The 44,608-nt window shown below is 57.5% G+C and carries 43 protein-coding genes; 34 read left to right on the forward strand and 9 right to left on the reverse strand.

Features of this window, described 5'->3' with window-relative positions; all coding sequences use genetic code 11:
* Window positions 1–338, reverse strand: a 338-nt coding sequence (locus BN1139_RS21760; RefSeq protein ID WP_041980259.1) for a LysR family transcriptional regulator, incomplete at its 3' end; no start/stop codon positions are given.
* A gap of 177 nt (window positions 339–515) precedes the next feature.
* Here BN1139_RS21760 and BN1139_RS05515 point away from each other — a divergent pair.
* Entirely contained in the window at window positions 516–1,778 is a 1,263-nt protein-coding gene (locus tag BN1139_RS05515) for a cyanate transporter (RefSeq protein ID WP_005350836.1), read from the forward strand.
* A gap of 67 nt (window positions 1,779–1,845) precedes the next feature.
* Here the strand turns inward: BN1139_RS05515 and rluF are convergent, their stop codons facing one another.
* A complete protein-coding gene (gene rluF, locus BN1139_RS05520; protein WP_005350834.1) occupies window positions 1,846–2,862 on the reverse strand; it encodes a 23S rRNA pseudouridine(2604) synthase RluF in 1,017 nt (338 codons plus the stop codon).
* Window positions 2,852–2,974 (reverse strand): hypothetical protein, encoded by a 123-nt coding sequence (locus BN1139_RS21855; RefSeq protein ID WP_005350832.1) that lies wholly within the window; start codon window positions 2,972–2,974, stop codon window positions 2,852–2,854. Before BN1139_RS21855 ends, rluF begins: the two co-directional genes overlap by 11 nt.
* Window positions 2,975–3,319: 345 nt before the next feature.
* Here BN1139_RS21855 and BN1139_RS05525 point away from each other — a divergent pair, with 345 nt between their 5' ends.
* On the forward strand, window positions 3,320–4,900 hold the full coding sequence (locus BN1139_RS05525; RefSeq protein ID WP_005350829.1) for an alpha/beta hydrolase: 1,581 nt from the start codon (window positions 3,320–3,322) through the stop codon (window positions 4,898–4,900).
* Window positions 4,901–5,121: 221 nt separating this feature from the next.
* Here BN1139_RS05525 and BN1139_RS05530 read toward each other — a convergent pair whose 3' ends face one another.
* Window positions 5,122–5,490, reverse strand: coding sequence for a VOC family protein (locus BN1139_RS05530; protein ID WP_005350814.1), 369 nt, complete (start codon window positions 5,488–5,490; stop codon window positions 5,122–5,124).
* 532 nt (window positions 5,491–6,022) lie between these two features.
* On the opposite strand from BN1139_RS05530, the gene BN1139_RS20865 reads away from it, so the two are divergent.
* The 3 genes from BN1139_RS20865 to BN1139_RS20870 are packed head-to-tail and all read left to right on the forward strand — an operon-like array spanning window position 6,023 to window position 9,510.
* Window positions 6,023–7,921 (forward strand): hypothetical protein, encoded by a 1,899-nt coding sequence (locus tag BN1139_RS20865; protein ID WP_005350810.1) that lies wholly within the window; start codon window positions 6,023–6,025, stop codon window positions 7,919–7,921.
* Window positions 7,918–8,745 carry a hypothetical protein gene (locus tag BN1139_RS05540; RefSeq protein WP_005350807.1) on the forward strand — a complete coding sequence of 276 codons (828 nt, stop codon included), beginning with the start codon at window positions 7,918–7,920 and terminating at the stop codon, window positions 8,743–8,745. Before BN1139_RS20865 ends, BN1139_RS05540 begins: the two co-directional genes overlap by 4 nt.
* Before the next feature lie 3 nt (window positions 8,746–8,748).
* On the forward strand, window positions 8,749–9,510 hold the full coding sequence (locus BN1139_RS20870) for a DUF6339 family protein (RefSeq protein WP_005350805.1): 762 nt from the start codon (window positions 8,749–8,751) through the stop codon (window positions 9,508–9,510).
* A 77-nt stretch (window positions 9,511–9,587) separates the two neighbouring features.
* Here BN1139_RS20870 and BN1139_RS20875 read toward each other — a convergent pair whose 3' ends face one another.
* Entirely contained in the window at window positions 9,588–11,177 is a 1,590-nt protein-coding gene (locus tag BN1139_RS20875) for a DNA cytosine methyltransferase (protein ID WP_005350803.1), read from the reverse strand.
* Window positions 11,178–11,245: 68 nt separating this feature from the next.
* Between BN1139_RS20875 and BN1139_RS20880 the strand changes: the two genes are divergently transcribed.
* The 9 genes from BN1139_RS20880 (at window position 11,246) to gloA (ending at window position 19,522) form a co-directional block, all read left to right on the forward strand.
* Entirely contained in the window at window positions 11,246–11,695 is a 450-nt protein-coding gene (locus BN1139_RS20880) for a very short patch repair endonuclease (protein WP_005350801.1), read from the forward strand.
* 186 nt (window positions 11,696–11,881) lie between these two features.
* Window positions 11,882–12,463 (forward strand): electron transport complex subunit RsxA, encoded by a 582-nt coding sequence (gene rsxA / locus BN1139_RS05560; protein WP_005337600.1) that lies wholly within the window; start codon window positions 11,882–11,884, stop codon window positions 12,461–12,463.
* 2 nt (window positions 12,464–12,465) lie between these two features.
* Window positions 12,466–13,044 carry an electron transport complex subunit RsxB gene (gene rsxB, locus BN1139_RS05565; RefSeq protein ID WP_005350799.1) on the forward strand — a complete coding sequence of 193 codons (579 nt, stop codon included), beginning with the start codon at window positions 12,466–12,468 and terminating at the stop codon, window positions 13,042–13,044.
* Window positions 13,045–13,058: 14 nt separating this feature from the next.
* Window positions 13,059–15,770 carry an electron transport complex subunit RsxC gene (gene rsxC / locus BN1139_RS05570; protein WP_005350798.1) on the forward strand — a complete coding sequence of 904 codons (2,712 nt, stop codon included), beginning with the start codon at window positions 13,059–13,061 and terminating at the stop codon, window positions 15,768–15,770.
* A gap of 11 nt (window positions 15,771–15,781) precedes the next feature.
* Window positions 15,782–16,834, forward strand: coding sequence for an electron transport complex subunit RsxD (gene rsxD / locus BN1139_RS05575; protein WP_005350797.1), 1,053 nt, complete (start codon window positions 15,782–15,784; stop codon window positions 16,832–16,834).
* Window positions 16,835–16,987: 153 nt separating this feature from the next.
* A complete protein-coding gene (gene rsxG, locus BN1139_RS05580) occupies window positions 16,988–17,620 on the forward strand; it encodes an electron transport complex subunit RsxG (RefSeq protein WP_005350795.1) in 633 nt (210 codons plus the stop codon).
* A gap of 15 nt (window positions 17,621–17,635) precedes the next feature.
* Window positions 17,636–18,397 carry an electron transport complex subunit E gene (locus BN1139_RS05585; protein ID WP_013723905.1) on the forward strand — a complete coding sequence of 254 codons (762 nt, stop codon included), beginning with the start codon at window positions 17,636–17,638 and terminating at the stop codon, window positions 18,395–18,397.
* Between the two features lie 13 nt (window positions 18,398–18,410).
* Window positions 18,411–19,052 carry an endonuclease III gene (nth, locus tag BN1139_RS05590; protein WP_005350790.1) on the forward strand — a complete coding sequence of 214 codons (642 nt, stop codon included), beginning with the start codon at window positions 18,411–18,413 and terminating at the stop codon, window positions 19,050–19,052.
* 56 nt (window positions 19,053–19,108) lie between these two features.
* Window positions 19,109–19,522 carry a lactoylglutathione lyase gene (gene gloA / locus BN1139_RS05595; RefSeq protein ID WP_005337610.1) on the forward strand — a complete coding sequence of 138 codons (414 nt, stop codon included), beginning with the start codon at window positions 19,109–19,111 and terminating at the stop codon, window positions 19,520–19,522.
* Between the two features lie 85 nt (window positions 19,523–19,607).
* Here gloA and BN1139_RS05600 read toward each other — a convergent pair whose 3' ends face one another.
* Window positions 19,608–20,483 carry a flagellar protein MotY gene (locus tag BN1139_RS05600; RefSeq protein WP_005350788.1) on the reverse strand — a complete coding sequence of 292 codons (876 nt, stop codon included), beginning with the start codon at window positions 20,481–20,483 and terminating at the stop codon, window positions 19,608–19,610.
* 223 nt (window positions 20,484–20,706) lie between these two features.
* Between BN1139_RS05600 and BN1139_RS05605 the strand changes: the two genes are divergently transcribed.
* From BN1139_RS05605 to BN1139_RS05620, 4 genes are all read left to right on the forward strand, one after another.
* A complete protein-coding gene (locus tag BN1139_RS05605; protein ID WP_005350786.1) occupies window positions 20,707–21,672 on the forward strand; it encodes an autotransporter domain-containing protein in 966 nt (321 codons plus the stop codon).
* Between the two features lie 628 nt (window positions 21,673–22,300).
* A complete protein-coding gene (locus tag BN1139_RS05610; protein ID WP_005350784.1) occupies window positions 22,301–22,840 on the forward strand; it encodes a hypothetical protein in 540 nt (179 codons plus the stop codon).
* An 87-nt stretch (window positions 22,841–22,927) separates the two neighbouring features.
* Window positions 22,928–23,311, forward strand: coding sequence for a hypothetical protein (locus BN1139_RS05615; RefSeq protein WP_005350780.1), 384 nt, complete (start codon window positions 22,928–22,930; stop codon window positions 23,309–23,311).
* An 80-nt stretch (window positions 23,312–23,391) separates the two neighbouring features.
* Window positions 23,392–24,432 (forward strand): IS481 family transposase, encoded by a 1,041-nt coding sequence (locus BN1139_RS05620; RefSeq protein ID WP_041202756.1) that lies wholly within the window; start codon window positions 23,392–23,394, stop codon window positions 24,430–24,432.
* A 223-nt stretch (window positions 24,433–24,655) separates the two neighbouring features.
* Here the strand turns inward: BN1139_RS05620 and BN1139_RS05625 are convergent, their stop codons facing one another.
* On the reverse strand, window positions 24,656–25,705 hold the full coding sequence (locus BN1139_RS05625) for a porin (RefSeq protein ID WP_005350774.1): 1,050 nt from the start codon (window positions 25,703–25,705) through the stop codon (window positions 24,656–24,658).
* Between the two features lie 395 nt (window positions 25,706–26,100).
* Here BN1139_RS05625 and dinG point away from each other — a divergent pair, with 395 nt between their 5' ends.
* From dinG to BN1139_RS05640, 3 genes are all read left to right on the forward strand, one after another.
* Window positions 26,101–28,173: an ATP-dependent DNA helicase DinG gene (dinG, locus tag BN1139_RS05630; RefSeq protein ID WP_005350771.1), complete on the forward strand. Its 2,073-nt coding sequence runs from the start codon at window positions 26,101–26,103 to the stop codon at window positions 28,171–28,173.
* Between the two features lie 142 nt (window positions 28,174–28,315).
* Window positions 28,316–28,975 carry a YccT family protein gene (locus BN1139_RS05635; RefSeq protein WP_005350768.1) on the forward strand — a complete coding sequence of 220 codons (660 nt, stop codon included), beginning with the start codon at window positions 28,316–28,318 and terminating at the stop codon, window positions 28,973–28,975.
* Window positions 28,976–29,156: 181 nt separating this feature from the next.
* The gene (locus BN1139_RS05640) at window positions 29,157–30,053 is read left to right on the forward strand and encodes a histone deacetylase family protein (protein WP_005350765.1); all 897 of its coding nucleotides are present in this window, start codon (window positions 29,157–29,159) and stop codon (window positions 30,051–30,053) included.
* Between the two features lie 157 nt (window positions 30,054–30,210).
* Here BN1139_RS05640 and ylqF read toward each other — a convergent pair whose 3' ends face one another.
* Window positions 30,211–31,161: a ribosome biogenesis GTPase YlqF gene (gene ylqF, locus BN1139_RS05645; protein WP_005334061.1), complete on the reverse strand. Its 951-nt coding sequence runs from the start codon at window positions 31,159–31,161 to the stop codon at window positions 30,211–30,213.
* Window positions 31,162–31,484: 323 nt separating this feature from the next.
* Here ylqF and BN1139_RS05650 point away from each other — a divergent pair, with 323 nt between their 5' ends.
* The 8 genes from BN1139_RS05650 (at window position 31,485) to uhpC (ending at window position 40,159) form a co-directional block, all read left to right on the forward strand.
* Entirely contained in the window at window positions 31,485–32,882 is a 1,398-nt protein-coding gene (locus BN1139_RS05650) for an alkaline phosphatase (RefSeq protein WP_013723912.1), read from the forward strand.
* Between the two features lie 11 nt (window positions 32,883–32,893).
* Entirely contained in the window at window positions 32,894–34,282 is a 1,389-nt protein-coding gene (locus BN1139_RS05655; RefSeq protein WP_013723913.1) for an alkaline phosphatase, read from the forward strand.
* A gap of 72 nt (window positions 34,283–34,354) precedes the next feature.
* On the forward strand, window positions 34,355–35,041 hold the full coding sequence (locus BN1139_RS05660) for a hypothetical protein (protein WP_005350756.1): 687 nt from the start codon (window positions 34,355–34,357) through the stop codon (window positions 35,039–35,041).
* An 82-nt stretch (window positions 35,042–35,123) separates the two neighbouring features.
* The gene (locus BN1139_RS05665; protein WP_005350752.1) at window positions 35,124–35,861 is read left to right on the forward strand and encodes a substrate-binding periplasmic protein; all 738 of its coding nucleotides are present in this window, start codon (window positions 35,124–35,126) and stop codon (window positions 35,859–35,861) included.
* Window positions 35,862–36,106: 245 nt separating this feature from the next.
* Complete coding sequence (gene rnk, locus BN1139_RS05670) at window positions 36,107–36,502, forward strand: nucleoside diphosphate kinase regulator (protein ID WP_005350749.1); 396 nt, start codon at window positions 36,107–36,109, stop codon at window positions 36,500–36,502.
* A gap of 193 nt (window positions 36,503–36,695) precedes the next feature.
* Window positions 36,696–37,286 carry a response regulator transcription factor UhpA gene (uhpA, locus tag BN1139_RS05675; protein ID WP_005334071.1) on the forward strand — a complete coding sequence of 197 codons (591 nt, stop codon included), beginning with the start codon at window positions 36,696–36,698 and terminating at the stop codon, window positions 37,284–37,286.
* On the forward strand, window positions 37,283–38,803 hold the full coding sequence (uhpB, locus tag BN1139_RS05680) for a signal transduction histidine-protein kinase/phosphatase UhpB (RefSeq protein WP_005350746.1): 1,521 nt from the start codon (window positions 37,283–37,285) through the stop codon (window positions 38,801–38,803). Before uhpA ends, uhpB begins: the two co-directional genes overlap by 4 nt.
* 21 nt (window positions 38,804–38,824) lie before the next feature.
* A complete protein-coding gene (uhpC, locus tag BN1139_RS05685) occupies window positions 38,825–40,159 on the forward strand; it encodes an MFS transporter (protein WP_005350743.1) in 1,335 nt (444 codons plus the stop codon).
* A gap of 92 nt (window positions 40,160–40,251) precedes the next feature.
* Here the strand turns inward: uhpC and BN1139_RS05690 are convergent, their stop codons facing one another.
* A complete protein-coding gene (locus tag BN1139_RS05690; RefSeq protein WP_005350740.1) occupies window positions 40,252–41,385 on the reverse strand; it encodes a GGDEF domain-containing protein in 1,134 nt (377 codons plus the stop codon).
* Between the two features lie 520 nt (window positions 41,386–41,905).
* On the opposite strand from BN1139_RS05690, the gene BN1139_RS05695 reads away from it, so the two are divergent.
* From BN1139_RS05695 to BN1139_RS05705, 5 genes are all read left to right on the forward strand, one after another.
* The gene (locus BN1139_RS05695; protein ID WP_005350738.1) at window positions 41,906–42,706 is read left to right on the forward strand and encodes a transporter substrate-binding domain-containing protein; all 801 of its coding nucleotides are present in this window, start codon (window positions 41,906–41,908) and stop codon (window positions 42,704–42,706) included.
* A 100-nt stretch (window positions 42,707–42,806) separates the two neighbouring features.
* Window positions 42,807–43,766 (forward strand): amino acid ABC transporter permease, encoded by a 960-nt coding sequence (locus BN1139_RS05700; RefSeq protein WP_013723916.1) that lies wholly within the window; start codon window positions 42,807–42,809, stop codon window positions 43,764–43,766.
* A complete protein-coding gene (locus tag BN1139_RS21860) occupies window positions 43,750–43,872 on the forward strand; it encodes a hypothetical protein (protein ID WP_005350727.1) in 123 nt (40 codons plus the stop codon). The genes BN1139_RS05700 and BN1139_RS21860 overlap by 17 nt, the downstream gene beginning before the upstream one ends.
* Entirely contained in the window at window positions 43,856–43,978 is a 123-nt protein-coding gene (locus BN1139_RS21865) for a hypothetical protein (protein WP_005350724.1), read from the forward strand. Before BN1139_RS21860 ends, BN1139_RS21865 begins: the two co-directional genes overlap by 17 nt.
* Window positions 43,962–44,608 (forward strand): amino acid ABC transporter ATP-binding protein (locus tag BN1139_RS05705; RefSeq protein ID WP_041980265.1); only part of this gene is annotated, 647 nt, incomplete at its 3' end. The genes BN1139_RS21865 and BN1139_RS05705, both read left to right, overlap by 17 nt.

The raw sequence follows: 44,608 nt of genomic DNA on the forward strand, positions 1-44,608 counted from the left end.
TCGCGGGCAAAGGCGGCCAGCACAGGGGTGATGGCGCCCGCGGCGAAATCCTCCGGCACCCCGAGGCTAAGCGCCACGCTCCCTTCCGTCACTTGTTCTTCGGCCTGTGCCAGCAGCGCCAGAATGCGGCGGGCCAGCCCCAGCAATTTTTCCCCCTCCGCCGTTGCGACCACCTGACGGCCAGCACGATCGAGCAGCGGGCAGCCAAGCTGCTGCTCAAGGCGGCGGATCTGCTGGCTGATGGTGGATTGGGTCAGATGGACCCGTTCACCGGCGCGGGTAAAGCTGCCGGTGTCGATAATGGCGACAAAACTGCGCAGTAACAGGGGATCCAGCATGGGGCGCTCCATTTATAAAACCACTGAACTCCATTCTACCATTTAATTTCCAAATGACTTTCGAGCCCGCTAGGCTGGCGTTTTTGCCTCCTTTAGACGGTGATCAGCCATGTTCAGCCCCGATGACTCCGCGTCCCGAATGCGCCCTGTTTCTCCCAGAACCGGAAACTGCACCCAATGAATCAACGAAATACGGATCAACCCGCAGGCCAGACCGCCCTGCTGGTGCTGGTGATCCTGATTGGCCTTAACCTGCGCCCCTTTCTCACCGCCATCGGCCCGCTGAGCGGCGAGATTGGCCGCACCCTGTCGCTGGGGATGGATACCCTCGCCTGGCTCACCCTGCTGCCGCTCTGGCTGATCGGGATTGGCGTGCTGCTCACCCCCAGCCTGCGTAGACGCACCAGTGCGCGCCAACTGCTGGGGGCCGCCCTGTTGCTGCTCGGCGTTGGCAGCGCTATGCGCTTCGATGCCCAAAGCGGTGCCTTGCTGATCGCCAGCGCTGCGCTGTGTGGATTGGGGTCGGCACTGGTGCAGGGGGTGCTGCCCGCCCTTATCAAGCAGGCCTTCGCCCACAAGGTGCCGCTGGTGATGGGGATCTTCTCTGCCTGCATGATGGGGGGCGGGGCGCTGGGGGCCAGTCTCACGCCACGGCTGGCGGCGAGCCTCGACTGGTCGCGGGCACTGGCGCTCTGGAGCCTGCCGGTGCTGCTGGCCCTCGTCTGGCTAGGGTGGAAAGTGCATCTGCCACGGGCCACGGCGGTCGCCATTCCCCACGGCGAGCGGCGGCTGATCACCTTGCCCCGCAGCTGGTTGCTGATCGTCTGCTTTGGCATCATCAACAGTGGCTACGGCATAGTTGTCGCATGGTTGGCCCCCGCCTATATGGCGCAAGGGTGGAGCGCCGCGCAGGCGGGCGAGCTGGTCGCCTGGCTGGCGCTGGCGCAGACCGCCAGCGGTCTCGGCTTGCCGCTGCTGGCGGCGCGCAAGATGGATCGGCGGCCGTGGATGGGCCTTGCCATCGCCATGCAGCTGGCGGGATTCGGCGGTCTCTGGCTGGCGCCAGCCAGTGCCCCGATTCTCTGGTGCATGCTGTGCGGTGCCGGTCTTGGCGGCAGCTTTTCGCTGATCATGGTGATTGCGCTCGATCACCTGCCCGACCCGCGCCGCGCGGGCACTCTGAGCGCCCTGATGCAGGGATTCGGTTTTATGCTGGCGGCCACCGGCCCCTGGGTGGCGGCGCGCCTCTATCACCTGTTCGGTGACTTTGCCGCCGCTTGGCAGTGGCAGCTGGGGGGATTGCTGCTGATGAGCCAGCTGGTGCTGCGTCTCGACCCGCGCCACTACCCTCGCGTCATGGGGTTACCGACCGCCAGCGAGCCGGCCTTTTCAGCGCCCCTCCCGGCCAGCACTGCGGCCCAAAGCAACACACCGGCCTGAGGCCGGTGTGTTGGGGATAACCGTGTTAGGGATGACAAGGTAGGCTGACGCCACTCAGGGGAGCAACTTAGCGCCCCTTCTTTTGCCGTCCGGTGTTAGCGGTGCGCGGCTTGCCAGCGGCCGGTTTGCCACCCTTGGGAGCCCCTTTGCCAGCGCCGCCCTTGTTGGCAGCACCTTTACCCGCACCGCCCTTGCCCACCGGCAGCTTCTTCTCGAAGGCTTCCGGGCCCGGCACATTGGGGCGACCACCAATCTCGTGATCGTCATCGCGGCGCGGCTTCTTGCCCTGCCCCGGTTTGGCGCTTTGCGCCGCAGGGGCCTTGGCAGCCTTGGGCTTGTCGCCTTTGGCCGGTTTCACCTCGGAGGAGGAGTCCTCAATCAGCTTGAACAGATCGATCAGCTCGTCGTCGGTGAGATCGCGCCACTCGCCCACCGGCAGCCCCTTGAGGCTGACGTTCATAATGCGGATGCGCTCCAGCTTGGTCACTTCAAAACCGAAGTGCTCGCACATGCGGCGGATCTGGCGGTTAAGCCCCTGCACTAGCGTGATGCGAAAGACGAACGGCGCCTCTTTCTTCACCTTGCACTTCTTGGTCACAGTACCGAGGATCGGCACCCCGGCCGCCATGCCGCGCACAAACTCGTCGGTCACCGGCTTGTCGACGGTCACCAGATACTCTTTCTCGTGATCGTTGCCCGCCCGCAGGATCTTGTTGACCAGATCGCCGTGGTTGGTGAGAAAAATCAGCCCCTGCGAATCCTTATCGAGCCGCCCGATGGGGAAGACCCGGGTGCTGTGGTTGACGAAATCGACGATGTTGTCCTTCTCGCCCGCCTCTGTGGTACTGACGATGCCCACCGGCTTGTTGAGGGCGATCAGCACCAGACTGTCCGCCTCGCGCGGCTCGATCACCTGACCGTTCACCTTGACCAGATCGCCAACCTGCACCTGATCACCGATCCCGGCCCGCTTGCCGTTGATAAAGACGTGGCCCTGCTCGATAAAGCGGTCGGCCTCGCGGCGCGAGCAGATACCGCTCTCGCTGATGTATTTGTTCAGGCGCATGGATTCGTTAGCCAGCATGAGTCACCTGCCACAGGGTCTGGGCCGCGCCCGGTTGTGCCATCGCCTGTTCCGGCTGCGCCGGAGAGGCTGTCTGCTGCATCAGCCAATTCACTACGTCAAAGTTCTGCATACCATTCCATCTTCAAAAAAGGCCAATGCCAGCTTATCCATCAAAAAACGCCGCTACAGTAGCATAATTGCCCCCTTTCAGGGGCAGATAGTTGCAAGATAGCAGCGCCCAAGCGGGCATCCGCGGACAAGTTCACGCCGCCGGATGGCCCGCGATGCAGCCTTTGAACAACCAGCCTGATGTAAGCGGCGGGGTCAGGCGCCCACAGCCAGCGCGGCCGAACGCCATCAACTATACATATCACCTTGTTTCCATTAGGCTTTAAGCCGATTGGCAGCACCTTGGATGCTGCGCCAAACTTGCCCGCCCAGAGGCGGCCCCACCCCTATCGCCAAGGATTGCACCATGCAGGCTCACACTCGCCGCCTTGTTCGCCGTGCTCTGCTAACCCTGTTGCTGCTGTTGCTGACCGCGTGGGCGGTGATCGCCTACTTCGCCTGGCAGGCTGCGCCGCTGCAGCTGTGGCACACAGTGGTGCCCCCCGAACTCAGTGCCGATGAGCTCGACAGCAGCGACTGGCAAGCCTATCTGACCCGCGAAGCAGAGCTGTTCGAGCTGGTGGCCACCGAGGTGGTCGCCAAGACACCGCCGGAGCAGCAACTGGCCAGCAATCGCTACTATCAGGACGCCCCCATCAATCCCGCCCGCTTTCAGCAGAACTGGAACCGCTCCTACCTGCTGCGCCCCGAGGGGGAAGTCAAAGGGGTGGCGGTGCTGCTGCACGGCCTGACCGACTCCCCCTACAGCCTGCGCCATCTGGCCAGACGCTATCAGCAGCAGGGCTTTATCGCGCTGGGGCTGCGGATCCCCGGCCACGGCACCGTGCCCGCTGGCCTCGTGGATGTGGATTGGGAGACCTGGCTGGCCGCCACCCGACTGGCGGTGCGGGAGGCCAGATTGCTGGCACCGGGCAAGCGGCCGCTGCATCTGGTGGGCTTTTCCAACGGCGGCGCGCTGGCGGTGAAATATGCGCTCGATGCGCTGGCCGACCCAAGCGGCACACTGGCAAAACCGGATCGGCTGGTGCTGATCTCCCCGATGATCGGGGTGACCCGCTTTGCCCGCTTCGCCGGGCTCAAGGCCGTGCCTGCCCTGCTGCCCGCCTTTGCCAACGCCGCCTGGCTCGACACCATGCCGGAGTTCAACCCGTTCAAGTACAACTCGTTTCCGGTCAACGGGGCGCGCCAGTCCTATCGCCTGACCCACGCCATCCAGCAGCAAGTGCGCCAGCTGGCCGCCAGTGGCGAGCTGGCGGCGTTTCCCCCCGCCCTCACCTTCCAGTCGGTGATGGACTACACCGTCAGCACCCGCTCCATCATTGCCGATCTCTACCACTACCTGCCGGCCAACGGCAGCGAACTGGTGCTGTTTGATATCAACCGCAGCACCCTGTTTGGCCCGCTGATGAGCTCGGCCTCCGAGCTGGCGCTGCACCGCTTGCTGCCAAACGCCCCCGGGCACTATCGCCTCACCGTGGTGGGCAATATGGACCCCGCCTCCCCCGCAACCCAGGCCAGAACGCTGGCCACCGCCGATCAGCCTGAGCAGCTCCGCCCGCTGGGTATCGATTATCCCAAGGAGATCTACTCCCTCTCCCATGTGGCGCTCCCCTTCCCGATGGACGACCCCCTCTATGGCATGGCGGCGCGCCCGCAGCAGCGGGAGCAATACGGCATCAATCTCGGTGGTCTGGCCCTGCGTGGCGAGCGCGGCGTGCTGATCGTCAACCCCGGCGCCCTCACCCGCACCTCCTCCAACCCCTTCTACCCCTATCTGCAGCAGCGGGTGATGGAGACCCTCACCGCCCCTCCCATGGCCCGGTCTGCCGCCGTAACCCCAGCCAGCAGCGGTCAACCTGATGCGGCCTATCAGGCAGAAGTGGAGCGGTTTTTACAGGAGAGCGACGAGAGCAGCGCGCCTTTCTAGGGCGTGTGTGGCGAATCGGCGAAGCTGCGCGGACACTTGGCGCGATAGCGATACGAGAAAGGGGCCGTCAATTGACGGCCCCTTTCTGTTGCTGATGGCGATGGGAGTGATGGCTTGGTGGGCTCAGGGATAGATGCTCACTTCTATCAGATTCTGATCCGGGTCGAGGAAGTAGAATGATTCTGATAGGTGTTGCACCGTCAGGCGCCGCGCCAACCCTGTCAGGGATAGATGCTCACTTCTATCAGGTTCTGATCCGGGTCGAGGAAGTAAACTGATTCTATCGGCCCACAGGCACCGCTTTTGGTCACCGGCCCCTCGACAATCTCCACCCCGTGGCAGGTAAGCTGGGCCATCACCTGCTCCAGCGGCCAGCGGGTGATAAGGCAGACATCCCCCGACCCCACCTGCGCTCGGTTACGAGGCTCCTGCCCCAACAGTTGCAAGTTGATCTTCTGGTTGCCAAATCCCACCGCCCGGCGCCCCGCACCGAAGGTAATGGCCTCCATATTGAGCACCGAACTGTAAAAGGCCACGGCCCGTTCGATATCGCTGACCGTCAATACCAGATGGTCGATATGGCTGATCATGGTTACCTCCTGGTGACGCCGACAAGGCGGTCAATTGCAACAACACTTGAGATGACAGCATACCGATACGGCAGGCGACGGGCAAAAAATGGTATCTAGATCCAGTTATTTTAATAAAGAGTTACCAAATTTCCTTCGTTGAAAAATTTCGACGTATATAGGAATACGAGATAATTCATCTTGCCTTTACAAAAACCACTGGATACCATTTAAGGATTTTATAACTATTTCAAAGTACCTTCTTATATATTTGCGATCCATCTTAGAGTTTCTGAGAAATGTATGTAAATCATGGAAAATCCATACAACTTTTCTGGCCGTGTGAAAATCACATGAACAACGTTGAACAGCTAGTTGGCTCCCCATCCAACCGTAGCAATTACAGATTCGCCAATGACCAAGTGAAGAAAGTAACAAAAGTCGCGAGACGAGACGAAGCCACAACTCACTTAAACGATACAGAAAATGCATCGGGTAGTGACTTCAAGAAGCAAGTCGCTTGCACCTCACAATCCTAGGGGGTATCCCATAAATGACCGTTCCAGAACTTGAATTCCTGAAAAATGAAGCCGGTGAAGAAGAAGGACTTTCCGACGCAGGTATCGAAACCTTCCGCGATGATCCATATGCAAGCTGTGCCAGAGAGGCTGGTCAAAACTCACGCGATGCTGGCCTTGATGGCAAGCCAGTCCGAATGACGTTCGATTTGAAACAGGAAGATATTGCAAATATCCCTTTTCATGCATCACTTGCGAGAACCTTGAACTGCTGCAGCAGCCAAGCTCATGCAGAGAAAGAAAAGGAGTTTTTCAAAAATGCGTGTGCCGTAATGTCCAGAGATACATTACCAATTTTGAGAATATCCGACTTCAATACGAAGGGACTTATAGGACCTCCAGAGAAAAGTGGAACGGCATTTCACTCATTGCTGAAGTCATCAGGAGTAAGCAAAAAAGACAGCGAAACCTCAGGAGGGTCTTACGGAATAGGGAAAAATGCAAATTTTGCAGTTTCAGACCTGCAAACAGTTATGTATTCGACACTTTATGTTGGAGAAGATAATGAGCATCATTTTGCAGCACAAGGTAAGGTAAAGCTAGTATCTCATACTGACGGGAACAACGTTCATAGGCGTGCTATAGGGTACTGGGGATTCTCTGATAACTTCCGAGCCATTACCAACGCCTCTCAAGTTCCAGCATGGATGCAACGTTCAGATGTTGGAACTTCTATATTTTGTGTCGGATTTCGCGAGTCGGAAGACTGGGCTGAACGGATGGCATTCTCGCTTGTTTCCAATTTTTTTGTAGCTATTCAAAATGAAGACATGGAATTCGAGGTAGATTCTGGAAAAATAAAAATAAACAGCAATACCCTTGAGGAATTATTATCGAATGATGCTATTGAAGAAACAGCTGATAGATCTGGGCACTCTTCCGAGTTGGAATTTGCACGTCAACTATACAAATGTCTAGTTGCGGAAACTGCTACAGAAGAAATCATTGATATCCCTAACTTGGGAAAAATGAAAGTCCGGATACTAATGGAAGTTGGCATGCCGCGACGGGTTGGATTTGTTCGAAATGGCATGCTTATTACCGATAACCTCAGGAATTTTGGCCATGTTCTTGCAAGGTTCAATGGCGCAGATTTCATCGCGTTGGTAGAACCCAATGATGATTCCGCAAGCAAGGTTCTTAAAAAGCTGGAGAATCCTGCGCACAATGCTTTTTCTGCAGAACGTATATCTGACCCTGAAGGGCGACGTACTACGGAAAAAGCAATGCGTAAATTGGGTGAAAAATTACGAAACATAATTAAATCATACACAACCATACCAGTTCAGGACTCATTAACACTAGATGAGTTGGGAGAGTTATTTTCTTACAAGGGAACATCAGATACAGAACCAGATCCCAACAGTGAGAACGATCCTGAAAAATACACATATTCAGCAGCTCATGTTAATACCAGAAAAAATAGTACTTATCGCCATAATGTTAAAGATGACGGGCAGAATGGCAGGCACAAAGCACGTAATAGCACAACATCCAATGGAGGAAGCAGCTCTCAACCAATATCTAAAGGAGCTGAAGATACTGATAGATCGGATATGCATACCGCATTAAATCTATTGGATGTAAGGAACCGTATAGCCCCTGATGATAAAGGCATAGCTAAGTCAAGAACGTTATACTTTAGTTCTCCTGTCACGGGGAAAATTGAGTTGATATTACAAGCAACAGGTGTCAATACCCCTGAGAGCTTACATCCAGTAAACGCAAACGGTGCATCTATCAATAATAAAAAACTTTTACTTGATGTAAAAGAGGGGACAAGAAACTCCATTTATGTCGAGTTTGATGAACCTTATGATGGCCCCATTGAAATTTACGCCAGAAAAATCTCCAGCATGGGAGAAACAAAATGAGGATAACTGAAAATACTAGATTTCCACACCCAGTGCTCGGGCTTGATAGCGGTGACTTTGTCGCTGGGGAATTTAGCATACAAATACAAGTCAAAGAAGATCGGTCTGCAGGTACAGTGACTTTGGAGCATGCAATCACTCTAACTGAACCAGCAATTCGAGCTCTAGTTGAGAGTAATCAAGCATCGGTTGGATGCATAATAAAATGTGCTGATACCTTCTTCAGCGATCTCAAAAAAATGACTTGGTCAACCGGGATAACAGATTTCCCTCCAGATCAATTACTTAATCAGGTTACTTTTCGCCCAATCGTTTGGTTGAAAAAAGACTTGGATAATTGGGATCCTGGTACGATCAATTCTGAGTTCTCCCCTCCTATATCTCTCAAGAAGAGCGATATTATTGCAATTGGTAATGAGTTAATGATAAGCGTCGGGCAAGCGAAGCTGACACCTATTGAGAGTATTTTCGAGCTTGTTAAGTCAGAAAGGATTCCCGATGGAGAGTTACAGGTAGACATATCTGGATCCTGTATTGGTTTACTTGTCTCAGAAAAAACATTTCAGACTCTTAGTGAGCTGAGATTACAGTCACACTCGAAAGATATATTGATGAGTTCGATATATCTTCCTGCGGTAATGGAGGTTCTAGACATACTCCGTAATGACAGCAAGGAATATGAATTTCAGCGCTGGTACCAGCCATTTCTTGCCAAGTGTCATGCAAAGGGTATCGACATAGAATCAAACCATTCAATTCTTGAAGCAGCACAATGTCTTTTGGAACATCCAATATCTCATCTTGGAAAAATTGCAGAGGAATAAAAAATGTCTTATGTGCCTCTTAAATATTTATCACAAAGTGTTTTAGACTCACTTGGTAATGATATCTCATCTAATCGAGAAAGGTACATTAGCGGGGACTTTTCAGACCTTGCCAAGGAGAATGGATGGGAAATAAAAAGCAATACAGTAAATGTTGATCTAGATGCACTAAATGAACTCAATGGCACTAAAAGTACCGCTGAAGCTGACATCAGAAACTCCCTGATTGTTTACAAGTCCTTACAAGGTATGACCCCGGCATTAGCAAGAGAAGAACGTTTATGGGTTAGACTGACTCATGTTGAATGCTTGCAATATAGCAGAGCTAGATGGATAAAAAATGTTAATGACGAAGCCTTGGATAACACCGTAAAAAAGCATTTTTTTGCCAGAGGACGTACCGGTGTTCGTGATGATAATGCAATATCTAGATTATGGTGGAATATGCATGTCGCAACAATCGCAAATCCAGAATCCCCAGAAAGTGCACTTCAACTAATACTCAAAACTGCCGATATTCGTCAGGCTATTGTAGAGCGACCAAATATTGCATCGCGAAAACACCTTGCTCAGGCAATAGTGCGTGCAATGGATGCTATTCCTTGGCTAACTTCCTCTGAAGTTATTTTTCGTGAATTCATGAAAGAAATGAATAGGGACGCTGGCGGTATTTTATTTGAGGCGATATCAGCCTCTGAGGCTGATTGTATCCTTAGAAAATATGCCTCACGGGTTAAATTTAATTTAGAGAATTCGGAAAAATAATTTCATTTTAAAGGCGAAGCAAGTAGGCACCTTATAACTTGCTTCGCCTTTTTATTCTACTGACCACACTACATAGTTTATTTATGATGGTTGTGTTTTGATAATATAATATTTAAAACCAGTTTCGCTATTTTATTTGCTAGCAACGGCGGCACTGCATTACCAACTTGATGATACTGCTGTGTCCTCCCCCCTTGGAAGAAATAGTTGTCAGGAAATGTCTGCAAGCGGGCGGCTTCTCTCACTGTCAGACTGCGACATTGCCTTGGATCGTAGTGAATAAAGTAATGCCCATCCTTAGAAATATGACTGGTGATTGTTGTTGATGGTGCATCAGCCAGCTGCACTCTGAATCTGTCAGAAAAATTGCCAGACTCCCAATTTTTATGATCCGGAGCCAATCCTGGCAGACAAAAATCTGTATGGCCTTTTGGTGAACGACCATATTCTTCAGCAAAACATGCCGCAAAACCATAACGGGCCAAATCATCAATACGATGCCCTCTGGTTTCATGATTCAACCATACCTTAAGCTTGGGATCCGAATACCATTTCTCTAACTTGTAATTACCAATAAAAACGGACTTTTCATCTTTTTCAAGACGCAATGAACCAGGATGGCTTGCCTCAAGAGTTTCAGCCACTGCGGACAATTTATTGGCAAGAGGCTTTATATGTTCAGCCCCCAGTGGAGCATTCAGGGCAAGCTCCATCAATTGATCATTAACAGAAGAAACCCAATTTTCATAAGAGTCTTCCTGCTTGCTCAACTTGCTTCTCAAGACAGGTAGATCACCTATTACTTGTTTTACCGTGATGGGTTCTTCTTGTGACAATTTCGGCAATTCAGTCAATATGCGATCATCCCGAATACCTAGCAAAATCACTCGGTGACGAGCTTGTGGGATGCCATACTCCTCTGATTTAATTATGAACTTTCTTGCATCAATTGCTTTGGGGTCATCGCCATCTCTGAATACCTCGTCGCTAACCAGTGACACAATCTGGTAACGCAAATCATCATCAGAAACATCCAATGCAGCATTGGGGTTTGCCAGATCTCGAAGTATCTGATGGAAAATAAAATCCCCATTTATTTTTGAAGATAGGATACCTTTGACATTCTCCATGACAAATATATCTGGCCTGTTTCTTTGAATAATCCGCAGATACTCTTTGTATAAAAAATGTCGATGGTCTTCTTCCGGTTTGTAATCGGATTTGCCCTTGTTTCTGGAACGCCCTGCAAGGGAGTATGCTTGGCAGGGAGGCCCACCAATCAACACCCATGGCTGGGATTCGTTTCTGTTTTCAAGCGCCTTGGTTATTGCCTGATCAAGTCGTTGATTGCCAGATTCACTGCCGATCTCCAGACACATGGCTTCCAAACCAGCCTTCTCCCAGAGGTCATTAGTCTTTTCCGTGTAAGGTTGGTCAGCGTCACCATTGCAATACTGGTAGTAATCTTGGAGGCAATCTCGCCGATGATTCTTGAGCAGACGATAAAAGGAGCGAAGTCTCAAGGTTTCACGTGCTATTGGGTCCTTCTCCGCGGAAACCCTAATCTCGAATGCCTTGCCATCGTTGAGAGATGAAAACCCCTCACCCAAACCACCAGGACCGGCAAACAAATCGACTACGGGGATGGATGATGAAAAAATGCTCATTGGTAATTACTGTGTTTTTGATCAGGCCATAAAGATACCAGGAAGCTTGCCAAGCAGGAAGCAAAAGCATGGATGTTGTCGATACAGCAACCCGTTCAGCCATGATGGCTGGCATAAAAAGCAAAAACACACGCCCTGAGCTGACACTGCGCAGATATCTTCATGGATTGGGATTTCGTTTTCGAGTGCATGTCAAAGAGCTTCCCGGCAAACCTGATATCGTTCTTCCCCGCTACCGGCTCTGCATTTTCGTTCATGGCTGTTTTTGGCATCGCCATCCGGGCTGCCGCTTTGCTGCAACCCCCAAAAGCAATACCGAGTTCTGGCTGCAGAAATTTGCGGCCAATACCGAGCGTGATGAACTGGTTGAAAAACAGCTGCATGAAGCTGGCTGGCGAGTGTTCAGGATTTGGGAGTGCGGACTCAAAAATGCCGATTTTCAGACATTGGGCTGGCTGCCAGAACGGATCAGAGGAACAACTTCTTTTCTTGACTGGCCTGAGTTCGAAACCCTCTGAGTACCCTCTAGTCATGGTGCTCATGCGAACAGCTTGCCAAACTGCCTCAATCTTGCCCAAAACCCCGGCTAAATTATCCAGTTGCATAATAACCATGCGGCCTTGCGGTTGTTTAACTGGCCCTAACGTCAGATAATACCGCCCGCCTTCAACCCCCGATAACCCGACTTTCAGTGACGGTAATTGATGACTGAGTACCTGCTTTTATTGATCGGCACCGTGCTGGTTAACAACTTCGTGCTGGTGAAATTCCTCGGCCTCTGCCCCTTTATGGGGGTCTCCGGCAAGCTGGAAACCGCCATCGGCATGGGGCTGGCGACCACCTTCGTGATGACCCTCGCCAGTGCCAGCTCCTATCTGGTGGAGCACTATATCCTGCTGCCGCTGGATATCGCCTATCTGCGTACCCTCGCCTTTATTCTGGTGATCGCCGTGGTGGTGCAGTTTACCGAGATGGTGGTGCGCAAGAGCAGCCCGACCCTCTATCGCCTGCTGGGGATCTTCCTGCCCCTCATCACCACCAACTGCGCGGTGCTCGGGGTGGCGCTGCTGAGCATCAATGAGCGACACGACTTTATCCAGAGCGTGATCTACGGCTTTGGCGCCGCCACCGGCTTCTCGCTGGTGTTGATCCTGTTTGCCGCCATGCGCGAGCGTCTGGTCGCCGCCGATGTGCCCGCGCCGTTTCGCGGGGTATCGATTGCCATGATCACCGCCGGTCTGATGTCGCTGGCCTTTATGGGCTTTACCGGCCTTATCAAGATATAACCATGATCCATATTCTCTTTGCCATTCTGGTGCTCACCCTGCTGGCGCTGGCGTTCGGGATTATCCTGGGCTTTGCCGCCGTCAAGTTTCATGTGGAAGCAGACCCCATCGTCGATCAGCTCGATGCCCTGCTGCCCCAGACCCAGTGTGGCCAGTGCGGCTATCCCGGCTGCAAACCCTACGCCGAGGCGCTCGCCAACGGCGATCAGATCAACAAGTGCGTGCCCGGTGGCGAGGCCACCATGCGCAAGATTGCCGATCTGATGGGGGTCGAGCCCCAGCCACTGGGTGGCAGTGACGAGGCCGCCGTGCCAGTCAAGAAGGTCGCCTTTATCCACGAAGATCAGTGCATCGGCTGTACCAAGTGCATTCAGGCCTGCCCGGTGGATGCCATCGTCGGCGCCACCAAGGCGATGCATACCGTGATTGCCAACGAGTGCACCGGTTGCGATCTCTGTGTCGATCCCTGCCCGACCGACTGCATCGAGATGATCCCGGTGCCCACCACGGTCGATAACTGGAAGTGGGATCTCAATAACGTGCATGTTCCGGGCAAGATTCCGGTCAAGATAGTGGAATAAACAGCGGAGCAACCATGCATTCCTTACTCGAACGTATCAAAGCCGGCACGCTCTGGGACTTTCACGGCGGCATTCACCCCGCCGACAACAAGCTGCAATCAAGCCAGAGCCCGGTGGTAGACGCCGGTCTGCCGCCGCGCCTCATCATTCCGCTGCGCCAGCACGCAGGCCCCGCCGGCGATCTGCTGGTGCAGGTGGGCGACAAGGTCAAGAAGGGTCAGCCGCTGACCCGTTATGCCAAGGGGCGGGTCGTCCCTGTCCATGCCTCCACCTCGGGCACCATCACCGAGATTGGCAACCACACGGTTGCCCACCCCTCCGGACTCGGCGATCTCTGCGTCATTCTCACCCCCGATGGGGAGGATGAGTGGGGCGAGCGCAATGGCAAAGCCGATTACTGGAATCTGGAGCGGGGCGAGCTGCTCGAACGCATCCAGCAGGCGGGGGTGGCGGGCCTTGGCGGCGCCGTGTTCCCCACTCACAGCAAGCTCGATGGCCGCGGCCAGCTCACCGAGATCCTGATCGTCAACGGACTGGAGTGCGAACCCTATATCACCACCGATGATCGGCTGATGCAGCAGTATGCCGACGAGATCATGGATGGCATCCGGGTGCTCAAGCACCTGCTCAAACCGAAACTCACCCTGATCGGGGTGGAAGACAACAAGCCCGAGGCAATTGAGCAGCTGACCCGCCACGCCACCGACGAGGACGTGCTGGTCAAGACGGTGCCGACCAAGTACCCCTCGGGCGGTGCCAAGCAGACCATCGAGCTGCTCACCGGCCGTCAGGTGCCCAAGGGGGGCCGCGCGGTCGATATCGGCATCATGGTGCTCAACGTCGCCACCGTGTTTGCCATCAAGCGCGCCATCATCGACGGCGAGCCGCTGATCGAGCGGATCGTCACCCTCACTGGCGAAAGCTTCAAGCAGCCCGGCAACGCCTGGGTGCGCCTGGGTACGCCGGTACGCTGGCTGTTGCAGCGTTTCGAGCTGCAACCGGAAGCGGAGCAGCGGGTGATCATGGGTGGCCCCATGATGGGCTTTACCCTGCCCCACGCCATGGTGCCTGTGGTCAAGGCCACCAACTGCCTGCTGGCGCCGACACAGGCCGAACTGCCCGCCCCCGGCCCGGAGCAGCCCTGCATCCGTTGCAGCGCCTGCGCCGATGCCTGCCCGGCCACTCTGCTGCCGCAAGAGCTCTACTGGTACAGCCGGGCCAAGGAGTATGACAAGGCCGAGAAGCTCAACCTGATGGACTGCATCGAGTGCGGCGCCTGCGCCTGGGTCTGCCCGAGCGAGATCCCGCTGGTGCAGTACTACAAGATCGCCAAAGACGACATTCGCGAAGCCCGTGCCGAGGCCGAAAAAGCCGAACGCGCCAAGCAGCGATTCGAAGCCAAGCAGGCCCGTTTCGAGCGGGAGAAAGCGGCCCGCGAAGCGCGCCATGCCGAAGCCGCCGCCCAGCGCCGTCAGACCATGACGGCCGCAGGCGGGGAAGATCCGGTGGCAGCCGCCCTGGCTCGTATCAAGGCCAAGCAGGATGCCCCCATCACGGCCATTACCGCCACCGCCGAGGGCTTGCCTGACAACAGCGCCGTGATTGCCGCCCGCGAAGCCCGCAAACGGGAAGCGGAGGCGCGCCGCGCCGCCAAACTGGCGGAAAGCGCAAACAGCGAAACAGCCGCTGCGGCGCAATCCACCGAGGCGGTTGACCCCGCCAGCGATCCCAAGAAAGCAGCCATCGCTGCCGCACTGGCCCGCGCCAAGGCCAAAAAGGCCGCTCAGGCTGGCGATAGCGCCGAGCCTGTGACTGCCGAAGCCGTTGCTGCCCCTGCGGTAGATGCTGATCAGCAAAAGGCAGAGGTTGATCCGAAAAAAGCGGCGATTGCTGCCGCCATCGCCCGTGCCAAGGCCAAAAAGGCCGAGGCCAGTGGCGAGCCGGTAAGCGCAGCCAACAGCGCAACAACCGACGCTGACACCCAAAGCGATGCGCCCGCCGATCCCAAAAAAGCTGCAATTGCTGCCGCTATCGCTCGTGCCAAGGCCAAGAAGCTGGCCCAGCAGGGTGACAGCGCTGAGGGCAATCTGACTGCCACTGCAGGCACCAGCGAAACGGCTGCAACCCAAAACGATGCGCCATCTGCGGCCAGCGAAGCGGTTGATCCCAAGAAAGCCGCTATCGCTGCTGCCATTGCCCGCGCCAAGGCCAAAAAGCTGGCCCAGCAGGGCGAAAGTGCCGGTGCTGAGGGTGCGCAGAGTGAGCCAACTGCCAGCGCACAGACCCGCGACGTGGCGCTAGCCAAGGGCGAAGTAACCACCAGCCAAAGCGATACGGCTGCAAGCGAAGCGGTCGATCCCAAGAAAGCAGCTATTGCCGCCGCCATCGCCCGTGCCAAGGCCAAAAAACTGGCGCAGCAGAGCGCAAGTACCAGTGCTGAGGTAGAAAGCGCTGGTACTCAGGTAGAGAGTGCCGGAACTGAGGGTGAGCGCGCACCGGCCGAGCCGATGCAAACCGATGCAGCCAGCAGTGAGCAACCACTTGCCGTCACTGCCGCGCCTGAAGCGAGCGCCCCTGCGGCTGATGCCCCGGTTGATCCGAAAAAAGCGGCCATTGCAGCCGCCGTGGCCCGCGCCAAGGCGAAGAAGCTGGCGGCCGAGGCAGCCAGAGCCGCAGAGAGTGCTGCTGAAGATGCCCCGTCAGCCGACCGAACAACCACAAGGTAATCGACAGACTCATGTTCAATATTGCGACTGCGCCGTTTGCCCATAACCGCAAACAGACCCGAACCCTGATGCTGCTGGTGATCCTGGCCTGCGTGCCGGGCTTGCTGGCCCAGACCTGGTTCTTCGGCTGGGGCTCCTTTATCCAGATCCTGCTGGCGTTGGTGACCGCGCTGCTGTGCGAGGCGCTGGTGCTCAAGCTCCGTGGCCGCGCCATCAAGCCTGCCCTGATGGATGGCAGTGCGGCGCTCACCGCCGTGCTGATTGGTCTCTCCCTGCCGCCGCTGCTGCCGTGGTGGATGCTGGTGGTGGGCACGGCCTTTGCCATCATTGTCGCCAAACACCTTTACGGCGGACTGGGTCAGAACCTGTTCAACCCGGCCATGGTCGCCTATGTGCTGCTGCTGGTCTCCTTCCCGGTGCAGATGACCAGCTGGCTGCCGCCGGAGAGCGTGCGCGCTTACGGCCTCGGTTTTGGCGATGCCGCATCGGTGATCTTCACCGGCTTTAGCCTCGACGGCTACAGCATGGCCCAGCTCAAGCAGGGGGTGGATGGTCTCACCATGGCGACCCCTCTCGATACCCTGAAAACCGGCCTGACCCAGGGGCTCACCACAGGCGAGATCCTGAGCGGCCCGCTGTTTGAGGGCTGGGGCGGCATCGGCTGGAGCTGGGTCAATCTCGGCTATCTGCTGGGCGGCCTGTTCCTGCTGCAACAGAAGGTGATCAACTGGCGCATTCCCACCGCGATTCTCGGTGCCCTGCTGGCGGCCTCCACCATCGGCTATCTGGTAAGCCCGGATGCGACCGCCACGCCCATGTTCCATCTCTTTAGCGGCGCCACTATGCTGGGGGCCTTCTTTATCGCCACCGATCCGGTCAGCGCCTGCACCACACCGCGCGGCCGACTGGTCTATGGCGTGCTGATCGGAATGCTGGTCTACATCATTCGCCGCTTTGGCGGCTATCCGGATGCGTTCGCCTTCGCCGTGCTGCTGGCCAACCTTTGTGTGCCGTTTATCGACAGCCTGACTCGTCCGAAGGTATACGGAGCCCGTCGCCAATGACCAAGACGATAACGCCGAAACGTATCGAGTGCTGCTGGCCAACCTCTGCGTTGCCCACTTTTATCGACACGCTGACTCGCCCGAAAGTGTATGGAGCCCGTCGCCAATGATGTTTCTGCCCTTTTCCCCCATCACAGCTGACGGAGCCCGGACATGTTAAAGAGCATGCGCAAGAACGGCCTTATTCTGGCGATGTTTGCGCTGGGCTGTACCGCGCTGGTGGTACTGACCAACGAGTTGACCAAGGATAAAATCGCCCACCAGCAGCAGTTGGAGAAACAGCAGACCCTCTCGGTATTACTGCCAGAGGGGAGCTATGACAACGATCTGGTGGCCAGCTGCAAGCAAGTCACCAGCAGGAAGTATCTGGGCAGTGATCAGCCGCAGGCCCTATATACCGCCAGCAAGAATGGCGTGGTGACCGGCTATGCATTGGAGGCGATTGCGCCGGATGGTTACAGCGGGGCGATCCGCATCGTGGCGGGCTTTGATGCCAAGGGCACCATCACAGCCGTGCGCGTGCTCGCTCACAACGAGACCCCGGGCCTTGGTGACAAGATCGAGCTGAAAAAATCGGACTGGATCAACAGCTTTGCCGGAAAATTCCTGACCCATGACAACGAGCCCCAGTGGGCGGTGAAGAAGGATGGCGGCGAGTACGATGCCTTTACCGGCGCCACCATCACCCCGCGAGCCGTGGTCAAGGCGGTGAAGAACCTGCTGAAACTGCAGCAGGAGCAACCCGAACTGCTCAGCAACGCCCCGGCTTGTCCGGCGGCGAACTAACGGAGTCGAGCAATCATGAACCAGATGGAACAGATTGAAACGGGCGCAACCCCGATTGCCGAGCTGGAAAGCCGCAAGGGCGAGCTCAAGGAGCTGATGAGTCAGGGGCTGTGGAAGAACAACCCCTCGCTGGTGCAGGTGCTGGGGCTCTGCCCGACCCTCGCAGTCTCCTCCACCTTTACCAATGCGCTGGGGCTGGGCCTTGCCACCATGGCGGTGCTGGTCTGCTCCAACCTCGCCGTCTCGCTGGTGCGCAACTGGGTGCCGAAGGATATTCGCATCCCGGTCTATGTGATGATCATCGCCTCGCTGGTGACCAGCGTGCAGCTGCTGATGAACGCCTACACCTATGGCCTCTATCAGGCGCTCGGCATCTTTATCGCCCTCATCGTCACCAACTGCGTCATCATCGGCCGCGCCGAGGCCTATGCCTCCAAGAATCCGCCGCTGCTGGCGGCCCTCGACGGCCTGATGATGGGCCTTGGCTTTACTCTGGTGCTGCTGGTACTGGGCGGCATGCGCGAGATCATCGGCATGGGCACCCTGTTTGATGGCGCCGAGCTGCTGCTGGGCGAGTGGGCCAAATCCCTGCGCATCGAGCTGTTACACGCCGATGCCAGCCTGCTGCTGGCGATTTTGCCGCCGGGCGGCTTTATCGGGCTGGGGCTGCTGATCGCTGCCAAGAACGCCATCAATGACTGGCGTGATCGCAAACAGGCCGCTACCGTGGCCCACTGCAACGTTGCCCCGGCTCGCGTCCGGGCGACCGAGCTATGATCGGACGCAAGGCATGAACAACCAGAAACGCAGAGAGATCCTCGAGCGACTGCGGGCAAACAACCCCCACCCCACCACAGAGCTCAACTTCAACTCGCCATTCGAGCTGTTGATCGCCGTGCTGCTCTCGGCACAGGCGACCGATGTCAGCGTCAATAAAGCGACCGACAAGCTCTATCCGGTGGCCAACACCCCGCAGGCAATGCTGGATCTCGGGGTGGACGGGCTCAAGGAGTACATCAAGACCATTGGCCTGTTCAATACCAAGGCCGAGAACGTCATCAAGACCTGCGCCATCTTGCTGGAGCGCCACGGCGGCGAGGTGCCGGAGAACCGCGAAGCGCTGGAAGCCCTGCCGGGCGTTGGTCGCAAGACCGCCAACGTGGTGCTCAACACCGCCTTTGGCTGGCCCACCATCGCCGTCGATACCCATATCTTCCGGGTATCGAACCGCACCGGCTTTGCGGTAGGCAAGAATGTGGATCAGGTGGAGGAGAAGCTGCTCAAGGTAGTGCCCGCCGAGTTCAAGCTGGATGTCCACCACTGGCTGATCCTGCACGGGCGTTACACCTGTCTGGCTCGCAAGCCCCGTTGTGGTTCCTGTATCATCGAGGACTTGTGCGAATACAAAGAGAAGGTCTATCCAGAAAGCTGATGGCCTCGCAACCGAGATTGAAAGCAGTACACATCACCAACCCGGAGAACTGAGCAATGAGAATTCTGCATACCATGCTGCGTGTCGGCGATCTGCAACGCTCCATCGACTTCTACACCCGCGTCCTTGGCATGAAGCTGCTGCGCAAGAGCGAGAACAGCGAGTACAAGTACACCCTGGCCTTCGTCGGTTACGGTGACGAGAAGGATGAAGCGGTGATCGAGCTGACCTACAACTGGGGGGTGAGCGAGTACGAACTGGGCTCTGCCTACGGCCACATCGCGCTGGAAGCGGACGACATCTATGCCACCTGCGAAGCGCTGCGCGCCGCCGGTGCCAAGATCACCCGCGAGCCGGGCCCGGTTAAAGGCGGCACCACCGTGATCGCCTTCGTCGAAGATCCGGACGGTTACAAGATTGAACTGATCGCCAAGAAAGATGCCGGTACCGGCCTCGGTGACAGCTTCTAAGCTGCCCTAATCCCGCTGCCGAATGGCAGGATCAAAAAAGAGCGCAGATGCGCTCTTTTTTATGCTTCTCTGACCGGGGACGGCGCTAGATCTCGCCATTGCGCCCCATGCTGATCACCACCCGCCGGTTCTTGGCACGTCCCTGTTCGGTTTCGTTGGAGGCGACGTGCTGCTTCTCGCCATGCCCCTCCACCGAGATCTTGCCGGGATCTATCCCCAGATCGACAAACACCTTCTTGATGGCATCGGCCCGCTTCTCGGAGAGTTTCAGGTTCGGCCAGCGGCCGCCATAGCTGTCGCTGTAAGCATCGATCACCACCACGTCGATGCCCTTGTCCGCCTTGATAAACTCGCTGATCATCGCCAGCCGCCGCTTGGAGGGGATGGAGAGCTGATCGCTGTTCTTGTCATAGGTAAGCACGCTAAAGGCGATATCGTTGAAGCTGTAGGGCAAGAGCCCGCTCAGACAGTCGATAAAAGCCTGATATTTCACCCGAAAGTTGACAGACGAGAGGGACACCCGCACCGCGCGGTTCTGGCGATACCAGTCCCGATACTGGAAGGTCGGCATCCGCCCCCCCTCCAGCTCGTCGAGCATGGTCCAGGCGGTTTGCCCCTCCACCAGCCCATCGAACTGCTGATAGAAGCGCAGTTGACTCACTTCTCGCCCGGCTATCCCCGGGCGCCATACCGGCGGCATGATGCCAAGGCTCACCGTCTGGGTCTGGGCCTGTGGCCGCTTGCCCTTGAGCTCGAAGTCGAGGTTTATCTTGCGTCCGGCGCGGCTGACAAAGGCCCCCGTTCCCCAGTTGGGAATAGGGTGCTCGAGGCGACACTCAATCTGGGTATCGGAGGTCAAACGCCAGACGGATTGATCCAGACCGGCACCAAATTCGGTGACCCCAGCCTGTAACTGCATACTCACGGATATGCTGACCAACCCCAACACCCAAGCGTTCAATTGCTTGTCCTCCACACGATCTCACAAGAGATATCGGCGGCAAGAGGCCAAGCTTTAGCGACAAACTGCAAAGGCGTGCCGTTGGTGTGGCAAAGGCTTGCCCCTCAGCGGCAACCGACCGCAAGCGGCGCTTATTCCCCCCTCTTAGCTCCGTGCCAACCGGCAGGAAGCTCGCTACAGTAAAACTAGGGCAATCAGACGCCGCTTATCGGGAACCACACTCATGCACCGCTCTTGCTTCTCTTTATTGCAGATGTTGTTGCCAATGCTGCTGGCGCTATCCGCCAGCGCCGTCAAGGCCGCAACACAGGATCAGGAGTGGGCACAGGAGCGCGCCAATGCGGTGCTTTCGCTGATGACCTTCACCGTGGTGCCCGACATCACCGCCAGCAACCTCGATATCGGCAGCGGCACCAATCAATCTGCCGCCCTCAACATGACCCAGATCGGTGGCGGCGCAACCATGAGCGAAGCCGTGCCCATCTATCTGGAAGGGGCGATCGGCTTTAGCCGCTACGATCCCCAGTTTGTGGTAAGCAACGGCACAGAGAGCCGCACCCTCCCGACCAAGTGGAACAGCCTGACCGCTTCGGGCGGGATCGGCTGGGATATCGCCCTCCATGAAGACCCGCGCGGTGGCCACTGGGTGCTGCGTCCCATCGCCAACGTCTCGCTCGGTACCATGGCCAGCGATCTGCGGATCGGCAACTGGCTGCTGGAGCGTACCAAGGGCTACTCGCTGGATTTTCTCGATGGTGGGCAGCTCAATATGTACGGACTGGGAGGCTCGCTGATGCTCGACTACGAGCTCTTTTCAAAGGTGCAGGATATCGATCTCGAAGTGCGCTACTCCTACCAGCACCTGCAGAGCTTTGGCGGTACCTCGACCAGCGTCAGTGGTCACGCCGAGGCGGAGAACCTTGGTCTCTATCTGCGCCGCCGGGCCCCGCTATTCCACTGGACCCTGCTCGACAGACCGGTGCGCTATGTACTGGAGGGGGCCCATACCGCATATCTGGGGGAGCAGCGGGGGTTGCTTGGCTTTGACTCCCTCAACTCCATCGGCGCCGGTCTGGAGCTGGACAGCAGCAAATACGACATCATAGTCACCCGTACCCGGCTGGTTGCCCGCTATATGTTCAGCCACAACACCAGCGGTTATTCCATCGGGTTGGCTATGAGTTTCTAAGTCGTTATTTTTGCCTGACACGAGTGGGCCATTCTCAGGGAAAGCACAGTAACACTCCGGGTAATTATGTCCGTATTGATGGAGGATTTATTGATCTACCCCCTTTCATATTTCTCACTACCCAGTCATATCAGGTAAAAATATCTTCCTGCTGGCAGGCCAATTTTGCCCCCCCCCTCGCACACCAAAAATTGGTGCTTTTTTCTGTATATTTACGGCGCGCAATGGCTGATTGGCCCTTGATATCGCTAGCCTGTGCCCGCTTGCAACAGGAAAAATACCAAACGCCCGACATCACTGACCGATGGCCAACCTTATCGATGCCCATAAGGAACCAACCTGGAGGTCCCTCATCTTTTGCACAGTGGCTTGATCTGCACATAAACCATTGTTTTAAAAGGTTTATAGTTTTTCATATTTTATGAGCCAAATTAATCCTGTTTTATTTTACTTACATCACCCGACTGCTAAATTTGGCGTCATCCCGGCAGGACGAGGCGCACTGAAACGACTGACTGCGGGCTACCGATAACAGGTGTGCAATGAGCACAGAAATAACGTTCAGGCATAGCAACCGTTATTTTGACGACATCACACTTGCTGAACCTTGTTGATTTGAGGTTATCTGATGAAAAAAACGCTGCTTGCTCTCTCTGTATTGGTCATAACCGGAACCGCATATGCAGGGGTGCCTGATTTATCCGCCAGCTGTCCTGGACATATTAATCTTCGCGTCGAAGATGGCACGGCTTATATCAATAACCAGCAAGTTCCGCTTAAAAAAGTGAATTCAAATTTCTACGAGGCGAGCAAGGGGCGCACCACCCTCTCCATGGTGAAAAATGGCGACTGGGGCATCACCTATTTTGTCAAAAATGGCGACAGCGGCGCCTGCCAGCTCAATGACGATGAGAACGATGACGACGGCGATGATGAGAACGCCAGCAGCAGTGCCTACAACGGCAGCACTGCGCAAACCAAGGTTGCCGAGAACGCCTGCATGAATGCCGTCGCCAGAAAAGCGGGCGTAAGCCGCAGCAAACTAACCCTCGACTATGTGGCCGACTCCCAAGCGGGGATGATGATTGATATCAAAGGGCCCAATGACCGGCTCTGGCACTGCCTCACCGACGCCCGCGGCCATATTTCTGGCATCAATCAGGACTGATTTCGAGCCACGGCTCAGCGGGACCCACACCGACCGTGGGGGCTCCACCCCTTATCCATTGCAATTATTTGATACAGGTAAATGAAGATGAAATCCAAACAGACTCTGCTCAATATCGCCCTCGGTTGCCTGCTGGCGGTCGGTATCTCCGGCTGCGCCGTGGCTAAAACCCATCATGGCCACAAGACCCATGCCCAAGCGCACGCTCAGGAAGGGGCCGTGCAGTATGGCGACGAGAGCCCGTGGGCTGGCAACTATAAGGCGGTCACTGACGATGGCCGCACCTTGGCCGAAATTCACGTCGATACCACAGGGGAAACCTATATCGATGGCAATCAGGTAAAGCCAAGTCACAGCGGCAGCGACTACCTGAAATTCAAGCAGGAGACTATCACTTACACCCTGCGCAAAAGCGGCGCCAGCTGGAAAGACAGCGATGCCGGCACCAGCGGCCGCATCCTGTTCGATTGATCATCCCGACACCGACCTTGCCAGACACCAAGCCCCGCCAAGGGGCTTTTTTGCACCTGCAAAATACTATCAGCCTCTGCATGATCACCAACGAGAAAGTAGCACGTCGCAAACTCAGCCTGCTAGACCTCGCCAAAGAGCTCAATAATGTCAGCAAAGCCTGCAAGCTCATCGGCTACAGCCGTCAGCAGTTCTACGAAATTCGCCGTAATTACCAGACCTATGGTGCCGAGGGATTGCTCGACAAACTGCCCGGTTGTAAAGGGGCTCATCCCAATCGGGTTGCGCCCGAGATTGAACAGGCCATCCTCGATTACTCCCTCACCAGACCAACCCATGGCCCGCTGCGAGTCGCGCAAAAACTGGCTCTGCAAGGCATCAACGTCAGTGCGGGTGGTGTGCGTGGCGTGTGGCAACGTCACGACTTGCTCTCCAAACACGACCGCTTGCTGCGCCTCGAGAAAACTCACCGTGAGCAGACCATTGAGCTCAATGAAGAACAAATTCGCCTGTTAGAACGCTCTAGCCCCGAGTTCCGCGAACGTCAGATAGAAGTCCACTACACCGGGGAACTGGTGGCGGTCGACACCTTCTTCGTCGGCGCGCTCAAGGGAGTTGGCAAGGTGTATCTGCAAACCATGCTGGACTGCTACAGTCGCCACGCCTGGAGACAGCTCTACACCAGCAAGCTTCCAGTGACCTCGGTTCATGTGCTCAATGAAACGGTACTATCGTTCTTCGAAGCCCACGAGGCACGGGTCTATATCATCCTGTCAGATAACGGGCGCGAGTTCTGTGGACGCCCAGACCACCATCCCTACGAGCTGTTTCTGCAACTGGAGGGGATTGAGCACCGGACAACCAAGGTACGCAGGCCGCAGAGCAACGGCTTTATCGAACGGCTACATCGCACACTGCTGGATGAACACTTCCGTATCAAGGGGAGAACGACCTGGTATGAGTCGGTAGAACAGATGCAGACAGACCTGGATAGCTATCTGGTGCACTACAACACCCAGCGGCCACATCAGGACAGGATGATGGAGGGTCAGACCCCCTACACCATGTTCAAGAAGGGTCTGAAATTGATACCGAAGGAAGTGCGCACTAAAGTAGCGTAAACAAGACACCGGTTTGAGGCCGGAGTCAGGTGATAACTAGATCTGTACAAATTAACCGAGACCGGCAATCTGCCAACTATCACTAGAAATTACAATCCGGCGATTCACCAGTACTCCGTTACGCAATAGCAATGCCGCCAAAAAGAAAATGGCCGAGATATCATCTCGGCCATTCGTAGCCTAGTCAAAGACTCAAGCCTGGATATTACTCATGTGCAACTTATTAGAAGTTGTACTGCAGAGCAACAGTCCACTCGTCGTCTTGCTTGTCGATGCCCTGGATCTTGTACTCGGTGTAAGCTTTCAGCTTCGGAGTGAAGGCATACTGAACACCCAGCAGGGTCTCGTCAACCAGATCCTTGTAAGTAGAACCGGCAGCTTGAGCGTTGGCCTTGCCTTCTTTGAAGTTGTAACCAGCCAGGAAGGTCCAAGCATCTACGTTGTAAGAAGCAGCCAGCTCGTAACCACGGCCGTCATCTTTCAGACCCAGGCTCTTGTTCTTCACTTCGCCTTCAGTGTAAACACCAGCGAAGTAGAAACCATTGATAGCGTAGTGCGCGCCAACAGCCCACTCGTCTTTCTTACCAGTCTGACCGTTAACTTTGTTTTGCAGGTCGGAGTAGGCATAACCGGCGTTGAAGCCCAGACCGAAGTCAAAGTCGTAGCCAGCGGCAACGGCATAAGCTTTCTTACGCTTAACGTCTTTACCCCAAATAGCGTCTTCTTTGATCTTCTGACCAACGTCAGTGATCTTGACCGCTACGTCATCGTTGGTTTGGTAGGAAACTTTACCTTTGAAACCACCAAAGGTGTTGGAGTAGATAACCTGCCCTTCCTGACGACCGTCATAGAAGTTACCAGCATCGCCCCACTCGTTGAAAATATCGGTAGGCTCGAGTACGTCGTAGAAAGCAGTGTCGGTCTGACCGAAGATGATTTTACCGTACTGGGTGCCGTCAAAGCCTGCATAGATATGACGAGCATCGAACTTGCTAGACTTACCGTCACTGCCCTTGTCGGAGTTTTCAGCAGCAACTTGCCACTCGGTCTTGGCAATACCGGACCAAGTGTTGTTCAGAGCAACTTTACCGGACCAGCCCAGACGGGAAGAACCAACCAGCTCGCCGTCGGTATCATCGTGCTCACCGTAGTAGTTAGCCTGTACACGGCCGTATACGTCGAAAGTGGTACCGTCTTTGTCATAGATCACTGCGGCGTTAGCGGCGGATGCAAACAGAGCCGGAATAGCAATAGCCAGAATTGTCTTTTTCATAGTTTCCAATGCCTACTGTAATTAAACACTAAGTTGTTGTTATTCCCTGTGTTAGCGATGTTCTTTGCATCACTATGCCGCCGAGACTAGCACCGGATTTTTTGAACCGCAATGAAAAAACTTGGAACTTTTTACGCAAACCATAGTCATGGAGGCAAAAATGTGAGCCAAGTCTCACCTGACGGCAAGGCAAAAGGAAAACGTTTACAATGAATCCTGCTGATTATTTGGACTCAAATAGTCTATTTTGCATGCAAATAATGCTAACTACCTGATAAACAACCAAAGTGGTCTGATCAGCGTAAAACAGCCGTGATAATGGCAGTTGCCTCGACCTCACCAAGGGGTTGCGGGTATCCTTGTCCTTCGATTAACCCCTAACTGGCCTTCTCTTCATGCTCTCTACTCGCCTTAAAGCCACCATTCGTCAAACCTATCGCCAGATTTCGGATGGATTACCCGGTTTTGTGCCGCGCAAAGAGCAGAACTTTCTGGTGGCCGAGATAGCCAAAACCCTGACCGGCGAGTACGACAAGCAGCGCCGGATCCTGGTGGCCGAAGCGGGCACCGGTATCGGCAAATCCCTCTCCTATGCGCAAGGTGCCATCCCGGTGGCGCGGCTCACCCAGAAGAAGCTGGTGATATCCACCGCCACCGTGGCCCTGCAAGAGCAGCTGATCCACAAAGACCTTCCTTTTTACCACCGCCACAGCGAGCTGCCGTTTCGCTTTATGCTGGTCAAGGGGCGGCAGCGCTACTGTTGCGAGCATCTGCTGGAGCAGGCAGCCAGTGGCGCCGAGATGGCCAACTTCGAGCTCGACTTTGGCAGTCTGAGCAAATCCAAACCATCTGACAGCGACAAAGATCGCTACCAGGCTCTGTGGCAGGCCTACATCAATGGCAAGTGGGACGGGGATCGGGACAACTGGCCGGAGCCCATTCCCGACACTTGCTGGGATCGCATCGCCGCCGACCGCCACACCTGCAACAAGGCGCTGAGCCATCACCAGCACTGCCCCTTTCATCGCGCCCGCAACGACATGGAGAGCGCCGATGTGCTGGTCGTCAACCATGCGCTACTGCTCTCCGATCTCACCATGGGCGGCGGCATCATTCTGCCGCCCCCTGATGAGTGCATCTATGTGCTTGATGAGGCCCATCACCTGCCCACCATCGCCCGGGATCACGGCGCGGCGTCGGCCAGCGTCAAAGGCTCGCGTCGTTGGCTGGAGAAGCTGGTACAAAGTGCAGGCAAGCTGGCGCGGACTCTTAATAAGGAGAGCCTGCTCGACCCCCAACTCAAACTTCAGGATGCGCTGGCCTCCATCCAGCCCGACCTGAAGGCGGTCGAGCAGTGGCTCAGCGCCAACGATCGGCTGTTTGGTACGGAACCTCACTACCGCTTCGCCGAAGGGGTACTGCCGGATCCCCTGCCCATGCTGGCGGAGAATCTCAAGGAGTCGAGCAAGAAGGCGCTGCGGGCGCTGGATCGGATGCAAGGGGCCATAGGTGAAGCGCTGAAAGATGGTGAGATCCGCCGCAAGGAGGCCGAACCTCTGCTGGCCGAGAGCGGTTTTCATCTGCAACGGCTGGAGAGTTTCTGCGCCCTCTGGGAGATGCTGGGGCGCCATGTCCCGACCGGTAAAACCCCGCTCGCCCGCTGGATGGCCAAGAGCGATGACGGCGATATCTGGCTGCACGCCTCACCGATTGAAGTGGGGTATCTGCTGGAGGAGTGGCTCTGGTCGAAATGTCTGGGGGCCGTGCTGGTCTCCGCGACCCTCACCGCCCTCTCTTCCTTTAGCTATTTTCGCCATCAGGTGGGGCTCAAGGAGCACGACGGCACTCGCTATCTGCGCCTGCGCTCCCCCTTTGACTATCAGAAAGCCGAGCTCTATCTGCCCAAGATGGAGCACGAACCCAACTCGCCAGCCTTTACCAACGAACTCATCAGCGTGCTGCCACGCATTCTGGCGGGCAAGGAGGCGAGTCTGGTGCTCTTCTCCTCCTACCGCCAGATGAATGAGGTGGCCATTGGCTTGCGAGCCAAGGGACTATCACTGCTGGTGCAGGGGGAAGCCTCCCGCAATGCCCTGCTCACCCTGCACAAACAAAAGTGCGATGGCGGTCAGGCCAGCATTCTGTTTGGTACCGGCAGCTTCTCGGAGGGGCTGGATCTGCCGGGTCACTACCTTACCAATCTGGTCATCACCAAGCTCCCCTTTGCGGTGCCCAACTCACCGGTCGAGGAGGCTACCGCCGAATGGGTGGAGCAGCGAGGGGGGAACCCGTTTCTACAACTGACGGTGCCAGAAGCATCGCGCAAACTGATCCAGGCCTGTGGCCGCCTCATCCGCAAAGAGGCTGATCGGGGGCGAGTCACCATTCTCGACCGCCGCCTGCTGACCAAACGTTATGGCAAGGGGTTGCTCGACGCCCTCCCCCCGTTTACACGGCGGATCGAATAAATAAGTCGGTCGCTATTGATAAACAAACTGACAGCAGCGCGAACATCGACCACCAGAAAGAGCCATTGCTGCAGTAGGCCAAACCTGTAAAAATGAGCCCCTGTTTTCAGTGGGCAATCGCCTGACTGTTCAAGGAGATGAAATGAAACTGACTGTTCTGGTACCGGCGCTGGCTGGTCTGTTGTGCGCCGGTAGCGCCCTTGCTGATGCCCAATTGGAAGTGACCACCCCGTATGTCGTCCAGCTGATCGATGGTCAATCCATCAACCCCAAGCTGCTCGACAAAACCAGCACCTTCCCCCTCTCTGCCGGCAAACACCAGTTGGTCGTCGCCTTTGAAGGCAACTACTCCAGCCGTAACGAAATCAAGCTGGTGACCGCCGAGCCGCTGGTGCTGAACTTCACTGCCGCCGACAACCAACAGCTGGTGCTGGACTATAAAAAGCCCCGCAACGAAGCCGAAGCCAAGCAGTTTGTCAAAGAGCAGAAAGTGGCGCTGAAAGACAAGGTCAGTGGTCAGCAAGTGAGTAGCGAACAGTTCGTGATGCCGAAAGTAGAGGGCTTCCAGCTGACCCGTGACTATCAGCAAGAGCTGATCAACATGGGCAAAGCCTTCAACCAGCCCAAAGCGGTGGCCGTCTCCTCTGCTGCCGTGATGGCTGCCGCCAGCGTACCGGTTCAGGTTGCCCCCAGCAAGGCTCAAAGCAATCCGGAAGCGCTGACCCAGTTGCAAAACTGGTACAACAAGGCCGATGCGGAAACCCGTAAAGCCTTCCAGATCTGGGTTATCCAGCAGCAATAAGCCGGGCTGGGATATTGACTGAAAGGGGAGCCAAGCTCCCCTTTTCTATATCCTGCGGTCTCACTCACGACGCGTCTTTATTTATGCGCTGCCACTTCCCCTTTATATAGGGAGTACATATATGGATTCATCTGCTGATTTCATATATAGAAAGCGCCACCTTGCCAGGGAGAATGGCACCATGTCGTTGCGCATTTTCTATCACCCCCTCTACTCCTCCCTGACGCTACCCGAGCGCCATCGCTTTCCGCTGGCCAAGTATCAGGGGCTGTTTGAACGCCTGCAGGTGCAGGGTTACCCCCTTGGCGAAGCACCGGCCGCAACCTGTGAGCAAATCTGTCGCATTCACGATGCCGATTATGTCGCGGCGGCCCTGAGCGGCCAGCTGGAAGATCGCGCCATCCGCAAGATCGGTTTTCCCTGGTCACCCATGCTGACAGAGCGCACCTTGCGCTCGGTGGGTGCCACCGTTGCCGCCAGCCGCCATGCTCTTGAGCAGGGATGCGGCTTGCAGATCTCCGGTGGCTACCACCACGCCCATCGGGATCACGGCAGCGGTTTTTGTCTGTTTAACGATTTGGTGATTGCCGCCCAGGCTTGCCTCGACGAGGGGCGTTGTGAACAGGTGCTGATCGTCGATCTCGATGTGCATCAAGGAGATGGCAGTGCGGCCCTGTGCGCCGGACGGCGCGATATCATCACCCTCTCCCTCCATGGTGAGCACAACTTTCCCCATCACAAAGCCACCTCTCACCTCGACTTTCCACTGCCAAGCGGCATGACGGACGATGCCTATCTCACCACACTGCAACAGGCACTCTCACTGGCACTGCGCCTCTATTCGCCTGATCTCATCCTCTATCAGGCGGGCGTCGATGTGCATCATGCCGACGAGCTTGGCTATCTCTCCCTGAGCGATGAAGGGGTGCGCCTGCGCGATGCCATGGTGTTTGACTGCGCAGTACAACACGGTGTGCCCATCGCGGCGGTGCCCGGTGGCGGCTATCGCCGCGACTGGCAACAGCTGATCCCGCTTCATATGTCGCTGTTTGAAATAGCGCGCCACCGTTTTGGCTGATGGCATGGCTTTATAGCGCGGACACCCCATCAGAAGTGGGCGGGCACTTCACCAGATACAACAGAAGAGGCGACCCTGGGGTCGCCTCTTCGTGTTTCGTCCTCTCGGTCACACAAGCTCGCTCGTTGCCAGGCAAGCTCGGGACGCCTGAGGATAACTATTTCTGACGCTTGCGGGCGTACTTGCGACGGGCGCGGGCCTGACGCTCCTCTTCCCGCTCGGCCTTCTCTTTGGCTTTTTGCTCGGCTTCTGCGGCGGCTTCGACAATCTCGACGCTCACCATCTCCGGCGTCTCCAGCGAGATGCGCCCCAGCAGGCCGGAGCGGAACTCGTTGATCAGGATCTCGGACGCCTTGTGCAGGTCGGCCAGCCCCCCTTTGCGCATAAACGCCCGCTGGCGGGCGATCATCTCCAGCAGCTCGATCTCGGTCTCGGGCAACTCGTCAATCTGGTAGCGCGCCTTGATCCGCTCCGGATAGGCCTTGATGAAGTAGTCAGCGGCGAACATGGCGATATCGGCATAGTCGAACACAGTGTCCTTGATGGCCGCGGTGATGGCCAGACGATAACCGCAGGAGGGCGGGTTGAGCTTGGGCCAGAGAAAACCTGGGGTATCGGTCAGGATAACGTTGTTATCCAGCTTGATCCGCTGCTGGGACTTGGTCACCCCCGCCTCGTTGCCAGTACGGGCGATGATGCGCCCCGCCAGGGTATTGATCAGAGTGGACTTGCCCACGTTGGGGATCCCCATGATCATCGCCCGCACGCCGCGCAGCTCAAAATTGCGCTCCGGCAGCATCTCGTGGCAGAGAGTCAGCAGTTGCTTGATCTTCTCCGGCTCTTGTTGCGTCAGCGGCAGCGCCTTGATCCCCTTCTCTTTTTCCATGTGCGCCACCCACAGATCGGTGATCGCCGGATCGGCCAGGTCCGCCTTGTTCAGCACCTTGATCACCGGGGTATCACCACGCAGCTCGGGCACCAGCGGGTTTTCGCTGGAGAAGGGGATGCGGGCATCGAGCATCTCGATGATCACATCGACCTGGGGCATGACCTCGGCAATCTCTTTGCGGGCCTTGTGCATGTGACCGGGGAACCAGTTGATGGACATATCCGTTACTCTCTGTGGGGGCTGCGGGCGCACGCATGGAACAACAAGCGCTCTGCCGCGGGCATCGAACGAAGGGGGCGCATTTTACCTGCTGCGGGCCTCTTTTGACAGGTCATTCTAGCCATCACTTCATCAAATCAGCAAACCGCCGAGGTGGAGCGACCTTGCCGGAAACGACCGGGCCAACTCGCCCAATTGACAGATAACACATTGATATAGTGTAACATTTTCATCGCTTTTTCACACAACCGTCACCGATAGTCAGTAAAAGTGTCATCTGCCCCCTCTAGGCTGCGCTCAGGTTTTACAAGGAGCGAACCCCAATGAGAAAAATGGCAGGACTTGCAGTGATGATCGGCGCCGCCCTGGCTGCCGGCTGCAAATCAGACAATGACACGGTGGCGACCAAGCCCGCAGCCCAACCCACCAACGTCATCTTCTTCCTCGGTGACGGCATGGGCCTCAACACCCTGACGGCGGCCCGCATCTACGGTGTCGGCGAAGAGGGTGATCTCACCATCGATACCCTGCCAGAGACGGCCTTTATCAAGACCTTCTCCCACGATGCCCAGGTCACTGACTCGGCCCCCTCCATGGCGGCCTACATGACCGGGGTCAAGAGCAACAACGGCGTCATCAGCATGGACGGCGACGCCACCTATGAGAGCGACTGCAGCAAGAGCGCCGGCAAGCCGGTGACAACCCTGCTGGAGCTGGCCAAAGCCGATGGCCGCGGTACCGGTGTGGTAACCAGCACCCGGGTAACCCACGCCACCCCGGCGGCTACCTATGCCCATATCTGCAACCGGGATCTGGAGGCGGATATCGCCGTCCAGCTGGTACCGGGCGGCAAAGGCTACAACAGCGCCCTCAAGGAGGGGCTGGATGTGGTGCTCGGTGGCGGCAGCAGTTTCTTCCTGCCCAAAGCCGACAAGGGCAAGCGGGAGGATGGCCGCAACCTCATCAGCGAAATGCAGGCCAAGGGCTACCAGTTTGCCAGCAATCTGGATGAGCTGAACAAGGCCGATGCGGGCAAGCCGCTGCTGGGCCTGTTTGGTTCCAGCCACATGAAATATGACCTGGACCGTCCCGCCAGCGAGCCGTCACTGGCCCAGATGACCTTGGCCGCCATCAAGCAGCTCAAGGGCAAAGAGAAGGGTTACTTCCTGATGGTGGAAGGGGGCCGTATCGACCACGCCCTGCACGACACCAACGCCAAGCGGGCGCTGCAGGACACCATAGCCTTCGACAACGCCATCAAGGCTGCTATCGACGAGGTGAAAAAGAGCGACCCCGAGCTGAAAAACACCCTGATCGTGGTCACCGCCGATCACGACCACACGCTAGTGCTCAACGGCTATGCCAAGCGCACCGGCAAGACCACCGCCGACAACCCCGGCGTACTCGGGCTGGTGAGGAACTACGAGACTGGCGAGCCAAGCAAGGATAGCGAGGGTATGCCCTACACCATCATCGGTTTTGGCAACGGCTACAACCGGGTAGATGGCCCGCGCAGCAGCGTCGCCCCGCTCGACGATGCCACCGTCTCCGCCAATGACTACCACCAGGAAGTGGTGGTCAAGGTAGGCGAGATCGGCAACGAGACCCACGGCGGCACCGATGTCTTCCTCGGCGCCATCGGCAAGGGGGCTGACAGCTTCCATGGCTCTCTCGATAACACCGCCGTGTTCGGCAAGATCAAGGCTGCGGCCAAGCTGTAAGGAGCATTTTCATGAGCAAACAGATGAAATCTATCAAGCACACGCTGGTCTGCGCCGCCCTGTTCAGTGCGCTGGGCGCAACCTCCCAGGCACAGGCCGGTGATGCCAAAAACGTCATTCTCTTTATCGGTGATGGCATGGGCCCCACCGTGCTCACCGCCACCCGCCTGTTCAAGGTGGGGGAAGAGGGCAATCTGGAGATGATGAAACTGCCGCGCAGTGCCCGCATCAAGACCTTCTCCAATGATGCCCAGACCACCGACTCGGCCCCCTCCATGGCGGCCTACACCACCGGGGTCAAGATGAACAACGAGGTGATCGCCATGAGCAGCGACACCAAAGCCGTTGCCCCCGGCAAAGACGTCAATGGCAACAAAACCGTCAACAATTGCAGCAGCGATAACGGCAAGCCGGTGCCCACCATCCTGGAGTTGGCCAAGGCGGCAGGCAAATCGGTCGGAGCCGTCACCACCACCGAGCTGACCCACGCGACCCCGGCAGCCACCTACGCCCACATCTGCCATCGGGATGCCGCTTATGACATCGCTGCACAAGCTGTTCCGGGAGGAGCAGGTTTCAACCAGGCGCTGGGGGATGGGGTCGATGTGCTGATGGGCGGTGGTGCCAACCACTGGACTCCCTACAGCGCCAGCAACAAGGGCGGTCGCAATGACAACCGCGACCTGACCGCCGAGATGAAGGCACAGGGATACAGCTATGTCACCACCCAAAGTGAACTGGCCAAGGTCACCAGTGGCAAGGTGCTCGGTCTGTTCAGCAGCAAATCCCACCTCGACTACGAGCTGGATCGGGTCGCCAAGGGGGCTGCCAATACCCAGCCATCCCTCTCCGAAATGACCGCCAAAGCGATCGACCTGCTGAGCAAGAACAGTCAGGGTTACTTCCTGATGGTAGAAGGCGGCCGGATCGATCACGCCCTGCACGGCACCAATGCCAAGCGCTCGCTCACCGACGCGGTGGCACTGGATGAGGCGGTCAAGACGGCGCTGGGTAAAGTGGATCTCAACAATACCCTTATCGTGGTCACCGCCGACCATGACCACACCATGACCATTAACGGCTACTCCGCCAAGGGCAATCCGGTGCTGGATCTGGTGAAAAATAGCGATGGCTCGACCCAGAACGACGTGGATGGCAAGCCCTTCACCACCCTGGTGTTCGGTAACGGCCCCAATCGTGCGGCCGTGCGCCCGGTCCTCACCAGTGATCAGGTGATGGCCAATGACTACCTGCAGGAGACCGGCGTCAAACTGACATCGGAAACCCACGGCGGCGGCGATGTGATGCTGTTTGCCGATGGCGCCGGCAGCAACCGCTTCAAAGGCACACTGGATAACACCAAGGTGTTTGGCAAACTGCGGGAGGCGCTCGGCCTGTAAGCAGCAGGGGCCCGGGTGCATCTGAGCAATTGACTCAGCGGCCCGGGCCCCGGCTCTTTCGAGCGACAGATGATGATGCGACTTTTGCTTTCGTTATGGCTGCTTGGCAGCACCCTCGCCTTCCCCCTGCATGCTGACGACACGCCCCCGGATCTCGCCGCCCGGATCAGCTATCACGACCGGAACACCGGCAGCGATGGCATCGCCAGAGAGAGTGTCTGGCAAGAGAAGTGGCTGCGCGTGGGCAATCAGGTGTGGAGCCAGCGGCTCATTCCCCTCCCCCTTGCCCGTGCCTATCACGCCACTCACGACGCCACACCCGGCCACAAGCACTTTACCCACCAGATGGCGGCCCGCTGGGTCAGCCGCAGTGATGAGGGTGAACTTCAGCTGCGCTATGCCGACAGCTGGCACAACCAGCTGGTTGAAGTGCCGGTGGAAGAGTATGGCCAGGTGGCCTTCAAGCCCGACTGGCCGCGGATCCGCCATCTCGTCAACCCCACGCTGATCGAGGGGATGACACCGCTGGATGAGGCCGCCCCCGAGCAGGCCCGCTGGTATGAAAAGCGCGAAGGGCAGCAACGAACCCGGATTCTCTGGTCGAGTCAGTGGCAGATCCCGCTGGTGGTCGAATCGGCCAGTCTCGACGGCTATCGCAGCTACCGGATGGAGGTGACCCTGCGCAAGCTGCCTGCTCAGCTCCCCTGGCAGCAACTCGCTGATTACGAAGTGCGCGATCTGCGGGATTTCTTCGACTGAGATCCCAACCCATCCGCGGGTGCAACGACAACGCAGGCAGGAATGTTACACTCTGCATATTCGACTCTGGCTCACGACCTTGATGCGCGCTCTCTGCCTGCCCTTTTTTGCACTGCTGTTATTGCTGGTACACACCGGTGCCCAGGCTATTGTGCTGGTGGCGGCCGAGTTGCCCCCCTATGTCATTCGCTCCTCTCACGGCAAACCAAGCGGTGTCGCCATCGAGATCATGGAAGAGGCCGCCCGACGCCTTAAAGAACCGCTCACCATCGAGTTGATGCCGCTTCCACGTGCACTGACCCAGACAATTCACCGCCCCGATGTATTGATGATACCGCCCGTGCGAAGCAGTCAGCGAGAGCACCTCTATCAGTGGGTAACGCCCATCCTCGATGAGCAATTTTTGATCGTCAGCGATCGCCGGTTTCATCCAAAAGCCCTGAAAAGCAGCGATTTGAAAAACCTTGATGTGGGCGTGCTGCGCTACTCGTTTGGTCAACACCTACTCAAACAACGCATCGGGATCCGGGGAGAGACAGTAGCAGATGAGCAACTCAACGCTCATAAACTCCATCGCGGTCGCATTGATGCCTGGGTCGCCGCATGGAATGTCATCCTGTATGCCCAACAACAAGACAAACGCTCATCACAACAGCTGGTTCGCGGGGAAGTGTTGATGAACACCCAACTGTTCCTGGCCGCTCACAAGGATTTCCCCTTCAAACAGGCGCAGCGCTGGCAAGCCGTGATAGACGAGATGCGCCATGATGGCACACTGGCGCGGATCATCCGTCAGTACAACTATCAGGCTCCTGAGTAGTCACTCAATCACGGTTGCCAAGGCCGGCCAGAATGGTTATGGTAGCCCCATGAAAATACTCGCTATTTCCGCGCATTTGCTCACACCCTGCTGAGCCCCCGCCTCGCTCCTTCGGCCGCGAGTCGCTTGGGGGCATGGCATTTTCAATCGATTGAACCTGTTGAATCCATTTTTGTAACACTTTGCGTGATGGCCAACCTGCACCCGCCGGTATGGGCCTATCCGCTATTGATAAGGAATATCTTATGAAACAACCTCATCTGGTTATCTCCAGCCTTGATCTGGACCGTATCGAACAACTGCTTGGCACCCACCCGCAGCATCTGGCCCTGCAAGAGGAGCTGGACCGCGCCGAGATCCGCGAACCAGCCGACATGCCGCCGGACGTGGTCACCATGAACAGCAAGGTACGCTTCAAGATGCAGAGCAGCGGCAACGAGTTCTGCCTGACCCTAGTCTACCCGCGCGATGCCAAAGGCGACGAGAGCAACATCTCGGTACTGGCGCCGGTGGGCAGCGCCCTGCTCGGTCTGAAAGTGGGCGACAGCATCGCCTGGCCGGGCCCGGCCGGTCGCACCATCGAGGTCGAAATTCTGGAAGTGGTTTATCAGCCGGAGCGCGCCGGCGAGCTGCACCGCTGAGTCCCCCGGGCTGGTCATCCCCCTGTTGATCAGCCCGCTTGCTCGCCCTTGCCAGCTGATCCCGATCAAGCTTTACGCACCTTGCCCCCCGGTTTTTAGCCCCTTTTCCTGCTGCTGCTTGAGCCTGACTCGGGGGGCAGGTATCTTGTTGGCCGCGTCATGGTCATGACGCACCGAATTTCAGGCTGACATCATGATAAAAATTGCCCTCATCGACGATCACCAGATCGTCCGATCCGGTTTTGCCCAACTGCTCAATCTGGAGCCCGACCTGCAGGTGGTCGCCGAATTCGGCTCCGCCAGCGACGCCCTTGCCGGCCTGCCCGGCAGCGGGGCGCGAGTCTGCGTCTGCGACATCTCGATGCCCGACCAATCGGGGCTGGATCTGCTCAAGCAGCTCCCCTCCGGTCTCGCGGTGGTGATGCTCTCGGTACACGACAGCCCCGCCCTCATCGAGCAGGCACTGCAGACCGGTGCCAAAGGATTTCTCTCCAAGCGCTGCAGTCCGGACGAGCTGATCGCCGCGGTGCGCACCGCCGCCCAGGGGGGGTGTTATCTGACGCCGGACATCGCCCAGAAACTGGCCAGCAGCAGCCGGGATCCCCTCACCAATCGGGAGCGGGAGATTGCCCAGTTGCTGGCACAGGGGCTGGAGGTGAAGGCCATCGCCGAGCAGCTCGGCCTCTCCCCCAAAACCGTCCACGTCCATCGCGCCAACCTGATGGACAAGCTCAAGGTCAGCAACAACGTCGAGCTGGCCCACCGCATGCTGGATAGCTGGTGATCTCCCGTTTTGCCAGCTATGTCGCCATCGCGCTGGCGGCCTGCTTCATTTTTGCCGCCGGCTGGTTTTGCCTCTGGAGCATCAGCCTGCATCTGGCGGGTGGCCCGGCGCTGGCAGTGCTGCTGTTCCCCTTTGGCCTGCGCCTCGGCTTGCTGCTGCAAAGTCCCGGCCACTACTGGCCGCCGCTATTATTGTGCGAAGGGCTGCTGCTCTACTGGCTCAATCTGGAAGTGGGGCTGCCCCACTGGCCGTGGCTGGTCGCGGGCAGTCTGCTGACCCTGCTACCGCTGCTGATTGCCCGTCGCCAGCAGGTGCGCAACGACTGGCAGCAACTGTTGCTGCTGCTCGCCACCGTCACGGCGGCGGCGCTGCTGCAAGCCCTGCTCTGGCATCTGGCCGGGGAAGATGGCCTCTCGGCCCTGCTGCTCAGCCTGACCGGCGGGCTGACGCTGACCTCCACCTGCATGCTGATCTGGCACTACCTCACCCGCGCCACCTGGGTGCCGCTGGGGCCTGCGCTGGTGGATCAACCGGTGGAGTGGCGCTTTCGCCATCTGGTCTGGTATCTGCTGCTGTTCGTATTGAGCCTCTGGCTGCAACTGGGATTGCCCAACTCGCTGGTACGCTTTACCCCGTTTTGTCTCGCCATCCCCATCATCGCCATGGCGTGGCGCTACGGCTGGCAAGGGGCGCTGCTCGCCACCCTGATGAACACCATCGCCCTGCTGGCCAGTCAGGCCTGGCACGATCACCCCCTCGATCTGCTGCTCTCCCTGCTGGCCCAGAGCCTCACCGGCCTGCTGCTGGGTGCCGGGATCCAGCGCCAGCGTGAGCTCAATCAGGCGCTGACCCGCCAGCTCGCCCACAATCGCCAGCTCACCGAGCGGCTGCTGGAGACCGAGGAGAGCATCCGCAAGGAGGTAGCGCGCGAGCTGCACGACGATATCGGCCAGACCATCACCGCCATTCGTACCCAGGCTGGCATAGTGCGCCGCCTCGCCCCCGATAACGCAGGTGTCGGTCAGAGCAGTGCCCTCATCGACACACTGTCGCTCGGGATCTATGACGCGGTGCGCGGCCTGCTCGGGCGGCTGCGCCCGCGCCAGCTCGACGACATGACTCTGGAACAGGCGGTACGGGCACTGCTGCGGGAGCTGGAGCTGGAGCGCCACGGCATCGTCACCCGTCTGGAGTGGCAGCTGGCGGATAGGGATCTCTCGGATGCCCAGCGGGTCACCCTGTTTCGGGTCTGTCAGGAGGGGCTCAACAACGTGGTCAAACATGCCAACGCCCACTCGGTCACCATTCGCGCTCGGGCCTGCGGCGAGCAGTTGCAACTGGTGCTGGAAGATGATGGCCGCGGTTTGCCGGAAAGCCGCCCGCAACAGGGCTATGGCCTGCTCGGCATTCGCGAGCGGGTACAGGCCCTCGGGGGCAGTCTGCAACTCTCCTGCATCCACGGCACTCAGCTGACGGTCAACCTGCCCAGTCGCAGACGGGAAGAGAGTCATGGCTAATCACCACCAGAGGGCCTGCCTGTGCTGAGTTTTATGAGAAGCGCGCCGCACCGGCCCCTTATCCGGGATCAGGCCGAGATCGACGCCACCTATCGCCACTGGCGGCTGCATCTGCTGCTGACCATGTATCTGGGCTACGCGGTCTTCTACTTCACCCGCAAGAGCTTCAACTTCGCCATGCCGGACATGCTGGCGAGCGGCATGCTGGACAAGTCCGACATCGGCATGCTCTGGACCCTGTTCTACATCACCTACGGCTGCTCAAAGTTCTTCTCCGGCATCATCAGTGACCGCGCCAACCCGCGCTACTTTATGGGTGTCGGACTGATGGCCACCGGCGTTATCAACATACTGTTCGGCCTCTCGTCGGCACTCTGGATGTTTGCCGCCCTCTGGGTCGCCAACGCCTTCTTCCAGGGCTGGGGTTGGCCCCCCTGCTCCAAGCTGCTCACCAGCTGGTATTCGCGTACCGAGCGCGGCGTCTGGTGGTCGGCCTGGAACACCGCTCACAACGTCGGTGGGGCGCTCATTCCCCTTATCGTCAGCACCATCGCCCTGCAACATGGCTGGCGCTACGGCATGATAGTGCCCGGCCTTATCGCCATCATCGCGGGGTTGTTCCTCTGCTGGCGGCTGCAGGATACCCCGAGCGCCATGGGACTGCCGACAGTAGGCGAGTGGCGCAAGGATGCCATGGAGCTGGCCCAGCAGACTCAGGATGCGGGGCTCTCCCATCGCCAGATCCTGCGCAAATATGTGCTGGGCAACCCCTATATCTGGCTGCTCGCCTGCTGCTACGTGTTGGTCTATGTGGTGCGCACCGCCATCAATGACTGGGGCAATCTCTACATGACCGAGCAGCGCGGCTTCAATCTGATGAGCGCCAACTCGGCCATCTCCATGTTCGAGGTGGGGGGCTTTATCGGCGCTTTGGTGGCGGGTTGGGGATCGGACAAGCTGTTCAACGGCAACCGTGGCCCGATGAACCTCATCTTTGCGGTGGGGATCCTGCTGGCGGTGGGATCGCTCTGGCTGATGCCCTTCTTCAGCTATGTGATGCAGGCGGCCTGCTTCTTTACCATCGGCTTTTTCGTGTTTGGCCCCCAGATGCTGATCGGCATGGCGGCGGCGGAGTGCTCCCACAAAAACTCGGCTGGAGCGGCCACCGGCTTTGTCGGCCTGTTTGCCTACATGGGGGCGGCGCTGTCGGGCTATCCGCTGGCCAAGGTGATGGAGATCTGGCACTGGAACGGCTTCTTCGTGGTGATCTCGGTGGCGGCAGGCGTCTCGGCCCTGCTGCTGCTCCCCTTCCTCAAGGCGCAGGCACCGAGAACCGCTCAAGCGAATGCAGAGTAGCGGGTGGCAGCTGACGAGCTATATCCGGCAAACAGAAACAATCAGGGCGCGGATCACCGCGCCCTGATTTTATTCCTGAACCTATTCCTGCATCAGGCCGCCTGACAGACCCGGTTTTTTCCTTCCCGCTTGGCCCGATAGAGAGCGTCATCCGCACGGCTGAACAGGCTGTCAAAGTGCCACTCCCCCTGCCAGTGAGCAATACCCATGCTGACGGTGATATGGATCCCCTCTACCTCGCTGGCCGCAAGCTGAACACGCAGTGACTGGCACCGGGCGATCGCCTCCTCTGCGGTGGCATGGCGAAACAGCAGCACAAACTCCTCGCCCCCAAAGCGACTGGCCAATACGCCCTCCAGCTCGCGCAGTGCCAACCCGACCTGCTCCAGCACCCGATCCCCCACCTCATGACCATGCCGATCGTTGATCTGCTTGAAGTCATCCAGATCGAGCACCACCAACGCCCCCTGCTGTGCAGGGCGTCCCCGGGCCAGACGTTCCATAAAACCACGGCGATTGAGTAACCCGGTCAGCGGGTCATGACTGGCCTGATAGCGCAGCGCCAGCGCCCGGTGCTGGTTGCAGAGCAGTAGCACCCCGAAGGTGAGCATGGAGCTACCCACCAGCATGGAGACATAGGGCAACACGTTGAACAGCTGACGCTGGAACGGGCTTTCGATCACCTCGCCCCACACGGTAAACATCCGCATCAGGGTCATGGCGATCAGCACCAGATTGAGGCCAATCAGCACCCAGACCGCCACCTGATAATCGGGTCGGCCGTGACGCCAGAGCTGCCAGATGATGAGCGTACTGAGCATGAGGAAGGTGGCACTGCTGATCATCACCCGCACCGCAATCCGGCCATCGATGGCGACCGACCAGGTCATGACGGCGGCAAACAGCAGGATGAATCCCCAGCAGACAGGCCAGCCCGGCGATTGACGGAAGAAACAGCGTTGGGCGACTAGCAATAACGACACATGAAAAATCAGGAAGACATTGCCCACCCAGGAGCCATAGGGGGTGGGTGTCAGCAGCAGACTGGCAAATCCCGCCTGACCCAGCATGGCAAACAGACTGGACCACCACCAGACCCCGACGCCGGGAATATCGTTGTGGGTAACGCGAATGATGGTAAGAGTGAGGAAACCGAGACAATAGCCACACAAGGCCATGATCATCAAGGTAAAAATATCCAGCTTAAGCAGTAGTGAGGCGTCCATACCAAAGCCATGCAGAGAGGGTAACTGAGTATATGAGAAGCGTTTGCCAAGACCCAGTACGACTTGATGGTTTTCACAATAAAGCCCGTTCGTTTGCTGACAAACAGAGCAATGCGTGTGATATCCCACCAATGCGTATTCGTATCAGCCCCACAAAAAGCCTCTTACGGAGCCCGACAACTCAGTAAGAGCCGCAATCGGCGCCCTGACTTTGTAACAAAATGTCTTGGGGATAATTTGGGCTTGAACCCACCCCATTAGATAGATATGTTGTTTTCGTGTGATTTTATGAATGAAGCCATGAGCAATAAATGCCTCTAACCTGTTGAGTCTTCTGACACAATCTGTTTTTGGTACATTTTTCACTCAACCACTATTCATAGCATCTCATATGGGGCTTTTGTCCCGCTCAAGACATTCATCCTGTCTTGCCTGTTGCCGGATGCAGCAGTCTCTTGTGCCACGGAGTCGCACGGGATCAGGTTCAAGGCCGAACACACCACCGACAGAGACGTCACTTATGATCAAAAAACTGATTCTTTCTACCCTGCTGTTTTGCGGGATCGCCACGGCGGCCCCGACCCCTGCCCCCACCTCCACCCTGGATGCCGTGCTCGAACGCGGCGTGCTGCGAGTCGGCTTCGATGCTGGCTATCAACCCTTCGAGATGACCAACAAGCAGGGCCAGTACATCGGCTTTGACGTGGATCTCGCCAAGATGGTCGCCAAAGAGATGGGCGTGAAGGTCGAGTTCGTCAACACCGCCTGGGATGGCATCATTCCGGCGCTGCTGACCAACAAGTTCGACGTCATCATGGGCGGCATGACCGTCACTCCCCAGCGCAACCTGCGGGTCAACTTCGCCGATCCTTACATCGTGGTCGGCCAGACCATCGTCCTGCGCAAAGAGAAGGCGGGCGAAATCAAATCCTTCACCGACCTCAACGACCCGAAATACAAGATCGCGGTCAAGCTCGGCACCACCGGCGAGCAGGCAGTCAAGCGCCTGATCCCCAAAGCCACCCTGCTGCAGTTTGAAACCCAGGATGACGCCAAGCTGGAAGTGATCAACGGCAAGGTCGATGCGTTCGTCTATGACCTGCCCTACAACGCTATTTTCGCCTCCCAGAATCAGGGCGCCGTGGTGCATCTCGACAAGCCGTTCACCTTCGAGCCGCTGGCTTGGGCCATCCGCAAGGGGGATCAGGACACCCTCAACTGGTTCAACAACTACCTGCGCCAGATCAAGGGCGATGGCAGCTACGACCGTCTCTACAAGAAGTGGTTCGAATCCAACGCCTGGCTGAAGCAGCTCAAATAACCTCTTGGGGGCGGCGCATTGCTGCCCCTGCACCACGCAGCTCCCCACACAATAACGAGAAGAGGTTGTGACTGTGCACACACCCAAACCGACAAGACAGATGGAAAAACAGCCCAATCAGCTGCTCTGGCATGGGGTTTTCCTGCTGATGCTGCTGGTTGCCGTATTCGGCATCTACAAGGCTGTCCAGTCAGTGGATTACACCTGGCGCTGGGAACGCATTCCCCAGTACATCGCCTATCAGGCGGAGCAGAAGAATCTGGCCGAATTTGACGGCACCGTGATGGCGGGCACCAGCGAGGCCGAGAAGGGCAAGCTGTTCCTGCAAGACGATCTCGACCCCAATATACGGCAAGCCATCGCCAGCACCGGCGTACAAGTCGCCGAAGGGGATACCGTTTTTCGTGGCGATACCCTCGACACCCAACTGAGCTGGACCGCAGGCCCCATCGCCTGGGGCGTCTGGGTCACCGTCAAGCTCTCGCTGGTAGCAGGCATCTTCGCCATCCTGCTCGGCACCCTGGCCGGGCTGGCGCGCCTCTCCCCCAATCCCGCCCTGCGCAATCTGGCCATCACCTATGTGGAGCTGATCCGCGGTACACCGCTGCTGGTGCAGATCTTCATCGTCTACTTCTTTATCGGTACCGTGCTGAACCTCGATCGCTTCACCGCCGGGGTCGCCGCGCTGGCCGTCTTTACCGGGGCCTATGTGGCGGAGATCGTCCGCGCCGGTATCAGCTCCATCCACAAGGGGCAGATGGAGGCGGGCCGCAGCCTGGGTATGACCTCCGCCCAGACCATGCGCTATGTCATCCTGCCGCAGGCGTTCAAGCGGGTGCTGCCACCGCTGGCAGGCCAGTTCATCAACCTGATCAAGGACTCCTCGCTGGTCTCGGTCATCTCCATCACCGATCTGACCAAGGCCGGTCGCGAGGTAGTCAGCTCCACCTTCAGTCCGTTCGAGGTGTGGTTTACCGTCGCCTTGCTCTATCTGGTGCTCACCGGCACCCTCTCCTTCCTGGTACGCCGTCTCGAGGTGAAATATGCACGCAGCAACTGATCCCATCATCAAGGTGCAACAGGCATCGAGAAGTGCAGCCATCACCGACACCCTCTTCGCCTTCCCGGTTCGTTTTCTGGAGGTGAAATATGCACGCAGTAACTGATCCCATCATCAAGGTGCAACAGGCGTCGAGAAGTGCAGCCATCACCGGCACCCCCTTCGCCTTCCCGGTTCGTTTTCTGGAGGCGAAAAATGCGCGCAGCAACTGATCCCATCATCAAAGCGACCGGCGTAGAGAAGTTCTACGGTAGCGAAGTGCACGCCCTGAAAAATGTCAGCACCCAGGTGGCCGAAGGGGAAGTGGTGGTGATCGTCGGCCCCAGTGGCTCGGGCAAGTCCACCTTCCTGCGCACCCTCAACCAGCTGGAGACCATCAACGACGGCAACATAGTAGTCGACGGCATCTGCCTGACCGAGCCGGGCGATGTCAACAAGCTGCGGGAAGAGGTGGGCATGGTGTTTCAGTCCTTCAACCTCTTTCCCCACCTGACGGTGCTGGATAATATCTGCCTCGCCCCGCAGAAGGTGCGTGGCCTGTCGCGCCGTGAGGCCGAAGACAGAGCCAAGGCGCTGCTGCTGAAAGTGGGGCTGTCGGTGAAAGCGGCCAGCTATCCCTCCCAACTCTCCGGCGGTCAGCAACAGCGGGTGGCCATCGCCCGGGCGCTCGCCATGCAGCCACGCATCATGCTGTTTGACGAGCCCACCAGTGCGCTCGACCCCGAAATGGTGGGGGAAGTGCTGGATGTGATGAAGGGGCTGGCCCGCGAAGGAATGACCATGGTGGTGGTGACCCACGAGATGGGCTTTGCCCGCGAGGTAGCGGATCGGGTGCTCTTTAT

The organism is Aeromonas veronii bv. veronii, assembly GCF_000820225.1.
GTDB classification, from domain to species: domain Bacteria; phylum Pseudomonadota; class Gammaproteobacteria; order Enterobacterales; family Aeromonadaceae; genus Aeromonas; species Aeromonas veronii.

Excerpts from the sequence above, each read along its gene's own strand:
- BN1139_RS05515 (WP_005350836.1), top strand. The coding sequence starts at position 516 with ATGAATCAACGAAATACGGATCAACCCGCAGGCCAGACCGCCCTGCTG.
- rluF (WP_005350834.1), bottom strand. The coding sequence starts at position 2,862 with ATGCTGGCTAACGAATCCATGCGCCTGAACAAATACATCAGCGAGAGC.
- BN1139_RS21855 (WP_005350832.1), bottom strand. The coding sequence starts at position 2,974 with ATGCAGAACTTTGACGTAGTGAATTGGCTGATGCAGCAGACAGCCTCT.
- BN1139_RS05525 (WP_005350829.1), top strand. The coding sequence starts at position 3,320 with ATGCAGGCTCACACTCGCCGCCTTGTTCGCCGTGCTCTGCTAACCCTG.
- BN1139_RS05530 (WP_005350814.1), bottom strand. The coding sequence starts at position 5,490 with ATGATCAGCCATATCGACCATCTGGTATTGACGGTCAGCGATATCGAA.
- BN1139_RS20865 (WP_005350810.1), top strand. The coding sequence starts at position 6,023 with ATGACCGTTCCAGAACTTGAATTCCTGAAAAATGAAGCCGGTGAAGAA.
- BN1139_RS05540 (WP_005350807.1), top strand. The coding sequence starts at position 7,918 with ATGAGGATAACTGAAAATACTAGATTTCCACACCCAGTGCTCGGGCTT.
- BN1139_RS20870 (WP_005350805.1), top strand. The coding sequence starts at position 8,749 with ATGTCTTATGTGCCTCTTAAATATTTATCACAAAGTGTTTTAGACTCA.
- BN1139_RS20875 (WP_005350803.1), bottom strand. The coding sequence starts at position 11,177 with ATGAGCATTTTTTCATCATCCATCCCCGTAGTCGATTTGTTTGCCGGT.
- BN1139_RS20880 (WP_005350801.1), top strand. The coding sequence starts at position 11,246 with ATGGATGTTGTCGATACAGCAACCCGTTCAGCCATGATGGCTGGCATA.
- rsxA (WP_005337600.1), top strand. The coding sequence starts at position 11,882 with ATGACTGAGTACCTGCTTTTATTGATCGGCACCGTGCTGGTTAACAAC.
- rsxB (WP_005350799.1), top strand. The coding sequence starts at position 12,466 with ATGATCCATATTCTCTTTGCCATTCTGGTGCTCACCCTGCTGGCGCTG.
- rsxC (WP_005350798.1), top strand. The coding sequence starts at position 13,059 with ATGCATTCCTTACTCGAACGTATCAAAGCCGGCACGCTCTGGGACTTT.
- rsxD (WP_005350797.1), top strand. The coding sequence starts at position 15,782 with ATGTTCAATATTGCGACTGCGCCGTTTGCCCATAACCGCAAACAGACC.
- rsxG (WP_005350795.1), top strand. The coding sequence starts at position 16,988 with ATGTTAAAGAGCATGCGCAAGAACGGCCTTATTCTGGCGATGTTTGCG.
- BN1139_RS05585 (WP_013723905.1), top strand. The coding sequence starts at position 17,636 with ATGAACCAGATGGAACAGATTGAAACGGGCGCAACCCCGATTGCCGAG.
- nth (WP_005350790.1), top strand. The coding sequence starts at position 18,411 with ATGAACAACCAGAAACGCAGAGAGATCCTCGAGCGACTGCGGGCAAAC.
- gloA (WP_005337610.1), top strand. The coding sequence starts at position 19,109 with ATGAGAATTCTGCATACCATGCTGCGTGTCGGCGATCTGCAACGCTCC.
- BN1139_RS05605 (WP_005350786.1), top strand. The coding sequence starts at position 20,707 with ATGCACCGCTCTTGCTTCTCTTTATTGCAGATGTTGTTGCCAATGCTG.
- BN1139_RS05610 (WP_005350784.1), top strand. The coding sequence starts at position 22,301 with ATGAAAAAAACGCTGCTTGCTCTCTCTGTATTGGTCATAACCGGAACC.
- BN1139_RS05615 (WP_005350780.1), top strand. The coding sequence starts at position 22,928 with ATGAAATCCAAACAGACTCTGCTCAATATCGCCCTCGGTTGCCTGCTG.
- BN1139_RS05620 (WP_041202756.1), top strand. The coding sequence starts at position 23,392 with ATGATCACCAACGAGAAAGTAGCACGTCGCAAACTCAGCCTGCTAGAC.
- BN1139_RS05625 (WP_005350774.1), bottom strand. The coding sequence starts at position 25,705 with ATGAAAAAGACAATTCTGGCTATTGCTATTCCGGCTCTGTTTGCATCC.
- dinG (WP_005350771.1), top strand. The coding sequence starts at position 26,101 with ATGCTCTCTACTCGCCTTAAAGCCACCATTCGTCAAACCTATCGCCAG.
- BN1139_RS05635 (WP_005350768.1), top strand. The coding sequence starts at position 28,316 with ATGAAACTGACTGTTCTGGTACCGGCGCTGGCTGGTCTGTTGTGCGCC.
- BN1139_RS05640 (WP_005350765.1), top strand. The coding sequence starts at position 29,157 with ATGTCGTTGCGCATTTTCTATCACCCCCTCTACTCCTCCCTGACGCTA.
- ylqF (WP_005334061.1), bottom strand. The coding sequence starts at position 31,161 with ATGTCCATCAACTGGTTCCCCGGTCACATGCACAAGGCCCGCAAAGAG.
- BN1139_RS05650 (WP_013723912.1), top strand. The coding sequence starts at position 31,485 with ATGAGAAAAATGGCAGGACTTGCAGTGATGATCGGCGCCGCCCTGGCT.
- BN1139_RS05655 (WP_013723913.1), top strand. The coding sequence starts at position 32,894 with ATGAGCAAACAGATGAAATCTATCAAGCACACGCTGGTCTGCGCCGCC.
- BN1139_RS05660 (WP_005350756.1), top strand. The coding sequence starts at position 34,355 with ATGATGCGACTTTTGCTTTCGTTATGGCTGCTTGGCAGCACCCTCGCC.
- BN1139_RS05665 (WP_005350752.1), top strand. The coding sequence starts at position 35,124 with ATGCGCGCTCTCTGCCTGCCCTTTTTTGCACTGCTGTTATTGCTGGTA.
- rnk (WP_005350749.1), top strand. The coding sequence starts at position 36,107 with ATGAAACAACCTCATCTGGTTATCTCCAGCCTTGATCTGGACCGTATC.
- uhpA (WP_005334071.1), top strand. The coding sequence starts at position 36,696 with ATGATAAAAATTGCCCTCATCGACGATCACCAGATCGTCCGATCCGGT.
- BN1139_RS05690 (WP_005350740.1), bottom strand. The coding sequence starts at position 41,385 with ATGGACGCCTCACTACTGCTTAAGCTGGATATTTTTACCTTGATGATC.
- BN1139_RS05695 (WP_005350738.1), top strand. The coding sequence starts at position 41,906 with ATGATCAAAAAACTGATTCTTTCTACCCTGCTGTTTTGCGGGATCGCC.
- BN1139_RS05700 (WP_013723916.1), top strand. The coding sequence starts at position 42,807 with ATGGAAAAACAGCCCAATCAGCTGCTCTGGCATGGGGTTTTCCTGCTG.
- BN1139_RS21860 (WP_005350727.1), top strand. The coding sequence starts at position 43,750 with ATGCACGCAGCAACTGATCCCATCATCAAGGTGCAACAGGCATCGAGA.
- BN1139_RS21865 (WP_005350724.1), top strand. The coding sequence starts at position 43,856 with ATGCACGCAGTAACTGATCCCATCATCAAGGTGCAACAGGCGTCGAGA.